The 56,082-nt window shown below is 65.5% G+C and carries 50 protein-coding genes (2 of these 50 running past the window's edge); 27 read left to right on the top strand and 23 right to left on the bottom strand.

The features are described from left to right. Positions 1–239, bottom strand: the 5' portion of a protein-coding gene (locus C9F12_RS06900) for an alpha/beta fold hydrolase (protein ID WP_108448417.1). It extends 796 nt beyond the left edge of the window; the window shows 239 of its 1,035 coding nt (coding positions 1–239); it begins with the start codon at positions 237–239; its stop codon lies beyond the left edge, outside the window. Then, the gene (locus C9F12_RS06905; protein ID WP_108448418.1) at positions 236–769 is read right to left on the bottom strand and encodes a GNAT family N-acetyltransferase; all 534 of its coding nucleotides are present in this window, start codon (positions 767–769) and stop codon (positions 236–238) included. Before C9F12_RS06905 ends, C9F12_RS06900 begins: the two co-directional genes overlap by 4 nt. A 245-nt stretch (positions 770–1,014) precedes the next feature. Between C9F12_RS06905 and C9F12_RS06910 the strand changes: the two genes are divergently transcribed. The 5 genes from C9F12_RS06910 to C9F12_RS06930 all read left to right on the top strand — a co-directional run bounded on the left by C9F12_RS06910 (position 1,015) and on the right by C9F12_RS06930 (position 6,255). Beyond that, complete coding sequence (locus C9F12_RS06910) at positions 1,015–1,935, top strand: glycosyltransferase family 2 protein (RefSeq protein ID WP_108448419.1); 921 nt, start codon at positions 1,015–1,017, stop codon at positions 1,933–1,935. Further along, positions 1,932–2,264 (top strand): lipid-A-disaccharide synthase N-terminal domain-containing protein, encoded by a 333-nt coding sequence (locus C9F12_RS06915; protein WP_108448420.1) that lies wholly within the window; start codon positions 1,932–1,934, stop codon positions 2,262–2,264. Before C9F12_RS06910 ends, C9F12_RS06915 begins: the two co-directional genes overlap by 4 nt. Positions 2,265–2,268: 4 nt before the next feature. Then, complete coding sequence (locus C9F12_RS06920; RefSeq protein ID WP_108448421.1) at positions 2,269–4,068, top strand: glycosyltransferase family 39 protein; 1,800 nt, start codon at positions 2,269–2,271, stop codon at positions 4,066–4,068. 359 nt (positions 4,069–4,427) lie between these two features. Then, positions 4,428–5,429, top strand: a complete 1,002-nt coding sequence (thpD, locus tag C9F12_RS06925) for an ectoine hydroxylase (RefSeq protein ID WP_240184193.1) — start codon at positions 4,428–4,430, stop codon at positions 5,427–5,429. A 148-nt stretch (positions 5,430–5,577) separates the two neighbouring features. Then, positions 5,578–6,255 carry a fumarylacetoacetate hydrolase family protein gene (locus C9F12_RS06930; protein WP_045992624.1) on the top strand — a complete coding sequence of 226 codons (678 nt, stop codon included), beginning with the start codon at positions 5,578–5,580 and terminating at the stop codon, positions 6,253–6,255. 35 nt (positions 6,256–6,290) lie between these two features. Here the strand turns inward: C9F12_RS06930 and C9F12_RS06935 are convergent, their stop codons facing one another. The 4 genes from C9F12_RS06935 to C9F12_RS06950 all read right to left on the bottom strand — a co-directional run bounded on the left by C9F12_RS06935 (position 6,291) and on the right by C9F12_RS06950 (position 10,944). After that, positions 6,291–7,397 carry an alcohol dehydrogenase family protein gene (locus C9F12_RS06935; protein WP_108448422.1) on the bottom strand — a complete coding sequence of 369 codons (1,107 nt, stop codon included), beginning with the start codon at positions 7,395–7,397 and terminating at the stop codon, positions 6,291–6,293. Positions 7,398–7,626: 229 nt separating this feature from the next. Further along, positions 7,627–9,546 carry a biosynthetic arginine decarboxylase gene (gene speA / locus C9F12_RS06940; RefSeq protein WP_108448423.1) on the bottom strand — a complete coding sequence of 640 codons (1,920 nt, stop codon included), beginning with the start codon at positions 9,544–9,546 and terminating at the stop codon, positions 7,627–7,629. After that, the gene (locus C9F12_RS06945) at positions 9,543–10,508 is read right to left on the bottom strand and encodes a homoserine kinase (protein ID WP_045992627.1); all 966 of its coding nucleotides are present in this window, start codon (positions 10,506–10,508) and stop codon (positions 9,543–9,545) included. Before C9F12_RS06945 ends, speA begins: the two co-directional genes overlap by 4 nt. A 166-nt stretch (positions 10,509–10,674) precedes the next feature. Further along, complete coding sequence (locus C9F12_RS06950; RefSeq protein ID WP_108448424.1) at positions 10,675–10,944, bottom strand: DUF2782 domain-containing protein; 270 nt, start codon at positions 10,942–10,944, stop codon at positions 10,675–10,677. A gap of 296 nt (positions 10,945–11,240) precedes the next feature. Here C9F12_RS06950 and polA point away from each other — a divergent pair, with 296 nt between their 5' ends. Further along, on the top strand, positions 11,241–14,042 hold the full coding sequence (gene polA / locus C9F12_RS06955) for a DNA polymerase I (protein ID WP_108448425.1): 2,802 nt from the start codon (positions 11,241–11,243) through the stop codon (positions 14,040–14,042). A 38-nt stretch (positions 14,043–14,080) separates the two neighbouring features. Here the strand turns inward: polA and C9F12_RS06960 are convergent, their stop codons facing one another. Beyond that, on the bottom strand, positions 14,081–14,827 hold the full coding sequence (locus C9F12_RS06960; RefSeq protein WP_108448426.1) for an NAD(P)H-dependent oxidoreductase: 747 nt from the start codon (positions 14,825–14,827) through the stop codon (positions 14,081–14,083). A gap of 89 nt (positions 14,828–14,916) precedes the next feature. On the opposite strand from C9F12_RS06960, the gene C9F12_RS06965 reads away from it, so the two are divergent. Both C9F12_RS06965 and C9F12_RS06970 read left to right on the top strand, forming a co-directional pair. Further along, positions 14,917–15,798, top strand: a complete 882-nt coding sequence (locus tag C9F12_RS06965) for a LysR family transcriptional regulator (RefSeq protein ID WP_108448427.1) — start codon at positions 14,917–14,919, stop codon at positions 15,796–15,798. Positions 15,799–15,877: 79 nt separating this feature from the next. Beyond that, positions 15,878–16,606, top strand: a complete 729-nt coding sequence (locus tag C9F12_RS06970; RefSeq protein WP_108448428.1) for a haloacid dehalogenase type II — start codon at positions 15,878–15,880, stop codon at positions 16,604–16,606. Between the two features lie 8 nt (positions 16,607–16,614). Here C9F12_RS06970 and C9F12_RS06975 read toward each other — a convergent pair whose 3' ends face one another. From C9F12_RS06975 to C9F12_RS06990, 4 genes are all read right to left on the bottom strand, one after another. Further along, positions 16,615–17,682, bottom strand: coding sequence for a sodium:calcium antiporter (locus C9F12_RS06975; protein ID WP_045992633.1), 1,068 nt, complete (start codon positions 17,680–17,682; stop codon positions 16,615–16,617). 73 nt (positions 17,683–17,755) lie between these two features. Next, positions 17,756–18,469: a sulfite exporter TauE/SafE family protein gene (locus C9F12_RS06980; protein ID WP_197037042.1), complete on the bottom strand. Its 714-nt coding sequence runs from the start codon at positions 18,467–18,469 to the stop codon at positions 17,756–17,758. Next, positions 18,463–19,917, bottom strand: a complete 1,455-nt coding sequence (locus C9F12_RS06985; RefSeq protein ID WP_108448429.1) for an amidohydrolase family protein — start codon at positions 19,915–19,917, stop codon at positions 18,463–18,465. Before C9F12_RS06985 ends, C9F12_RS06980 begins: the two co-directional genes overlap by 7 nt. After that, a complete protein-coding gene (locus C9F12_RS06990; protein ID WP_108448430.1) occupies positions 19,914–21,281 on the bottom strand; it encodes a solute carrier family 23 protein in 1,368 nt (455 codons plus the stop codon). Before C9F12_RS06990 ends, C9F12_RS06985 begins: the two co-directional genes overlap by 4 nt. A gap of 202 nt (positions 21,282–21,483) precedes the next feature. On the opposite strand from C9F12_RS06990, the gene C9F12_RS06995 reads away from it, so the two are divergent. Beyond that, positions 21,484–22,392, top strand: a complete 909-nt coding sequence (locus tag C9F12_RS06995; RefSeq protein WP_240184203.1) for a LysR family transcriptional regulator — start codon at positions 21,484–21,486, stop codon at positions 22,390–22,392. Positions 22,393–22,657: 265 nt separating this feature from the next. Beyond that, positions 22,658–23,167, top strand: a complete 510-nt coding sequence (locus C9F12_RS07000) for a hypothetical protein (protein WP_146164618.1) — start codon at positions 22,658–22,660, stop codon at positions 23,165–23,167. Between the two features lie 146 nt (positions 23,168–23,313). Here the strand turns inward: C9F12_RS07000 and C9F12_RS07005 are convergent, their stop codons facing one another. Further along, on the bottom strand, positions 23,314–24,333 hold the full coding sequence (locus tag C9F12_RS07005) for a Fe(3+) ABC transporter substrate-binding protein (protein WP_108131134.1): 1,020 nt from the start codon (positions 24,331–24,333) through the stop codon (positions 23,314–23,316). 382 nt (positions 24,334–24,715) lie between these two features. On the opposite strand from C9F12_RS07005, the gene C9F12_RS07010 reads away from it, so the two are divergent. Beyond that, positions 24,716–25,861 (top strand): ABC transporter ATP-binding protein, encoded by a 1,146-nt coding sequence (locus tag C9F12_RS07010; protein ID WP_108448432.1) that lies wholly within the window; start codon positions 24,716–24,718, stop codon positions 25,859–25,861. Between the two features lie 66 nt (positions 25,862–25,927). Here the strand turns inward: C9F12_RS07010 and C9F12_RS07015 are convergent, their stop codons facing one another. Continuing rightward, positions 25,928–27,583, bottom strand: coding sequence for an iron ABC transporter permease (locus C9F12_RS07015; RefSeq protein WP_231498506.1), 1,656 nt, complete (start codon positions 27,581–27,583; stop codon positions 25,928–25,930). Positions 27,584–27,800: 217 nt separating this feature from the next. On the opposite strand from C9F12_RS07015, the gene C9F12_RS07020 reads away from it, so the two are divergent. From C9F12_RS07020 to C9F12_RS07030, 3 genes are read left to right on the top strand one after another with little or no spacing between them, the layout of a single operon-like run. After that, positions 27,801–28,394, top strand: coding sequence for a TetR/AcrR family transcriptional regulator (locus tag C9F12_RS07020; protein WP_108448433.1), 594 nt, complete (start codon positions 27,801–27,803; stop codon positions 28,392–28,394). A 16-nt stretch (positions 28,395–28,410) separates the two neighbouring features. After that, entirely contained in the window at positions 28,411–29,568 is a 1,158-nt protein-coding gene (locus C9F12_RS07025; RefSeq protein WP_108131137.1) for an efflux RND transporter periplasmic adaptor subunit, read from the top strand. A gap of 3 nt (positions 29,569–29,571) precedes the next feature. Next, positions 29,572–32,616, top strand: a complete 3,045-nt coding sequence (locus tag C9F12_RS07030; protein WP_108448434.1) for an efflux RND transporter permease subunit — start codon at positions 29,572–29,574, stop codon at positions 32,614–32,616. A gap of 15 nt (positions 32,617–32,631) precedes the next feature. Here the strand turns inward: C9F12_RS07030 and C9F12_RS07035 are convergent, their stop codons facing one another. From C9F12_RS07035 to dctP, 4 genes are all read right to left on the bottom strand, one after another. After that, on the bottom strand, positions 32,632–33,591 hold the full coding sequence (locus C9F12_RS07035) for an alpha/beta fold hydrolase (protein WP_108448435.1): 960 nt from the start codon (positions 33,589–33,591) through the stop codon (positions 32,632–32,634). Between the two features lie 196 nt (positions 33,592–33,787). After that, entirely contained in the window at positions 33,788–35,116 is a 1,329-nt protein-coding gene (locus tag C9F12_RS07040; RefSeq protein WP_045991386.1) for a TRAP transporter large permease subunit, read from the bottom strand. Continuing rightward, entirely contained in the window at positions 35,113–35,625 is a 513-nt protein-coding gene (locus C9F12_RS07045) for a TRAP transporter small permease subunit (protein ID WP_045991387.1), read from the bottom strand. The genes C9F12_RS07040 and C9F12_RS07045 overlap by 4 nt, the downstream gene beginning before the upstream one ends. An 86-nt stretch (positions 35,626–35,711) precedes the next feature. Continuing rightward, a complete protein-coding gene (dctP, locus tag C9F12_RS07050; protein WP_045991388.1) occupies positions 35,712–36,818 on the bottom strand; it encodes a TRAP transporter substrate-binding protein DctP in 1,107 nt (368 codons plus the stop codon). Between the two features lie 374 nt (positions 36,819–37,192). Between dctP and C9F12_RS07055 the strand changes: the two genes are divergently transcribed. The 3 genes from C9F12_RS07055 to rmuC are packed head-to-tail and all read left to right on the top strand — an operon-like array spanning position 37,193 to position 42,614. After that, positions 37,193–39,658 (top strand): GNAT family N-acetyltransferase, encoded by a 2,466-nt coding sequence (locus C9F12_RS07055; protein WP_108448436.1) that lies wholly within the window; start codon positions 37,193–37,195, stop codon positions 39,656–39,658. A 34-nt stretch (positions 39,659–39,692) separates the two neighbouring features. Next, positions 39,693–41,159, top strand: a complete 1,467-nt coding sequence (locus C9F12_RS07060; protein WP_108131142.1) for an aminoacyl-histidine dipeptidase — start codon at positions 39,693–39,695, stop codon at positions 41,157–41,159. Positions 41,160–41,171: 12 nt separating this feature from the next. Next, positions 41,172–42,614: a DNA recombination protein RmuC gene (gene rmuC / locus C9F12_RS07065; protein WP_108448437.1), complete on the top strand. Its 1,443-nt coding sequence runs from the start codon at positions 41,172–41,174 to the stop codon at positions 42,612–42,614. A gap of 78 nt (positions 42,615–42,692) precedes the next feature. Here the strand turns inward: rmuC and C9F12_RS07070 are convergent, their stop codons facing one another. Then, a complete protein-coding gene (locus C9F12_RS07070) occupies positions 42,693–43,166 on the bottom strand; it encodes a Dps family protein (protein WP_108131144.1) in 474 nt (157 codons plus the stop codon). A 182-nt stretch (positions 43,167–43,348) separates the two neighbouring features. Next, the gene (locus C9F12_RS07075) at positions 43,349–44,485 is read right to left on the bottom strand and encodes a glycerate kinase (RefSeq protein WP_108448438.1); all 1,137 of its coding nucleotides are present in this window, start codon (positions 44,483–44,485) and stop codon (positions 43,349–43,351) included. Between the two features lie 212 nt (positions 44,486–44,697). Between C9F12_RS07075 and C9F12_RS07080 the strand changes: the two genes are divergently transcribed. Genes C9F12_RS07080 through C9F12_RS07095 form a run of 4 tightly spaced genes read left to right on the top strand, consistent with a single transcriptional unit; the run spans position 44,698 to position 47,254 of the window. Further along, complete coding sequence (locus tag C9F12_RS07080; RefSeq protein WP_108195008.1) at positions 44,698–45,231, top strand: hypothetical protein; 534 nt, start codon at positions 44,698–44,700, stop codon at positions 45,229–45,231. 17 nt (positions 45,232–45,248) lie between these two features. Continuing rightward, a complete protein-coding gene (locus tag C9F12_RS07085) occupies positions 45,249–45,626 on the top strand; it encodes a hypothetical protein (RefSeq protein ID WP_240184194.1) in 378 nt (125 codons plus the stop codon). 12 nt (positions 45,627–45,638) lie between these two features. Then, positions 45,639–46,226 (top strand): DUF1007 family protein, encoded by a 588-nt coding sequence (locus C9F12_RS07090; RefSeq protein WP_162816405.1) that lies wholly within the window; start codon positions 45,639–45,641, stop codon positions 46,224–46,226. Beyond that, positions 46,220–47,254 (top strand): sodium:proton antiporter, encoded by a 1,035-nt coding sequence (locus C9F12_RS07095; RefSeq protein WP_108448440.1) that lies wholly within the window; start codon positions 46,220–46,222, stop codon positions 47,252–47,254. Before C9F12_RS07090 ends, C9F12_RS07095 begins: the two co-directional genes overlap by 7 nt. Before the next feature lie 108 nt (positions 47,255–47,362). On the opposite strand, the gene C9F12_RS07100 is transcribed toward C9F12_RS07095, so the two are convergent. Beyond that, positions 47,363–47,788, bottom strand: coding sequence for an HIT domain-containing protein (locus tag C9F12_RS07100; protein ID WP_045991397.1), 426 nt, complete (start codon positions 47,786–47,788; stop codon positions 47,363–47,365). A 91-nt stretch (positions 47,789–47,879) separates the two neighbouring features. Here C9F12_RS07100 and C9F12_RS07105 point away from each other — a divergent pair, with 91 nt between their 5' ends. The 3 genes from C9F12_RS07105 to C9F12_RS07115 all read left to right on the top strand — a co-directional run bounded on the left by C9F12_RS07105 (position 47,880) and on the right by C9F12_RS07115 (position 49,732). Further along, positions 47,880–48,626: a sulfite exporter TauE/SafE family protein gene (locus tag C9F12_RS07105; protein ID WP_108448441.1), complete on the top strand. Its 747-nt coding sequence runs from the start codon at positions 47,880–47,882 to the stop codon at positions 48,624–48,626. Positions 48,627–48,929: 303 nt separating this feature from the next. After that, positions 48,930–49,061 carry an entericidin A/B family lipoprotein gene (locus tag C9F12_RS07110; RefSeq protein ID WP_045991399.1) on the top strand — a complete coding sequence of 44 codons (132 nt, stop codon included), beginning with the start codon at positions 48,930–48,932 and terminating at the stop codon, positions 49,059–49,061. A 356-nt stretch (positions 49,062–49,417) separates the two neighbouring features. After that, on the top strand, positions 49,418–49,732 hold the full coding sequence (locus C9F12_RS07115; RefSeq protein WP_045991400.1) for an I78 family peptidase inhibitor: 315 nt from the start codon (positions 49,418–49,420) through the stop codon (positions 49,730–49,732). Between the two features lie 120 nt (positions 49,733–49,852). On the opposite strand, the gene C9F12_RS07120 is transcribed toward C9F12_RS07115, so the two are convergent. The 3 genes from C9F12_RS07120 to C9F12_RS07130 form a co-directional block, all read right to left on the bottom strand. Further along, positions 49,853–50,356, bottom strand: a complete 504-nt coding sequence (locus C9F12_RS07120) for an acyl-CoA thioesterase (protein ID WP_045991401.1) — start codon at positions 50,354–50,356, stop codon at positions 49,853–49,855. A gap of 168 nt (positions 50,357–50,524) precedes the next feature. After that, entirely contained in the window at positions 50,525–51,832 is a 1,308-nt protein-coding gene (locus C9F12_RS07125; protein WP_045991402.1) for a TIGR00366 family protein, read from the bottom strand. A gap of 151 nt (positions 51,833–51,983) precedes the next feature. Further along, entirely contained in the window at positions 51,984–53,327 is a 1,344-nt protein-coding gene (locus tag C9F12_RS07130; protein WP_231498423.1) for an MATE family efflux transporter, read from the bottom strand. A gap of 439 nt (positions 53,328–53,766) precedes the next feature. Here C9F12_RS07130 and C9F12_RS07135 point away from each other — a divergent pair, with 439 nt between their 5' ends. The 3 genes from C9F12_RS07135 to C9F12_RS07145 all read left to right on the top strand — a co-directional run. Then, positions 53,767–54,012, top strand: a complete 246-nt coding sequence (locus C9F12_RS07135) for a Flp family type IVb pilin (RefSeq protein WP_108448442.1) — start codon at positions 53,767–53,769, stop codon at positions 54,010–54,012. Between the two features lie 114 nt (positions 54,013–54,126). Next, positions 54,127–55,020, top strand: coding sequence for a Flp pilus assembly protein CpaB (cpaB, locus tag C9F12_RS07140; RefSeq protein WP_162816406.1), 894 nt, complete (start codon positions 54,127–54,129; stop codon positions 55,018–55,020). 97 nt (positions 55,021–55,117) lie between these two features. Then, positions 55,118–56,082, top strand: partial view of a type II and III secretion system protein family protein gene (locus C9F12_RS07145; protein ID WP_108448444.1) — the 5' portion only. It continues 463 nt past the right edge of the window; only the first 965 of its 1,428 coding nucleotides appear in the window; it begins with the start codon at positions 55,118–55,120; its stop codon lies beyond the right edge, outside the window.

Below are 56,082 nucleotides of genomic sequence, written 5' to 3' on the forward strand. Positions count from 1 at the left end.
CCGGCGTGATGCAGGGCCTGGGCGTAGCCGACAAGGCCGCCTGCCACCGTTCCGCCAAGACCGTGGGCCATGACCACCACCGCACCATCGTCGGCACCTTCGAACCACCAGCCGCGACAGCGAGTATCGCCGCTGTCGAAGGTTACCGCTTCGGCGCAGGACAGCTCGCGGGTGTCGGCACTGTCGAGGGGCAACTGTGTGGCGCTGTTGTCGGGGCTGGCGTCATCACTTTCGCTCATCGGCTGGCCTCCTTCAGGTCGCCATCCAGGCCGTCATCCCGGTCGTCATCCCGGTCGTCATCGAAGACGGCCAAGGTCATGTAGACGCTGTTGGGATCCTCGACATAGCCGGCGAAGGGCGCACAGGGGGTAAAGCCATGACGCGTGTAGAACTGGCGAGCCGGAGCGAAGCCCGGCTGTGAGCCGGTCTCCAGGCTCAGCCGGCGATAGCTCCGCATTCTGGCCTCCTCGATGACCTTGTCGAGCATCAAGGAGGCCAGACCCCGGCGAAGGTGGCTTGGTGCCGTGCGCATGGACTTGATCTCGCCGTGGTCGTGGCTGACTTCCTTCAGGGCGACGCAGCCGACCAGATCGTCATCATCCCACAGCCCCCACAGGGTCACCTCCGGCGCCTTCAGTTCATCCAGGGTCAGGGCATGCCGGCTTTCTGGCGGCGAGGTGGGCGCCAGTTTCTTCAGTCCGCGGCGGTGGGCGCGGATCATCGCCGCCATGGCGGGGGCGGCAGGGTCCTCTTGCTGGAAACGCAACATGGCTACCTCGATGCAGTGGTGCCTTCAGGGTACCTCAGGTGGCACGGTTTTCGGACATCGGGTATGCGGTGGCACGTCGTCTCGCACAGGAGGTCGATGAAGGTGTCTCGCCTGGAGGCTCCTGCGACGCTGTGAGCGTGGTGACGTCTCGGTGACGTCGTGACCAAGGGCGGCATTTATGAATTAAGGGTGGCTTAAGTATCGCCGGGCAAGGTGACGGTATTCCCCAGTCCGAGGCGAATCCCATGCACGCTGTAACCCTGTCGGTAGTGATCCCTGCCCATAACGAAGCCGCCAACCTGCCCACGCTGCTCGATGAGATCGAGCAAGCGTTGTCGCAACAGGCCTACGAGGTCATCGTGGTAGACGATGGCTCTGACGATGATACCTGGCCCCTGCTGGTGACGCGGGCCCACCGTCAGGACACGCTGAGGCCACTTCGCCATCGCGATAGCGCGGGTCAGAGCACCGCCCTGTGGCAGGCAGCGAGGCATGCCCGAGGCGAGTGGCTGGCGACCCTGGACGGCGATGGCCAGAACGACCCCGCCGATATTCCTGCGTTGCTGGAAGCCGCGAAGGCGGCGCGGGTGGACCTAGTGGGCGGTCATCGCGTCACACGCCAGGACTCCGCGCTCAAGCGGCTGTCTTCTAGGGTCGCCAACGCGGTTCGAGCACGACTGCTCGGCGATGGCTCGCCGGATAGCGGCTGTGGTCTCAAGGTGATCCGCCGGCAGGCGTTTCTTTCGCTACCGTACTTCGATCATATGCATCGTTTTTTACCTGCCCTTGTCGCCGCTCAGGGCGGGCGTTGTCTGTCCCACCCCGTCAAACACCGGCCTCGCAGGGCCGGGCGCTCTCACTACGGCCTGAGCAACCGCCTGTGGGTCGGCATCACCGACCTGATCGGAGTGCGCTGGCTGCAACGTCGCTCGCGACTGCCGGTGGACTGTCGTGGTATCGATGATGCGCTCGACCCGCCTCGGGTCGGGACGACGCTGGGGCATGGGGAGCTGGCCTTTGCGACGGACACCACCGTCAACAAAACTGGTAGGCAGCAGCCGATGCCTGACGGTCTCGATGTTGTCCTGCCCCGTGTCGTCTTTGGCAGTACGGCCTCAAGCAGCAGCGTTACCCTGAACCAGGCCGCCGCAGGGTCGTCGCAATGACGCTGTCCTGGTGGCTGGTGGTAGGTTTTCTCGGTCAGGCGCTGTTTTCGGCGCGCTTTGTCGTGCAGTGGATCGCCAGTGAGAGGGCGAAACGCAGCGTGGTGCCGGTGGCCTTCTGGTTTCTCAGCCTGGCCGGGGGTGTGACCCTGCTGGTCTATGCCATCCATCGCCGAGACCCGGTGTTTATTCTTGGGCAGGGGGCCGGGCTCTTTATCTATCTGCGCAATGTGATGTTGCTGCGCAACAATACCATCGGCAGATCCTCGCAGCGGCCGGGCGAACCGGCGCCGTCTTCCATCGAATCGACGTCGTCACGTACCGGAGGATAGCGCTATGAATCCCTTTAGAATGCCGCGCCGCCCCTCCTGGGCCGGTTGGCTGGCCTTTGGCGCTTTCGCCGCCCTGCTGCTGGCGCTCGGTCTCGGCTGGCGGGACCCCTGGCCCGCCGATGAGCCTCGTTTCGCCTTGAATGCCATAGAGATGCTGGTGACCGGAGATTTCTGGATCCCCCATCGCGGGGGTGAGCTCTACGCCGACAAACCGCCGATCTTCATGTGGGCAAGCGCCCTGGGCATCTGGCTGACCGGCTCGATGCGAATCGGCTTTCTGCTGCCGTCGCTGCTGGCCGGGCTCGGCACTCTGGCGCTGATCGTGGATCTGAGCCGGCGCCTGTATGGCCAGCGCATTGGTCTGCTGGCGGGCATTGCCACCCTGGCGACCCTGCAGTTTGTGTTGCAGGCCAAGACCGCCCAGATCGACATGCTGTTGACCTTCTTTACCACCCTGGGCGCCTACGGACTGTTACGCCATGCCCTGCTGGGGCCCTCTCGCTGGTGGTGGCGGGCGGGCTTTGCGGCCATGGGGGCCGGCATCCTGACCAAGGGGGTGGGCTTTCTGCCGCTGGCGCTGCTGCCCGCCTGGTGGTGGTTGGGGCGCGGCGGTGTCAGCGGTAACAGGGGGGCTGGCCGGCTGACGTCGCTCCGCCTTCGCGACCTTCTCGAGGGACTGGGGTGCCTGCTCGCGGTGGTGCTGGCCTGGGGGTTGCCGATGATCCTGATCACCAGCCTGAGCGACGACCCGAGCCTGGCGGCCTATCGTGACAATATTCTGTTCAAGCAGACCGGTGAGCGCTACGCCGACGCCTGGGCTCACCTGCGCCCCTGGTACTACTACATCGCCCAGGTGCTGCCCTGGGCCTGGATGCCGCTGGTGCTGACCTTCCCCTGGGCCTTTCCCAACTGGTGGCGACGCATTCGCCGCGGTGATGCGCGTACGCTGCTGCCTGTAAGCGCCGTGGTGTTGATCGTGGTCTTCTTCTCGCTGTCACCGGGTAAACGCGGCGTCTATATGCTGCCGACCCTGCCGCTGATGGTGCTGGCGCTGGCGCCACTGCTGCCGGCGCTTGCCAGGCGGATCGGCCTCAATCGCGCGGGCTTTGGAGCCGTCATCCTGCTTGGCGGGCTGCTGGGATTGGCGGGCCTTCTAGGGCTCTGCGATGTCGCGCCGTTGGAGCGTCTGGCCCATCGCTACGGGATCACTCCCTGGTGGGAGTGGCTGGCGCTGGGGGGCCTGGCTCTGTGCCTGGCGCTTGTGTTGAGGCCGCGCCGAGGCCTGGTCGCCGTGACCCTGTTCCTGTGGTGCCTGTGGGGGTGGTGGAGTACCCAAGGCTACGTCTGGATGGACCCGGAGCGCTCGCCCCGGGACATGATGGCCAGGGTGGCGGAGCTGGTGGGGCCGGCCGGTGAGATCGCGCTGTTGAACTTCGATGAGGAGATCCTGCTGCATTCGCGCACGCCAAGTGTTCACTTCGGCGACATGACGCCCATCGAGCAAGAGCTTTCTGCCGCCATGGCCTGGCTCGCCGAGGCACCATCGCGGCGCTGGATGCTGGTGGTGGACAAGGATCTGGAAGACATCGACTGCGGCGAGCTTGGCCAAGGGTCCGACCTCGGCCATCAGAATCGCCACGACTGGCTGCTGCTGCCGGGTAGCGCCTTCGCCGGTTGCCCCCAGGATCGCGACGCTGCACCGCTCTACCTGGCACCAACATCGCTGCCAGGCTCCGGCGCCTGGCGCTACTTCACCGAGACACAGCCTGTCCCCGGCGAGGTAGCAGGAGTGACGCATCGCTGAAAGTTGGACGCAAGTTGTGCAAGGGTTGAATTCAAGAGGCGGCTTTTGTAGCTTGGGCTCGGGGAGATAGCCTTCTCCTTCAGGGCGGCGCTATACCTTGAATTCAGCCTTGAATGCAGCCTTGAGGTCAGCCTTAGATGCACCTTGGGATGCAGCCTTAGATGCACCCTGTGATGTGGCCTTGAATGCTGCCCTTGATGCAGTCGGTGATATGGCCTTTGACGGTCAGTGACGCCTGTGTGGCGCAGCATTTCTGGGCCGTCGCTGGTGTAAAGGTAAGTCGCTGGTGTACAGGTATGTAGCGCCGCGGGTACGTGTTCGAATCTGAAAGCTGATCAATACCAAGGGAGGGTGATCGGATGGAAGTGCAGACATCGTCCAATCCGCAAACCAAGCATCGCAGCAACCTGGACCCACAAGACCAGCAGCGTTTCGACTGGCAACGTTTCGCCGGGCTCGACAGCGGCCAGGCTCGCGCCACCCGCTACCCGACGCGATTGCCTGAACCGATGGACAGCCTGTGGGTCGACCGCCAGGGCCCGGTGGTCAAGGGCAGCGCCGACCAGGGGCCGCTGAGCCAGCAGCAGCTCGACGAGTTCGAGCAGAAGGGCTTTCTGTTTGAGCCCGACTTCCTCGGTGGCGAAGAGCTCGCACGCCTGCGCGAAGAGCTCAAGGCATTGCTCGACAACGACGCCTATCGGGGCAAGGACTACAGCATCGTCGAGCCGAGCGGCAAGGAGATCCGCTCGCTGTTCGCCGTGCACTATCTGTCCCGGGTGTTCGCCCACCTGGCCAATGATGAACGTCTGGTCGGCCGCGCTCGCCAGATTCTCGGCGGCGAGAGCTACGTCCACCAGTCGCGCATCAACTACAAGCCGGGCTTCGAGGGCAAGGGCTTCAACTGGCACTCGGACTTCGAGACCTGGCACGCCGAGGACGGCATGCCCGACATGCACGCGGTGAGTGCCTCCATCGTGCTGACCGACAACCACGAGTTCAACGGTCCGCTGATGCTGATTCCCGGCTCCCATCGGGTGTTCGTGCCTTGCATTGGCGAGACGCCGGACAACAACCACGAGAAGTCGCTGCAGAAGCAGGAGATCGGGGTGCCGAGTCAGGAAGCCCTGCGCCAGCTGATCGATCGCAACGGTATCGAGGCGCCCAAGGGCAGCGCTGGTGGGCTGTTGCTGTTCGACTGCAACACGTTGCATGGCTCCAACGCCAACATGTCGCCGGATCCGCGCAGCAATGCCTTCTTTGTCTACAACCGCGCCGACAACCGCTGCGTCGAGCCGTTTGCGGCCAACCGCCGTCGCCCGGATTTCCTGGCCCACGAGCCTGGCAGCGATTTCAATCCCTGAAGCGACGGTCGCCACCGCTCGCGATGAGCGCGATGGCTGGGATAGACTCGAAAGGCGCGCCTTGGGCGCGCCTTTTTTGCATGCCACGCGACCCCGTTCGCTGGGCCGTGTCGTTTCCTATCCTTCTTCATGCCTTCAGGAGCCTGCCATGTCTCTCGTCCCGAGCTTTGTCGACGGTGACGCCTTCTCCCAACCACTTGGCAAGGTGGTCTGTGTTGGACGCAACTACGCCGAGCACGCCAAGGAGCTCGACAACCCGGTACCCGACGCACCCTTGCTGTTCATCAAGCCGGCGACCAGTGTGGTGCCCCTGGAAGAGCCGATCGGCGGTCCCTTCGAGCGCTCCGACGTACACTTCGAGACCGAGCTTGCGCTGTTGATCGGCGAGACCCTGCGTGAGGCCACGCCCGAGCAGGCCGAGGCGGCAGTGGTCGGGGTCGGGCTTGCGCTGGACCTGACGTTGCGTGATGTCCAGTCGGCGCTGAAGAAGAAGGGGCATCCGTGGGAGATCGCCAAGGCCTTCGATGGCGCCTGCCCGCTGTCGCGTTTCGTGCCCATCGAGGCGCCGCTCGACTGGTCGGCCATCGAGTTCAGCCTCGACATGAACGGTGAACGTCGCCAGCACGGCGTGGCCCGAGACATGCTGTTCGCGATCCCGGCGCTGCTGTCCGAGATGAGCCAGCACTTCACCCTGGCCCCGGGTGACGTGGTGCTGACCGGCACCCCGGCCGGTGTCGGCAAGCTGGAGAAGGGCGCGAGCCTGGCTTTCGAACTGACACTGCCCAGCGGCCAGCGCCACGCCCTCGAGACCCGCGTGCTCGGTTAACGCTTGGCTAACCCGCAGTCCCGACGCCTTCGGCGTCAGCCCAGCGGCGGCGGCAGCAGCACGAAGTTGCCCACGTGCTGCTTCTCGAGAAAGGCCTGCTGGGCCTCGACGATCTGCGCAAGCGGGAAGGTCCTGGCCAGCAGGGGACGAATCTCGCCGCGCTCGATGTAGCCGATCAGGTCCGGAAAGATCGGCTCGTCCCAGGCGGTGGAGCCGATCAGGCGCACGTCCTTGAGGTACAGCTTGCGCATGTCGAGCTCCACCACCGGCCCTGCGATGGCACCGGAGGAGACGTAGCGGCCGCCGCGGTCGAGCACCTCCAGCACCCCGCCAAAGCCCTTGCCCGCAACGTTATCTACCGCGACGTCGATGCTCGACTCGCCGAGGCTTGCCAGCAGGTCATCGTCGCGGTCGAGCAGGCGGTCGGCGCCAAGGGCGCGGATCGCCTCGTGCTTGGCGCTGCCCGCCACCGCCGTGACGTGGGCACCCCGGCGCTTGGCCAACTGCACCACAGCCGAGCCGACACCTCCCGAGGCACCGGTGACCAGCACCCGGTCGCCGGCGCCGACACCAGCGCGGTGCAGCATGTTCTCTGCGGTGCCGTAGGCGCAGGGGATGGTGGCGAGTTCCTCGTCGCTCCAGTTGCAGTCCACCGGGAATATCTCGCTTGCGGGCACCTTGACGAACTGGGCGAAGGCTCCGTCGAAGTCCGAGGCCATCCACACCGAGTCCCAGTGATCGAAGCCCTTGGTGCGCATGCAGGCGCGTACCAGTACCCGCTTACCCAGCAGGTCCGCCGTGGCCGAGGCGTTGGCACCTTCCTCTCCCGGCGCACCCAGGGCCACTACCTCGCCACAGCAGTCGGTGCCCTGAATCAATGGAAAGGGAGTGGCACCGTTCCAGCCGCCATCCTCGGAGTCGGCGGCGTTCTCGGCGCTGTCATCGAAGGCGTCCGCCGATGCCCGGGTGTCGCTCTTGACGCTGGCGGAGTACCAGCCGAGCCGGGTATTGATCTCGGTGTTGTTGACGCCGGCGGCGAGCACCCGCAGCAGCACCTCTCCGGGGCCCGGCGTCGGGGTCGGGACTTGTTGATAGCTGAGCTTGTCGTAGCCACCGTTGCCGGTGGTGACCACCGCCATCATGGTGGGGGGAATTCTGGGCTGTGAGTCTCGGGGCTGTGAGTCTTGGGGGTAGGGGGCTGGGGATGCGATGGCGCTGTCCTCCTGTGGTCAAGATGTGTCTTGCTTGATGCATATCTCGCCACGAGCGTGGGCCAGGCGCAAGAGCTGAAGTCCCCAATAGCAGGTGCCCGGCGATACCTGTAGGCATCGCCGGGCGAAGGCTCACACGGAGTGGGGCGTGCGGGTCGGCTCACTCCAGGTAGGTGTAGCCGTCGAGCCCTTCTGACAGATCATCGAGGAAGTGACGCTGTTCGCGTGGGTCGAGGTTGCTGCGGGTGAGCTGGACCCGGAGCCGTTCGCGCAGCACGTCGGCGTTGAAGTTGACGTAGCCGAGTACGTCGGAGACCCGGTCGCCCCACTGCAGGTTGGTCAGGCGCCAGCCACCGTCGCGATCCAGCGAGGCGTCGACAGCGTCGGTGTCGCCGAACAGGTTGTGCAGATCACCGAGGATCTCCTGGTAGGCGCCGACCATGAAGAAGCCGAGCAGGCGCTCGTCGTCTTCGCGCCACTCCGGCAGCGGCAGGGTGGTTTCGACCCCCTGGCCGTCGACGTAGCTGTCGATGCGCCCATCGCTGTCGCAGGTGATGTCCTGAATCACTCCACGGCGGCTTGGGCGACGGTCGAGCCCGGACAGCGGCAGCACCGGGAAGATCTGCTTGATGCCCCAGACGTCGGGCATCGACTGAAACAGCGAGAAGTTGACGAACAGCTTGTCGGCGAGTTTCTCGGCCAGCTCGTCGAGGATCTCGCGGTGGGCGCGATTGCGTGGGTCGAGCTGTGACCTCAGGGCGGCGCAGGCGGCGAAGTAGACGCTCTCGCCCTCGGCGCGGGCGGCCAGATCGGCGGCCCCCAGCACGAAGCGGTCGTGCAGGTCGCCCATGTCCTGGATCAGGTCGTGCCAGGCCTCCACCAGCCCACGCGGTTCCGGCTCGCGCTTGAGAAAGTCCAGGGTGCGCCACAGCGCCTCGACCTCGGGGTCATCGCTCTTGCGTTCGCTCGGCGGCGCGGTGTCCACGCTTTCCTCGCCGATCACGTTGGTGATCAGCACCGCGTGGTGGGCGGTCAGGGCACGGCCGGATTCACTGATCAGATGCGGCTGCGGTAGCCCTTCGGCGGCACACACCTGATTGAAGGCGTAGACCACGTTACGGGCGTACTCGAGCATCGAGTAGTTGATCGAGCAGAAGTTGCGCGAGTGGGTGCCCTCGTAGTCGACCCCAAGTCCACCGCCCACGTCCACGGTGTCCACAGGCGCGCCCAGTTGGCGCAGGTACTGGTAGAAGCGCGCGCACTCGCGCAGGCCACGCTGGATATCACCGATGTTGGCGATCTGGGAGCCCAGGTGGAAGTGCACCAGCTGCAGGCTGTCGAGTCGCCCGGCTTCGGTCAGGCGCTCGACCACGGTCAGGATCTGGCCGGCGGTCAGGCCGAACTTGGACTTCTCTCCGCCGGTGTCCTGCCACTTGCCGCGGCCCACCGAGGACAGTCGGGCACGCAGACCGATGCGCGGGGTCACCCCCAGGCGTTCGGCCTCCTCGAGGATCATCGGCAGCTCGGAGAGCTTCTCCACCACCAGATAGACCCGATGACCGAGCTTCTCGCCCATCAGCGCCAGGCGAATGTACTCGCGATCCTTGTAGCCGTTGCACACGATCAGCGAGGGGCCGTCGCCGGACAGGGCCAGCACCGCCAGCAGTTCCGGCTTGCTGCCGGCCTCCAGGCCGACCCGGTCGCGCCCTCGCTCGTTGGTGGCGAGGATCTCTTCCACCACTCGGCGCTGCTGGTTGACCTTGATCGGGTACACCGCGGTGTACCCGCTCTCGAAGTTTTCCTCGCCCATGGCCTGGTCGAAGGCCGCGCACAGCTGCTCGACCCGGTCGTGCAGGATATCGGTGAAGCGGATCAGCACCGGCAGGCGCAGGCCGGCCTGGCGGATCTGGTCGACCAGGCCACGCAGCGACAGGCTGGGGCCGGGTTCGACCTCGCCTAGCGGGCGGACCAGTGCCTGTCCGTCCTCGTCCACGTCAAAGTAGCCGCTACCCCACTGGTCGATGTTCCAGGTGCGGCGGGCGCGTTGCACGGCGGAGTCGGCGTCGGGCTTGTGGCTCACGGGCGGGCCTCGATGTCTGGCAAGGGCAGGGCTCCATGTTCCAGGCGCGCAAGCAGGATGCGTCGGAACTGTTCGGGATCGTGGGGGGTCAGGTCGTGGGCCGGTGGGTCCACGTAGACTACCAGCAGGCGAGACAGCCAGTAGCGCAGGGCGGTCAGGCGCAGCATCAGCGGCCACAGTTCGCGCTCGGTGGCGGTCAGCGGGCGTTCGGCCAGGTAGGCCTCGAGCAGAGCGTCGTGGCGCTCGGCTACCAGGCGACCGTCGGCGTCGGTGGCCCAGTCATTGATGACGATGGCCAGGTCGAACAGCAGGTCGCCGGTGCAGCCGTTGTAGAAGTCGATGATGCCACCCAGGCGCTCGCCGTCGAACAGCGTGTTGTCGCGAAACAGGTCGCCGTGCAGGGCGCCCTGGGGCAGCGGCTCGGCGCTTTCCAGCGCGGCCTGATAGGCGTCGACCTCGTCCTGCATCAGCGCCTGGTCCTCGGGCGAGAGGTAGACCAGCACCTTGTGGTGCATGGCCGACAGCCAGTGAATATCGCGAGGATTGGGACGGTGTCCACCGAAGTGGCGGGAGACACGATGCATCTCGCCGAGCGCCTGCCCCAGCGCTCGGCACTGGGTCACGTCGGGCGCGCTGGGATGGGCGCCCGGCAGGCGCGGAAACAGCAGCGCCGGCCGACCCGCCAGCTCGTGCAGGGCGATACCGTCACGGTCGTGAATCGGCCCGGCCACCGGGATTCGGTGCTCGTCGAGGAAGTCGAGCAGCTCGACGAAGAACGGCAGCTCTTCGTGCTCTCCCTGCTCGAACAGCGTCAGCACCAGTTCGCGACGGTCGGTGGTGACAAAGAAGGTGCTGTTCTCGGTGCCCGCGGGCACGCCCTGCAGCTTCGTCAGTTCGCCGACGTCAAAACGGCTTAGAAAGCCTGCGACCTGTGCGTCGTCAAGCGGAGTGAATACGGCCATGAATCGTCTCGCCCGGGGTTGCCAAGGCGCCTATTGTAGCGACTTGGCACCGAGTTGCACGTGATCTACGGGAGTGGTCTCAGCGGGCTTTCGCGCCGCTTGCCAGACGGGCATCAACAGCTAGGGGACGCAGCGGCGGGCGCGCCGCCCAGGCAACGGCCTTGGGTCAGCGAACCCAGCCGGGGATCTCGACGTTGTCGCCGCCCTGGCGCTCGAAGTTGCCGTCGCCGTTGCGGTCGACCAGGAAGTAGGCGCTGCCATCCTTGGGCTCGACCTTGATGGCGTACAGCTTGCCGTTGACGCGGTACTCGCGCAGCGTCTGGTTGGCTTCCTGGCGGACGCTGATGTCGGGTTGCGCCTGGGCGAGCACCGGCGAAGCGGCGGCCAGCAGGGCCAGCGACAGCAGGAGGGCGCTCGCAATGCGGGTGATCGTCATGGTGGGTCTCCAGGATGGGAGAATGAACGGTTGGCAAAACAAAGGGAACACTGTTCGATCAGACCATGATACGTCGGCACAGGTTCCCCTCGCAAAGTAAAGGAACAGGGCCGATGCCCCAGGTCGACGCCTGATGGCCGGCACAGGGGGCGGGCGTGGGGCGGGCCAGGGGCTGACGCAGGGACAGGGCGATGGCCGTGACCGCGTCGAGGTCGCAAAAGCGTCCGGCAAAAGACGAAAGGGATGCGTATCATGGGTGGCATCGTAGTCATTTATCCTTACAGGGACGCCGATCCATGGCCTCAAGCCCCATCGTTCTCGTCGACGGTTCCTCCTATCTGTACCGTGCCTTCCACGCTCTGCCGCCGCTGACCACCTCCGAGGGTCAGCCCACCGGCGCCATCAAGGGCGTGATCAACATGCTCAAGCGGCTGATCAAGGACTACCCGGACAGTCCCATGGCGGTGATCTTCGACGCCCCGGGCAAGACCTTCCGCGACGAGCTCTACGACCAGTACAAGGCCCAGCGGCCACCGATGCCCGACGACCTGCGCGCCCAGGTGAAGCCACTGCACGAGTGCGTGCGTGCGCTCGGCCTGCCACTGTTGTGCATCGAGGGGGTCGAGGCCGACGACGTCATCGGCACCCTGGCGAAGATGGCCACCGACGCCGGTCGCGACGCGGTGATTTCCACCGGTGACAAGGACATGGCCCAGCTGGTCAATGGCCATATCACCCTGGTCAACACCATGAAGGGCGAGACCCTCGACGTGGACGGGGTCAAGGACAAGTTCGGCCTGCCGCCGGAGCTGATCATCGACTACCTGGCGCTGATGGGTGACAAGGTCGACAACATCCCCGGAGTCCCCGGAGTGGGCGAGAAGACCGCCATCGGCCTGCTGCAGGGCATGGAAGGCGGGCTCGACGTCATCTACGGCGATCTCGACAAGGTCAAGACGCTGTCGTTTCGTGGCGCCAAGACGCTGCCGAAGAAGCTCGAGGAGCACCGCGACAAGGCCTACCTGTCCTACGAACTGGCGACCATCAAGACCGACTGCGAGCTGGAGCTCGGCCTCGATGATCTGGCCATCGCCGCGCCGGATCGCGAGGCGCTGAAGACGCTGTATCAACGCCTGGAGTTCAAGAACTGGCTGTCGGAGCTGCTGGCAGGCCAGGATGAAGGCGTCGATGATGTCGCCGGTGGTTCCGACACCCCCGAGGGGGACAACGGAGGCGAAGGCGATAACAAGAACAAGGCCCAGGCGACGCCTTCCAGCGAGCGCCAGGATACGGTGATCCTCGAACAGGCCGAGCTGGACGCCTGGCTTGAGCGACTGGCCGCTGCCGAGGCCTTCTGCTTCGATCTGGAGACCACCAGCCTCAACTACATGGAGGCCGACATCGTCGGTGTCGGGCTGTGCCTGACGCCCGGCGAGGCGGCCTACATTCCGCTGGGCCACGACTATCTCGATGCCCCGGCCCAGCTCGATCGCAAGGCGGTGCTCGAGGCGCTGGCGCCGATCCTGGCCGACGAGGCGATCGCCAAGATCGGCCAGAATCTCAAGTACGATATCTCGGTGCTGGCGCGCTACGACATCCCGGTCAAGGGGCCCTTGGTGGATACCATGCTCGAGTCCTATGTGCTCGACTCCACCGCCACCCGCCACGACATGGACTCGCTGGCGCTCAAGTACCTGGGCGAGGGCACCGTCAAGTTCGAGGACATCGCCGGCAAGGGCGCCAAGCAGCTGACCTTCAACCAGATCGCACTGGAACAGGCCGCGCCCTACGCCTGCGAGGACGTCGACATCACCCTGCGGCTGCACCAGACGCTGCGCCCGCGAGTGGACGAGACTGGCCGCCTGGCCGAGGTCCTCGACGAGCTCGAACGCCCGCTGGTGCGGGTGCTGTCGCGCATGGAGCGCAACGGCGTGGCGCTGGACGCGGAGCTACTGCACACCCAGAGCCGGGAGCTGGGGGAGCGCATTCGCGAGCTCGAGGCCCGCGCCTATGAGCTTGCCGGGCGCGAGTTCAACCTGGGCTCGCCCAAGCAGCTCGGCCAGATCCTGTTCGAGGAGCAGGGCATCCCGGTGATCAAGAAGACCCCCAAGGGCGCGCCCTCCACCGCCGAGGCGGTGCTCGAGGAGCTGGCGCTGGACTACCCGCTGCCCAAGGTGATCATCGAGCATCGCGGCCTGTCCAAGCTGCGCTCGACCTACACCGACAAGCTGCCGAAGCTGGTCAACAAGGCCACCGGCCGGGTCCACACCAGCTACCACCAGGCGGTGACCGCCACCGGGCGGCTGTCGTCTTCCGACCCCAACCTGCAGAATATTCCGATTCGCACCGACGAGGGACGGCGCATCCGCCAGGCCTTCGTGGCACGCCCGGGCTATCGCATCGTGGCGGCGGACTACTCCCAGATCGAGCTGCGCATCATGGCCCACCTGTCCGGCGACAAGGGCCTGTTGTCAGCCTTCGCCGAGGACAAGGACATCCACGCCGCCACCGCCGCCGAGGTGTTCGGGGTGGCCCTGGACAAGGTCAACGGCGAGCAGCGGCGCAGCGCCAAGGCGATCAACTTCGGCCTGATCTACGGCATGAGTGCCTGGGGCCTGGGCCGCCAGCTGCATATCGAGCAGAGCCAGGCCAAGACCTACATCGACCGCTACTTCGATCGTTATCCCGGGGTCGCACGCTACATGGAGCGCATCCGCGCCCAGGCCGCCGAAGACGGCTACGTCGAGACGGTGTTCGGACGCCGGCTCTACCTGCCGGAGATCCACTCCCAGAACCGTGCCCGGCGCCAGGGCGCCGAGCGTACCGCCATCAACGCACCGATGCAGGGCACCGCGGCGGACATCATCAAGCGCGCGATGATCGATATGGACGCCTGGCTCGCAGACCAGGCCGGCAGCGACGGCTTCGACGCCTGGATGGTGATGCAGGTCCATGACGAACTGGTGTTCGAGGTCAGAGATGACCAGGCCGAGACCTTCATGGAAGAGGTCAAGACGCGCATGCAGAACGCCGCCAGCCTCGACGTACCGCTGATCGTCGAGGCCGAGTGCGGTGACAACTGGGACGAGGCGCACTGAGGCGTTGCCGCGGATACTGGAGTGCCGAGTCGGAGCTTCTATCGCCATCGCAGAGGATGACGCAGCCCCAGCCGACCTTGCTCGTCCCAGTCATCCCACCCTGAGAAGGGGATCGTCGACTCCCCTTCCAGGCCCTTGAGCCTGGCCCGCCAGTCGGCCTTGGTGCTTTCGAGGTGCCGGCGGAATGCGGTCTCCTCCTGATAGGCGAGGCCGCCGCCCTGGATGCCGAAGGCGAGCTGTGGTGGCAGCACTTCGAGGCCCAGGTAATACAGGGAACAGTGGAAGGGGTACATCAGCCGAACAATGTCTCCCGCTCTGCCGGTGGGCTCGAAGGCCTCCGCCGGCGATCCTGTCGACACCGCGCAGATGGCGCGTTTGCCCTTGAGTCGCCCGCGATCATAGCGGCGACTTCCGGAGTACATCCCTCCGTACACCATCACGCGATCGAACCAGCCCTTGAGCATGGCCGGTGGTCCATGCCACCACAGTGGAAACTGAAAAATCACCAGCTCTGCCTGTTCCAGCCGTTGGATTTCTCTTGCGACATCCTCGGGAAGCTGTCCTTCTTCGAAGGCATGGCGTTGTTCCGTCAGTGCACTAAACACCTGCGAGTCCTGGCGATTGCGGTAGTGGCGAGGGTGTTCAATGGCATCGAAGCCTTCAGCGTACAGGTCGCTGATGACCACCCGATGGCCCTGGGAGGTAAGAGTGTCGGCGGTCATGGCGGTCAAGGCGCCGTTCAAGGAGTGGGGTTCAGGGTGACAGTGAACGATCAGGACATTCATGGTCGACTCCGTTGCGGTGGGTGTGGTTCAGGCTATGCCTTACACTTGTGCAACGAAATTCCCTATTCTTGTCAGCAGGCTTTGCAAAAATGAACAGTTGGGACGACTTGAGGACGGTGCTCGAGATTTCGCGCTCGGGCTCTCTCTCAGGGGCAGCACGCCAGCTTGGCGTCAGCCACGCCACCGTGTTTCGGCGCCTGCGAAACATCGAGCGGCGCCTGGGCGTGCTGTTGTTCGAGCGCTCACCCGGTGGTTACCAGCCCACCTTGGCGGGGGAAGAGATGGCGCAGGCGGCAGCGCGCGTGCACCAGGAGGTAGAAGGGGTGACGCGCCGCATCCAGGGGCGGGATCAACGGCTGGAGGGCGTCATTCGCGTCACCCTGACAGACTCCTTGCTGCAGGGGCTGCTGATGCCGGTATTCGAGGCGTTCCAGCAACGCCATCCCGCCATCGTGCTTGATGTCTCGGTCTCCAATGCCCTCTATGATCTGGCTGCTCGCGACGCCGAGGTGGCGATTCGGCCCTCCAACCAGCCGCCCGAGACGTTGGTCGGTCGGCGAGTCGGTTCGATCCGCCAGGCGATCTACGTGGCTCGCGATGGCGACATCTCCGAGCCGGGCGATATTACCGCCTGGATTGATCAGGGACAGCGCCCCGACGATGCGGCGCTGGCGGCTTGGATGGAAGACAAGGTCGAGCAAGCGATGGTCCGCTTCCGTTGCGATAGCCTGCTGGGGCGGCAGCAGGCCGCCAGGCGTGGCTTGGGGGCGGTGGTGCTTCCTCGTTATCTGGGCGATGCTGATGTCGGCTTGAAACAGGTAGGAGATGAGTTGGAGGCGTTGGCGGTCGACCTGTGGCTGTTGGCCCACCAGGACATGCGTCAGGTCGTGCGTATACGCCTGTTTATCGACTTTCTTGCCGAGTCGCTCAGGGCGAGGTTGGCGCCCGGGGCGGCAGACCCAAAGCGCTAGGCCAAGCCTTGGTACCCGCCGTAGGGTACCGCTACGACTTCGGACAAGATCCACCGGCCGCGAAACAAGGAGAGCGACGATGACGACAACACCTGTACGCCCGCAGATACTCGCCTTCGATATCTTCGGCACAGTGGTCGACTGGCACGGCAGTATCGCCCGGGAGGTCGAGGCGCTGGGTTTGCTCACGTCGCCAGGCGCAGCGGCATCGATGACGCCCGCGGACTTCGCCCGAGCCTGGCGCGCGGGTTATCGGCCGGCCATGGACAGGGTGATGTCCGGCGAGCTTGGCTGGACGCGTATCGACGACTTGCATCGGATGATTCTCGATGAGCTGCTCGATCGCCACGGGCTGGCACTGGACGAGGTGGGCAGGGCCCATCTCAACCGCGCCTGGCATCGTCTGGCGCCCTGGCCCGACAGCGTCGAGGGGCTGTCACGGCTCAAGCGCGGCTATACCCTGTGCACCCTGTCCAATGGCAACCTGGGGCTGCTCGCCAATATGGCCAAGCACGCCGGCCTGCCCTGGGACCTGATCCTGTCCGCCGAGGTCTTCCGCGCCTACAAACCCCATCCCGACACCTACCTGGGAGTGGCCGAGGTCTTCGAGGTGGCCCCCGAGGAGGTGATGCTGGTGGCCGCCCACCAGGACGACCTCGACGCCGCCCGCCGCTGCGGCCTCAAGACCGCCTACATCGAGCGTCCCCATGAGTTCGGCGAAGACGCCCCCAAGGCGGTGGAAGGTTCGCCCGACAACGATCTCCACTGCACCTCGTTGATCGATCTGGCCGATCGTCTGGGCGCCTAGTGTCATCGCTATCCAGTCGTGGCGTGGGCGCTGACAGCGCCCGATGGCGGCAGGTGCGGCACCAGGTCGATGGTGCCGAAGGACTCGAGCGAGACCCACACCACGAAGGCCGCGTAGACCACCAGCAGACAGATCGACTCGCGCCGCGACAGGATCATGTGGGTGCGCATCATCAGAAACAGCAGCACCGTGGCGAAGGTCAGCGCGGCCATCATCGGCGCCGCCAGCGAGAAGTCGATCACCGCGGTACCGGCGATCAGCACCCCCGCCGGGATGCACACCAGCAGGTCGAAGGTGTTGCTGCCGAGCACATTGGCGATGCTGGTGACGCCGCGTCCCTGGCGTGCCGCGCGGATGGAGACGAAGGCATCGGGAATCGAGGTGCCGGCCGCAACCACGGTGATGCCCCACAGGAAGCTCGGGGTGCCGAAGATCTCGCCGAAGTTGATCGCCGCGCGCACCAGCCCCTCGACGCCGACCACGATGACCACCAGCGACAGCGCCAGTCGTCCCCACTCTCGTCCCGGGCGGATGTCGCTGACGTCCTCGTCGGATTCATGATCCAGAGTGTCCTGGTACTGCACAAACAGGTAGAGCCCGTACAGGGCCACCGGCATCAAGGCCAGCCAGCGGGTCATCTCGCCCTGGATGCTGCCGCCCTGGGGCGAGGTCTCCACCGGATGGTAGATGGCGGCGAAGGCGAAGGTCAGGGTCAGCACCGCCACCGCGATCATGTAGAACTGGGCTTCCTTGTAGACCAGGTCGCGATTGGCCTGAAGCGGTGACTTCGAGGCCAGCCCGCTGAGCCCGGGAATCACCAGGATATTGAACAGCGCCGAGCCGACGATGGCCGCCACACCGAGCTCGAACTCGCCGTGGACCAGGGTCGAGATGACGGTGGTGGACAGCTCCGGGAAGCTCGAGCCTACCGCCACCACGATGGCACCCTGAACGATTTCCGGCAGCCGGTAGTAGGCCGACAGGCGCTGGCTCGAGCGTTCGAGCAGACCGCTGCCCTTCCAGATGATGGCGGTGGCGATGACGGCGACCAGCGTCCAGAGCAAGATGGCGGACATTCCCTATCCTTGAGCGAGAAGTGGCCCTGTCAGCTTAGCCTTCCTGATCGCTCGCGCAAAAGACAGACGCTGGCTATCGCGGCACCATCAGGAACAGCCCGGAGAGTAGCGCAAACAACAGGACCCCCTGACGCAGGCGTTTCGCATCCAGACGCTGGTGCATGATTCGGCTCAAGACGGTACCGATCAGCAGAGGGGGAAGAAGAGCGAGCGCCCACCACAGCTGTGTCTGTTGCACGGCACCTGCCATGGCGAGAATCAACAGTGACAGCACTTCGCCGACCACGAAGCAGCAGGCAATGGTGGAACGCAGCTCGGGACCCGGTCGATGCTGGTAGAGCAGGGCCAGGGGAGGGCCACCGACCCCGGTGGCGGTTTCGGTGACACCGGTGATGGCACCCACCGTGAGGCAGGCGCCGGTGCCCGGTCGAAACACCGGAGCAAAGAGGGCGACCAGCACCGCGAGCACGGTGGACGCTCCGATCAACTGGTTGAGCCCTTGGGTGCTCAGCACCATCAACACCGCGAGCCCGGCCAGGGTGCCTGGCAATCGTCCAGCGCTGATCCAGGCGCTGCCGCGCCAATCGATGGCCTCGCGCTCGCGCAGCGCCACCAGCAGATTCAGCGGAAGCATCAGGACCAGCAATGCCACCGGCAGCAGAGTCGGTGCCAGTATTCCCAGCACCGGGGCCACAATCAGCGCGAAACCGATACCGATGGCACCCTGGACGAAGGACGCCAGCAGGGTGGCTACGGCGGCGATCGCATAGGTAGTGGTCGTCAGCATCGGGGCTCCCCATTGCCTCGCTGCCTGAAGGGCGTCGCTTCACCAGCTTTTGCATGGCGCTCGCGATGCACCTCGGAGGTCGGATGGACCCGCTGGATCGGTGCCTTGTTGATGGCGGCGGGAGCCACCTCGCGGACTTCAGCAAGCAGTGCCCGTGCGTCCCAGTCCACTGGCCAGCCTTGCCAGAGTCTCAGTCGGCCAGCGGTGAACACGGCTTCGATCTGATCCCGATTGCCGTAGCGCACAAGTTCCCAGGGCCGGTCCCAGGAAGGCGTCATTTCAGGCACCTCGAGATCCACCAGCAGGAAGTCGGCGGCTTTATCCACAGTGATGTCGCCGGTGATGCTGCCAAGCCCGCAGCACTCGGCGCTGCCCAGGGTAGCGTGTTCCAGCCAGCGCCAGCCACCGCCGCAGGAGCTGTCGCCGGTAGCCAGACCGAAGGCCATTCGCTGGCTGGTCTCGGCCGCATCCATCAGGCGAAAGCCATCACTGCGGGTACCGTCTGTACCGAGCCCGAAACGGATGCCAAGCGCCGCCATCTGCAGGGCGGGTGCGACCGCGTTGCCTTTCCAGCTGCTGGCGACCGGATTGAAGGCCACCGCGGTATCGGTATCTCGCAGCAGATTGAGTTCGTCTGGCGTGACCAGGGTGGCGTGGGCGATCAGGGTCTGTGGGCCGAGTGCGCCCACCGCGTGCAGATGCTCCAGCGGCCGCTGTGAGCGCGTTACCAGAGAACGTTCGACCGCCTGGAGGTGCTCGTTGACGTGGCTCTGGAAGATCGCTCCCTTGTCGCGGCATAGCGTGGCGACGTCATTGAGCATATCGTCGCTGGCCGCTTCGGGAATGGAAATTGCCAGGGATGGATGGATCAACGCGTGGTCGCGGTAGTCCGCCAGGTGGGCCACGGCACGGTCGAGAATGGCGTTGCGTTGCTGGGGCGAACCGCTACCGCCCCGATCATTGCAGATCATGCCGAGCACGCAGCGAAGCCCGCTCTCTTCGGCCGCCTTGGCGAGTGCGCCGATTTCCCCCGCACTGCGGGTGCCCGCGTCCACCGCAGTGGTAAAGCCTCCGCGCAAGGCCTCGAGCGCCGCCAGTTTGGACGACAAGTGAAGCAGTCGCTCGTCCAGGCTGGATTCCAGCGGCACCCAGATGCGTCGAAAGATTTCGGAGGGTTCTCCGAACACCAGCGACTTGCCCAGTGACTGGGTCAGATGATGGTGGCTGTCGACGAACCCCGGCATCATCAGGTGTCCCGGCAGGTCGATCGGGGACAACGTCGGATGACGGGCGACCAGGGCTTCCTTGGGTCCGATATCGATGAAGCGCCCGGCGCTCGTCACGACTCCCATGTCACGCTGAATGCTTCCATTCGCGAGCAGTTCGCCAGGGCACAGCAGCAGCTCGCTGGCCGAGAGTCGCTGGCGCAGTTGCTGATCGAGTGTCATGAATCTGTCTCCGGAGCTTCGGTGTGGGAGGGCTGGGTCTCGCGGGCGCTGTTGCCGCTGCCCAGGTGGTAGAAGGCCAGGTTGACGATCACCGCGGTGAGGGTGCCCATGGCCAGTCCATTACCCAGGATGATCTGCAGGTGGGTCGGGAAGGCTGAGTAGAAGCCCGGGACAACGATCGGCAGCAGACCCATGGCCAGCGCCGAGGCCAGCGTGAAGAGGTTGCCGTGCTCATTGAAGTCGACGCGGCGCAGGATATTGATGCCCATGACCCCGATGATGGCGAAGACGATGACGGCGGTGCCGGCCACCACCGGTGTCGGCAGGGTGGCGGCCAGTCGGCCCAGAGGTGCCAGCATGGCCAGCAGGATCAGCAGACAGCCGGCGGCGATGGTGACATAGCGCGAGCGCACGCCAGTGGCCCGGATGATGCCGATATTCTCGCCGCTGGTGATGATCAGCGAGGTGCCGAGGCAGCCGCCGAACAGCGAGCCCAGGGCGTCGGCGCGAATGTTCCTGGGAACCAGGGCCTTGGCATCGCCTCGCTTGCCGACGATTTCGGCGGTGGCCATGGTCTGGCCGGTGGCCTCGGTCATCGACACCACGCTGAAGATGATCAGCGGCAGCGACGCCAGCAGGTCGAACTTGGGCATGCCGAAAGGAAAGAGTTGGGGCAGGGCGATCAAGGGGCCATCAAAGATGCCCGCCACGCTGAGGTGACCGAAGGCTGCCGCGATCAGCGCACCCATGACAAGCCCGATCATCACCGAGATGCGACGCAGGGCGCCGGTAAACACTCTGGCACTCACGACGATGCAGGCGATGGTGGCCAGCGCCAGCAGAATGGTCGAAGGGGCAGCGAAGTCGGGGCTGTCAGGGCGCCCGGCGATGAGGCCACCGAAGATCTTGACCAGGTTGATGGCCACCAGCAGCAGCATGGTGCCGATCACGATGGGCGGAAAGAAGCGGAGAACTCGGGTGAAGAAGGGCAGTGCCAGGAAGTAGAACAAGGCGGTCAGAATCACCGCACCGGTGGCGGTCTGGATATCGGTGGCCTGGGCGATCGCCAGAAAGATGACGATGGGGGCACCGCCAGGGACCTGCACGAACGGGAGTCTCGCGCCGAAGCCCAGAACCCCGATGGATTGCAGCAGGGTGCCGAGGCCACAGGCGAGGAAGGTGGCGCTCATCAGCGGTACCGTGACGTCAGGCCCGAAGCCCAGCGCCTGGCCGACCAGGAAGACCGCCGTGATCGGTGCGGCTGCCATCACCAGTACGTGCTGCAAGCCGTAGAGGATGGCAGCCTTCAGTGGCAGCCGTTCGTCCACCGGATCGACGGAATCGGTGCGAAGAGGAGAAGACATGGGTGGCCTCATTGTTGTTGTCGTTCAAGAATGTGCGTCCAGGTGTTTGCCGAACCGCGTTTCTTCAGCGGGTTTCAGGTGAAAGCTAGCGCTGAGTCAGTGTGCGCGTCTATCATCGTTTTTCGTGAGATGTGTTGCCGAAATGGCAACGATTAGTGAGCCAGCCATGGTCTGACGAATCAGGAGACACCGCGTGCCCTTGATGACCACCGCGCTACGCTATTTCGATGAGGTTGCCCGACAAGGGTCGATCCGCAGGGCCGCAGACCAGCTCCATGTGGCAGCATCGGCGGTCAATCGCCAGATCCTCAAACTGGAGGACGAGCTTGGCGTACCGCTGTTTGAGCGGCTTCCCCGCGGCCTGCGCCTGTCCTCGGCGGGCGAGCTGCTGGTCTATCAGGTGCGACAGTGGCAGCGGGACGAACGTCAGCTGCTGGGGGTGCTGGACGATATCCGAGGCACCGGTACCAGTGAGGTGCGGGTCGCGTCGGTGGAGTCAGTGACCGACCGCCTGCTGCCGGTGACCATTCGGCGCTTCATGGAGCGCTATCCACGTGTGCGTTTCGACCTGTCCACCGATCTTACCGACCCCATCATCGACGCTATCCTGTCGGGAGAGGCTGACATCGGACTTTGCATCAATCCGCCGTCCAATCCCCGCCTGCGTACCCTGCGCCGGCTCGAATTGCGTTTCGGCGCGGTCATGGCGCCGTGGCACGCTCTGGCCAAGGCGAGCGAGCTTCGCCTCAAGGATTTCGAGAACGTCCCAGTGATCTTGCCGGACCAGGCAATGTTTCGTGGCTCTACTCTGGAACGCGCGCTGTCCACTCAGGACGTGCGACTCTCCGCCGTTGCCGCGTGTGGCCGCATCCTGAGCATGAAGTCGCTCGCCAGAGAGGGCGTGGGCGTGGCGTTTCTCAATCCGCTGGATGTGACTCGTGAACTGGCCGAGGGGGAGCTTGTCTTTGTGCCTTTGCGGGATCGTGGTATCGCTGCGGCACAGTTGGAAATGTGTGTGGCCAAGGATCGGCCGCTGCCTCTGGCCATCGCCGTATTCGCCGAAATGCTGGATGAGGCGCTGAAGGAACTGGATGTCGCCACCACCGTCTAGGGCTTGTCTGAAAAGTGCCTGCGCTCGGTAATACGGCGTTAAAAATCGGATCAAAATGCTCATTTACACCCCGTAAACTGCGCTTTCTCACCGATTTTTGCCTTGTCTAACCTTCGCTCGTCGACTTTTCGGACAGCGCCTAGTCACTCGCGTCACGCGAAGTAGGTCTTCAGACTGCCGAGATGGCACTGCGGGTGCTATGGTGTCGGTCATGGATTGCTTATCTGGTCGTGGTTGCCACGGCCTCACTGCCGGAGACAAGGATATGACACGGGGAAAGATGGGATGGGCCGCTGTGGCCATGCTGACACTGGCTGGCTGTGCGTCGACCTCACAACCGCAGACGGCGGCCGAGATGTTCGACTGCGACGCCCTCAATCAGGCCGTGGCCAGTGCCGACAATGATTTCACCGACATCAAGGGACGCTTCGACGACACTCGGCTGACCCGCAGCTGGGAAACCGATGTCCAGGCCTTCCACGACTCCTGTCTGATCACCTCGGCGCAGCGCCCGGATCACTACTCCTGTTTCGGACGGATGGACAGTGACGACCCACGTGGTGCCCTGGTGGCCGGTGGTGAGGCCCTTGGCCAGTGCCTGGGCAGTGACTGGACCTCCACCCGCGAGACGTCCGATCGTCTGGTCTTCTCCAGGGCCGGCAGCGACACCACCGTGACGCTGGAAACCTTCCTCAACGACCGCGGCCGCCGTATGGGCAGCCTGGATGTGTGGCAGCATCCGGATGATCTGCGTCTGGAGTCCACCGACGGCTGACTGCCGCTGTTGGACCCATGACGGGTCCATTGACTGCACCAATGACAGGGCCCGTGCCGATCGGCACGGGCCCTGTCGTTGTGGCCTTGGCGTTTGTGCTGCTTGCGCAGGCCCTCATCAGCGGCGAGGGCCTGGCGTGGACGGGCTTAACGCCAGCCGACGCGATCGAAGATCTTGACCGCTTCCGGGTTGTTCTCGCCCAGCACGCTGACGTTGACTTCGTCCTTCTTGAACTCGCCCCAGGAGCCGAGTACCTCGTCCACGGCGACGCCCTCGACCACCGGGAATTCGTGGTTGCCCACGGCGAACAGTTCCTGAGCTTCGTCGGAGGCCAGGAACTCGAGGAAGGCGACGGCGTTGTCGTGGTTAGGTGCACCCTTGACCAGGCCGGCACCGCCGACGTTGACGTGGGCACCACGGTCATCCTGGTTGGGGAACAGGATCTGCACGCTTTCGGCGGCCTCGCGCTCGTCGGCGTCGTCGGAGGTCAGCAGACGCACGTAGTAGTAGTGGTTGGCCACCGCCACGTCGCACTCGCCGCTGGCTACGCCCTTGATCTGGTCGCGGTCGCCACCCTCGGGGTCGCGAGCCATGTTGTCGACCACGCCCTGGGCCCACTCTTCGGCACCTTCCTCACCGTGGTGCTCGACCATCGAGGCCAGCAGTGACTGGTTGTAGATGTTGTTGGAGGAACGGATGCAGATCTTGCCCTTGAGGCTGGGATCGGCCAGCTTCTCGTAGCTGTCGACCTGCTCGGGCTCGATGGTCTCGGGGTTGTAGAAGATCGCCCGCACGCGCTGGCTGAAGCCGAACCAGTCGCCTTCGGGGTGGCGCATGCTCTCGGGCAGGCGCTCGTTGAGCACCTCGGAGTCCACCGGCGCGAAGATGCCTTCCTCCTCGGCGCGCCACAGGCGGCCGGCGTCCACGGTCATCATGATGTCGGCGGGGCTGGCCTCGCCCTCGCGCTTGATGCGCTGGATGAGCTGGTCGGAATCGCCCTGCAGCACGTTGACCTCAATGCCGGTCTGTTCGGTGAAGGCGTCGTACATGGCCTGGTCGGAGTCGTAGTGACGTGCCGAGTACACATTGACGCTGCCGTCGGCGTAGGCGAGACCGGAAGCGCCGGCCAGGGCGATGGCGATGGCAAGACGAGAGACGTTGGACATCGGAGACCTCGAGTGGCGGATGGAATGATAATACGTGTCATTCGGTGTCCGTATTGAACGACCTCCCGGGCACGGCGTCAATCACTGTGCCTCCTTGGGCTGATGTAGGGTGCTTCTCTCGGCATAGTGGAGGGGGCACGATCGATGTACTGATGGGGGCTACGTCGGGGGCGGATACCTCCGACCATCGGGCGCTCCAGCCTGGCGCTGCGCCCCCTGGCACCCGCTGCTTCGGGAGCCGGCAGGGCGGCGAGGCTGACCCACTAGCGCGGGAGATATCGCACAGGCAAAGGAGAAGGCGTGTCGAAAGGATTCGCGTTACCATGGCCAATCCATCGGCTTTCGCCGTCGTCCATCCGACCTTCGACACGCGATCCCTTCCATGACCTCACACCTTGCCAGCTCCGCCACCGTTTCCGAGCAGACCTTCGAGGAAGGCGTTGTCGCCGATCCTCTGCTGGCTGTGCGCAATATCCAGCATCGATACGACAGCAAGCTTGCCGTCAGCGACGCCTCCTTCGACATCGCGCCGGGCGAGGTGGTGTGCCTGCTCGGGCCGTCGGGCTGTGGCAAGACGACGCTGCTGCGCATCGTCGCCGGACTCGAGGCGTTGCAGCAGGGGGAGCTCAAGTTCGACGGCCAGACCCTGGCCGCACCGGGGCGTCCCCACGTGCCGCCGGAGAAGCGCAGCGTGGGGCTGGCCTTCCAGGAATCGGCACTGTTTCCCCACTTGAGCGTGCTCGACAACGTGACCTTCGGGCTCAAGGGGATGCCGGCGCGGGCGCGCCGTGAACGAGCCCTGGAACTGCTCGCTCAGCTGGGTATGGACGGCTACTCCGAGGCCTTCCCGCACACCCTGTCCGGTGGCCAGCAGCAGCGGGTGGCCCTGGCCAGGGCCCTGGCGCCCTCGCCGCAATTGATGCTGCTGGACGAGCCTTTCTCGAGCCTCGACGCGCGTCTCAGGGACCGTATCCGCGATGACACCCTGCACGTGCTCAAGCAGGTGGGCGCCGGCACCCTACTGGTGACCCATGACCCCGAAGAGGCGATGTTCATGGCCGATCGCATCGTGCTGATGCGCGATGGTCGGGTGGTGCAGGTAGGCACGCCGGAAGAGCTCTACTGCGCGCCGGCCGACCCCTTCGTGGTGACCTTCTTCGGGGACGTCAATCGCCTGGAAGGCGTCGCCCAGCGTGGCTATGTGCATACCGCGGTGGGGCCCGTCGCCACCGACCTGCCTGACGGCGCCCGCGCCCAGGTGCTGATGCGCCCGGAGGCGCTCAGGGTGGTGGAAATCGAGAGCGACGGCCAGCACGCCCACCACAGCCACGTGCTGATGGCACGACTGCTGGGGCGTTGCAGTCTGCTGCACCTCTGCGTGCACGGTATCGATGGCCAGGAGGCCCACATGCACGCCCGGGTACCCGGGGTCTTTCTGCCGAGGGAAGGCCAGGCCGTGCAGGTCAGTCTCGACCCGGCCCAGGTATTCGTGTTCCCCGCCGAGGCGTCCGGCCTCGAGGCCGTCTAGGGCCCCTGGCCCCGGCGCACCAGGGGAGGACTATTCGTATCCAGTCGTATACAGCAGGGGCCAGCGTCAGTCGCTGGCCTGGCCCGGGCGCGAGCGGCGCATCGCCAGGCTCAGCAGCACCACCGGAATGATCCCCACGGCAACGATGGCCAGGGACGCTGTCGAGGCCTCGGCCAGGCGTTCGTCAGCGGCCAGGTTGTGGGCTCGCACCGCCAGGGTGTCGAAGTTGAACGGGCGCAGGATGATGGTGGCCGGCAGCTCCTTCATCACGTCGACGAAGACCAGGATCCCGGCGGCCAGCAGGCTGCCGCGCATGATCGGCGTGTGCACCTTGCGGAGGGTGCCGGTGGCGGTTTCGCCGAGGGTTCGGGCCGCCGCGTCCATCGACGGGGTGACCTTGCCCAGGCTCGCTTCCACGGCGTTGAACGACACCGCGAGAAAACGCACCACATAGGCATAGATCAGGATAAAGGCGGTACCGCTGAGGATCAGGCCGATCACCTCCCCGGTGGCGGCCTTGTACAGCTGGTTGAGCTGGACGTCGACCCAGGCGAAGGGGATCAGGATGCCTACCGCCACCACCGACCCCGGAATCGCGTAGCCCAGCGAGGCCACCCGCGTGGCCGTGCGGGTCAGCGGGCCCTGTTCGAGTCGGGCGCCATAGCTCAGCACCACCGCCAGCCCCACCGCGATCAGGGCGGCGACGGCTGCCAGCAGCAGGCTGTTGCCTGCGTACTCGAAAAAGGCGCTGCCCAGCACGCTGTCTCCGGCCTTCAGCGCCATGTACCCCAGCAGCAGGCAGGGCAACAGGAAGCCCACCGTCACCGGCAGCGCGCAGGCCAGGGTGGCCGCCCAGGCGCGTGCACCGCTTAGACGGTACTCCGGTAGTTGCTGGTAGCGGTGAGAGGTGTGGTGGAAGCGGCGCTTGCCCCGGGACCAGCGCTCCAGCAGCACGAACAGGATCACGAAGGCCAGCAGGCACGCCGCCAACTGGGCGGCGGCGACCTGTTCGCCAAGTCCGAACCAGGTGCGATAGATGCCGGTGGTGAAGGTATCCACGCCGAAGTACTGCACCGCGCCGAACTCGTTGAGGGTTTCCATCAAGGCCAGCGACACGCCCCCCACCAGCGCCGGTCGCGCCAGCGGTACCGCCACCTGGGTAAACATCTGCCAGGGGCCGCGGCCCAGGGTGCGTCCCACGTCGAGCATGCACACCGACTGCTCGAGGAAGGCCGCCCTGGCCAGCATGTACACGTAGGGGTAGAGCACCAGGGTGATCAGGGTGGCGGCACCCGGTAACGAGCGGATGTCGGGGAACCAGTAGTCCCCGCGGGACCAGCCGAAGGCTTCGCGCAGGGCCTCCTGCACCGGCCCTGCGTACTGCAGGAAGTCGGTGTAGGCGTAGGCGATGACGTAGGTGGGTACCGCCAACGGCAGCAGCATGGCCCATTCGAACAGGCGCTTGCCGGGAAAACGGCACATTACTACCAGCCAGGCGCAGCCGGTACCTATGGCCAGGGTGCCAAGGCCGACGCTGAGTACCAGGAACAGGGTGTTGAGCAGATAACGCGTCAGCACAGTGTCGGCCAGGTGACGCCAGATATCGCCGGCGGGCACCAGAATATGGGCCAGGATCACCAGCACCGGCAGTGCCACCACCGCGGCGACAGCCAGCGTCAACCAGCCCCAGCGCGAAAGCCGCCGGGAACGAACCTTGGCCACGGAATGAGTACTGCTGGACACGGACGGACTCCTGCTGCGGGCACCGCTGACGGACGGGAGGCCAGATCATACCAGTCCGTGCCGGCGGCTGCAGTTGGCCATCAAGGGGAGGCATGGAGGCGCGCACCAAACGGAAGTGAGACCTTGGCTCGGCGGGCTTTGAAAGTGAATAACTATTCATTTATTTTAAGAGGCATCTCAAAAGAGGGTAAATGTCATGCGCCCACGCGACGACACCAAGCGGGTGGCACTGCTCGAGGCGACCCTGGTCGAGGTCACCGAGCACGGCTTCGGCGTGGCCTCGGTGGCCCGTATCGCGCGTCGCGCCAGGGTGTCGCCCGCCACCCTCTATATCCACTTTGCCGACAAGGACGCCCTGCTGGAGGCGACCTTTGTGCACGTCTGTGACCAGCTGATCGATACCGCCCTGGAGGCCTTCGATGCGGCACTTGAGCTGCGCCAGGCGCTGCGCGAGATGTGGCATGCGCTGTTTCATCTGGCCCTCGACCAGCCGCGCCTGTTTCGCTTCCACGACGCCTTCAGCCATTCGGTATGGATGAATGATCGGGTCCGCGAGCGCAACGATCTGCGCCTGGCGCCCTTGCTCGATGCCATCGCCCAGGGGCATCGGGATGGCGTGCTCAAGCCGGTTGGGCTTGCGCTGCTGGAAAGCTTCATGTTCCGCCCGATCTACCACCTGGTGCAGAGCCAGGGGAGCCACCCGTTCGAGCCCACCCACACCAATATCGACCAGGCCTTTGCGATGGCCTGGGACGCCATTGCCGTTCGCCACGACAACTCGCGTCCCTGACGCCTCAGGAGCCCCCATGACCTTCTCTACGTTTCCTCCGACGTCGCGCCTTGAGCGCCTGCTGGCCAGGTTCAGTCTGCTTGCCGTCGTGGCGCTTGTCGCCGGCTGTGAATCCGACCAGCCGCCCTTGTCCCAGCAGCAGGTACACCCGGTGAAGCTGGTGTCGCTGGACGCCGGGCGCCAGGGCATGTTGATGCGTTATCCCGGCCAGGTGCAGGCCTCGGAGCGTTCGGAGCTGTCGTTCCGGGTCGGTGGGGAACTGCGCGAGCTGGCCGTGCAGCCGGGGGATGAGGTGGAAGCGGGGGACCTTATCGCCCGCCTCGATGATCGTGATGCCAAGAGCCAGCTGGCCAACGCCCGTTCGAGCTACAACCTGGCCGAGGCGACCTACGAGCGTATGCGTATCTCGCTGGAGCGTGGTGCCATCAGTCGGTCCCGCTTCGACGAGGCGCGTGCCGAGTTTCTGTCGGCCCAGGCCCAGCTCAAGCAGGCCCAGGACCAGCTCAGCTACACCGAGCTCAGCGCGCCCTTCAGCGGCGTGATTGCGTCGGTCCCGGTGGACAACTATCAGGTGGTCGGTGCCCAGCAGACCATCGCCGAGCTGCAGCAGCCGGGATCCATCGACGTGACCTTCCAGCTGCCGGAGCAGCAGGTCCGCCGGATCAATGACGAGCGCGCCCAGGCGGTGCAGGACGGCGAGGATGCGGTGGTCTGGGTGACCTTCGCCGAGAACCAGCAGCAGCGCTACCCGGCCCGCTACAAGGAGCACGACAGCAGCGTCAGCCAGGGGTCGCTGAGCTATGAGGTCACCCTGACCCTGCCTGAACCCGACGACATCACGGTGCTGTCGGGCATGAGCGCCACGGTGCTGCTGGACATGAGCGCCCTGACCGGTGATAGCCAGGATCCCTGGCGGGTGCCGGTGGCGGCGGTGGCCACGCGGGAATCGCAGCCTGACCAGGCGGTGGTGTGGCGCTTCGTGCCCGACGACGAGTCCCGCGCCGACGGCCCTGGACGTGTCGAGGCGGTGCCGGTCGTGCCGGGGCGCATCACCACCCAGGGGATGCTGATCGAGGGCGAGCTCGAGGCCGGCGACCGGCTGGTCGCCGCCGGTGCCGAACGCATGCAGGAAGGACGCAGGGTACGACCCTGGATCAAGGAAGAGGGGCTCTGATCGATGGTCGACTACTTTCTGCGCCAGAAGGTCATCAGCTGGATGATCACCCTGCTGCTGGCCGTCGGCGGGGTGGTGTCTTTCTTCGGGCTCGGGCAGCTGGAGTTTCCCGAGTTCACCATCCGCAACGCCATCATTTCGACCCAGTACCCCGGCGCCACGCCGGAACAGGTAGAAGAGGAGGTCACCCTGCGCCTGGAGAAGGCGATCCAGCAGATGCCCGACCTGAAGCGGGTCAGCTCGGTCAACGCCGACGGCCTGTCGCAGATCACCGTGGAGCTCGAGAACACGGTGCGCGAGCACGAACTTGCCCAGTACTGGGACCTGCTGCGGCGCAAGATCAGCGACGTCCAGGCCGAGCTGCCCCCCGGCGCCGGGACCTCCATCGTCAACGATGACTTCGGTGACGTCTTCGGCCTGCTGTTGACCCTGACCGGCGAGGACTACAGCCAGCAGGACCTGGAAGACCACGCCGACCTGCTGCAGCGGGAGCTGCGCCTGGTCGACGGGGTCAAGAAGGTCGCCATCGCCGGCACCGTGCAGGACCAGGTGGTGGTGTCGCTGGACCGTGACCGGATGCGCGCGCTGGGGATCTCGCCACAGCAGTTGAGTGACCTGCTCAACGCCCAGAACGTGGTGGGCGACGCGGGCCATATCAAGCTCGATGGCCTGTCGCTGTCGGTGCAGCCCACCGGCGAGTTCGACAGCGTCGAGTCGCTCGAGCGGCTGGTGGTGGGCCGCCCCGGTGACGGCCTGATCCGCCTTGGCGATATCGCCGAGGTCACTCGCCAGACCACCGATACGCCCCAGTTGCTCTACCACGCAGGGGGGCAGTCCGCGCTGTCCATCGGCATCTCGTTTGGTTCCGGCGTCAACGTGGTGGAGGTCGGCGAACGGGTCGAGAAGCGGCTTTCCGAGCTCGAACAGCGCATGCCGCTGGGCATGGAACTGGCCACCGTCTACCACCAGCCCGAGGTGGTGGAGGACGCGGTCAACGGCTTTCTGATCAACCTGGCCGAGGCGGTCGGCATCGTCATACTGGTGCTGTTGCTGTTCATGGGGGTGCGTAGCGGGCTGCTGATGGGCCTGATCCTGCTGCTGACCATCCTCGGCACCTTCATCATGATGTCGATTCACGGCATCCAGCTGCAGAAGATCTCGCTGGGCGCCTTGATCATTGCCCTCGGCATGCTGGTGGACAACGCCATCGTGGTCACCGAGGGCATGATGATCGGCCTTGCCCGGGGCAAGACCAAGCGCCAGGCGGCGCTGGAGGTGGTCGGTCAGAATCGCCTGCCGCTGCTGGGTGCCACGGTCATCGCGATCACCGCCTTTGCTCCCATCGGGCTGTCGCCGGACGCTACCGGCGAGTTCGTCGGGTCACTGTTCTGGGTATTGTGCTATTCGCTGTTCCTGAGCTGGATCACCGCCCTGACCCTGACCCCCTTCTTCTTCGATCTGTTCTTCAAGGAACGCATCGAAGCGGGCGAGGAGGGGGATAGCGATCCCTATCGTGGCCTGCTGTTCCGGGTGTTTCGCCGCCTGCTGGTGCTGGGGGTTCGATTCCGCTACCTGACATTGGTGCTGGCGGTGGCGCTGCTGGCCGGTGCCTTGTCGCTGTCGGGGCAGGTCAAGAACGCCTTCTTTCCCGACGCCACCACACCGCTGTTCTTTGCCGATGTGTGGTTGCCGGAGGGCACCGACGTGCTGGAGACCGAGCGCACCATCGCGCGCCTCGAGACGCAGGTGCTGGAGATGCAGGACGTGACCCGGGTGACCAGCGTGATCGGTGGCGGCGCACAGCGCTTCACCCTGACCTATGCCCCCGAGGACCGCTATGCGAGTTTTGGTCAGCTGATCGTCGAGACCGAGGACCGCGCGTCCCGGGAAGCCCGCATGAAAGAGGTGATCGAGACCCTGCGCGAGGACTTCCCCCGGGTCCAGTACAAGGTCCAGGCGTTGCAGGTCGGCCCCTCGGCCAAGGCCAGCATCGAGGCGCGCATCTACGGTGACGACCCCGAGACCCTGCACCGCCTGGGCGCCAAGGTGCGTGGCATCTTCCAGGACGAGCCGATGACCGACAGCATCCGACTGTCCTGGAGCAATCGCGAGAGCGTCATCGTGCCCGAGTTCCTCGAGCAACAGGCACGTCGCGTCGGGGTCACCCGGGACGCCCTGCACCAGGCGCTCAGGCTCAATAATGACGGCGAGCAGGTCGGCGTCTACCGCGAAGGCAGCGAGCTGATTCCGATCGTGATGCGCTCCCGAGAGGACCAGCGCCACGACATCGACAACCTCAGCGCGGTCAACGTCTGGAGTGAAGAGCAGGGACGTTATCTCAGCGCCGGCAACGTGCTCGGCGAGCTGCACACCGAGCTGCGTGATCCGCTGATCAAGCGTCGTGACCGGCGTCGCATGCTGGCGGTGTACGCCGAGCCGATGCCGCTGTCCGGTGAGACCGCCGCCAGTGTGCTGGCGCGGCTGCGTCCCCAGGTCGAGGCCATCGAGCTGCCGCCGGGCTACGCCATCGAATGGGGCGGTGAGTACGAAACCGCCAGCGACGCCCAGAAGGCGCTGCTGTCATCGCTGCCCATGGGCCTGCTCGGCATGTTCATCATCACCGTGCTGCTGTTTGGTCGGCTGCGCCAGGCGCTGGCGATCTGGTCGATCGTGCCGCTGATGCTGATCGGTATCATCGGTGGCCTGGCGTTGCTCGGGGCGCCCTTCACCTTCATGGCGCTGCTCGGCACCTTGAGCCTGATCGGCATGGTGCTGAAGAACGCCATCGTGCTGATGGAAGAGATCAACGTGCAGCGTGGCCAGCAGGACAATGCCCACGACGCCGTGATCCAGGCCGCGGTCAGTCGTGTGCGGCCGGTGACCATGGCCGCCGTGACCACCATGCTGGGGATGCTGCCGCTGTTCACCGATGCCTTCTTCGCCTCTATGGCGGTGGTCATCGTGTTCGGTCTGGGAGTCGCCACCCTGTTGACCCTGGTGATCCTGCCGGTGGCGTATTGCACCCTGATGCGAATTCGCGCCGACTGATCCTGCCGCCGCTGCCTAGCCGCCGGCCCCCTGAACGCTGGCCCCATGGGGGCCAGCCTCGTCGGCGATGGGGGACCAGGGGGCGGCTGACACGCCATCTGGCTGCGTCGACGGGGCCCGCTCCACCAGCCAGGAAGAAACCAGCGGCCACAGGGTGTCACGGTGGCGGCGGCGAAATCCTTCCAGGTGCCCCAGCACACCACTGCCCATTACCCTGGGAGACAGCTGCAGGCGCTTGATCGAAGCGCCGGTGAAGTAGCCTGCCAGCAGGTCGATGCTGTCGCTGCTGGCGTAGGGGTCGTCGTCGAGCCCCACCACCAGCAGAGGTAACGTCACGCGGGCGAATCGCACTTCGGCGTTGAGTTCCGGGTCGTCGAAGAAGTAGCGCGGCAGGCTGGTCCAGCGGCTGCACTGGCGGGCCACCCCCTCCGGCACGTCCTCACTGATACCAAGCCGTCGGCAGGGCACATAGCCATTGATCCGGGACAGCATGGGAAACACCAGCTTGAACAGCATCCAGGCGCGCAGCCGCAGCCAGGGTGATGAGATGAAGCGCAGACAGCTGGCATTGCAGGCGATCAGCACCGCGCCGCTCAAGTGTCGACTGGCGTCGCCCAGGCCGATGGCATGGCCACCGAAGCTGTGACCGATGGCAAGCAGCGGCAAGTCCGGCCAGTGCTGGCGAGCCCACTGGGTCACGCTGTCGGCGTCTAGCTCGGCCCAGTCCTGCATGCGCACCCCCAGTTTCTCGAGATGCTCCGGTCGCGACCGCCCGATGCCGCGGTAGTCGTAGCTCAGCACGTGGAAGCCTTGCTCGGCCAGGAATAGTGCGAAGGCCTGATAAAGGCGTTGTGACACCGCCGAAGCGGAGTGAATGATCACCACCCCACGTAGCGGCTGTGTGGCCTCGAAGTGGCTGGCGCCGAGCGGATAGGCATCGGAGGCGGAGAGGGTGAAGCGGGTCACGTTGGCCATGATGCTGCCCTTGCACAGAGTGTCTAAGAACTCTTAATACGATGCAGGAACGGCGTCGAGGCTTTACCCAATCAGGAGCGCGAGGGGGTGAAAAGTCGAAGAATATGCCGGAAACGCACTGTCAAAATCGTCGTTCTAAACGAGTAGCCCCCGCGAAGCGGGGGCTGTGTGGTTGTGCTGGAGGCTACCCTGAGGGTCAGTAGCCCAGCAGCATCGAGGGCAGGCCTGTGACCAGGGCGGGGAAGTAGGACATCAGCACGCAGGCAATCAATATCAGCGCGCAGAACGGGATCACCGCCTTGTACAGGTCGAGGGTCTCGACCTCCGGTGGCGCCACGCCCTTCAGGTAGAACAGCGCATAGCCGAAGGGCGGGGTCAGGAAGGAGGTCTGCAATACCACCGCCACCATCACCACGAACCACAGCATGTCGACGCCCATGGTCTCGATGATCGGCAGCATGATCGGGAAGCTCAGCAGCACGATGCCGGTCCAGTCGAGGAACATGCCCAGCACGAATACCAGCAGGAACATCAGGATCAGTGCGCCGGTGGTGCCACCGGGCATCGCCAGCACCAGTTCGCTGATCACGTCCATGCCGCCGCCGATGGAGAACACCCCGGTGAAGGCGGTCGCCCCCACCAGCACGAACATCACCATGGTGGTGGTCTTGCCGGCCTCGATGAAGGTGTTGTAGCAGGTCGACAGCTTGCGATCACCGAAGATCAGGAACAGCAGGAAGGCCAGGGTCACGCCGATGGCCGAGGCCTCGGTGGCGGTGGCGATACCGGTGAACAGGGCGCCCAGCACCCCGAGGATCAGGCTCATCGGCGGCAGTACGTACTTGCACAAACGGATCACCAGCTCCCCGGTGCTGGTCTCGGCACGCTCCTCGGCGCCTACAGGAGGGCCGAAGTCGGGCTTGATCAGGCAGATCACCAGCACGTAGAGCGCGTACATCGAGCCCAGCAGCAGACCCGGCACCAGGGCTCCGGCGAACAGCGCGCCCACCGACACCGGCGAGTAGCTGGCCATCAGGATCAGCATGATGCTTGGCGGAATCAGGATGCCGAGACAGCCGCTGGCCATGATGACGCCGGCGGACAGGCCCTTGTTGTAGCCGTACTTGAGCATCGGTGCCAGGGCGATCAGGCCCATCACCGCGATGGAGGCGCCGACGATGCCGGTGGTGGCCGCCAGCAGCACCGAGACGATGACCACGGTCAGCGCCAGGCCGCCGCGCACGCGTCCGAGCAACAGGCGCATGCTCTCGAACATCTTCTCGGTGACGCCCGAGTCGTTGAGAAAGCGCGCCATCAGAATAAACAGCGGGATCGCCACCAGGACATAATTGTCCATGGCGCGCCCATAGATGTTGTTGATGATGATGCCGAGCACCTGGGGACCGGGGCCGAACCAGGCGCCGAGTACCGCGACACCGCCCAGCACGAAGGCCAGCGGATGGCCCATGAACAGCCCCAGCATCAGGCCTGCAAACATGAAGATGGTCAGAAGTTCAGCGCTCATTTGGCTTCCTCCACGCCCTGGCCTGTCAGCTCATTGATGGCGCGAATGACGATGGCGATGGCCTGCAGAAGGATCAGCACGCTGGCGATGACCAGCACGGCCTTTACTGGGTAGACCGGGATCGAGACGATGCCGTAGGTGGACTCGGCGCGGCTCCAGGAGCGCTCGAAGAAGCGCCAGCTATAGGTGATGAACATGATGATGAAGGGGGTGAAGAACAGCAGGTAGCCGAGCAGGTCGATCAGTGCGCGACCGCGCCGGGACAGCAGCTGCTTGACGATGTCCACCTCCACATGGGCGTGATGGCGCAGCCCGTAGGCGGCCATCAGCATGAAATGGGTACCGAACAGCATGGTGGTGACGTCGAAGGCCCAATCGCTTGGGCGTCCGATAAAGAAGCGCATCGCGATGTCGTAGACCACCACGAGGGTGATGATCGCGATCAGCGGAGCGATCAAACGGCCGAACCACTCGTTCAAGCAGTCGATGGCCTTGGCAATGGCGTTCATGGTGGGGTTCTCGTCGAAGTCCAACGATGACCGGCGGCCTCGCGCAGAGAGCCGCCGGCCGGTAGTGACAGAAACGTGCCTGGTTGTTACTCGAGGCAGGCTTCGATCTCGTCAAGCGACGGCAGGTTGTCGGTGACGCGGCTCATGTTGTAGGGCACCGAGACGTCACGCCACTGGGCGTAGTCCTGCATGTAGCTGATCATCGACTGGTAGACCTTGCCGAGCATCGGGTCCTCGCAGGAACCCTGCACGATCACCTGGTTGGTGACCTCCTGGATCTGGGCCAGGTCTTCCTCGGACAGCTGGTTGATGGTGGTGCCGTCCTCGAGGAACTTGGCGGTACCCTCGGTGGACTGCTTCTCGGACCAGGCCAGCGACCAGGCCATGGTGGCCTCGGAGGCGATCTTCAGCTTCTCCTGGGTCTCCTCGGACAGAGCGTCCCAGGCGTCCTTGTTGATCATCACACCGAACACGCTGGCAGACTGGTGCCAGCCCGGCGTCATCCAGTAGTCGGCGACCTCGGAGAAGCCGGCCTTGTAGTCGACACCGGGGGTCGAGAACTCGGCGCCGTCGACCACACCACGCTCGATGGCCTGGTAGATCTCGCCGCCGGCCAGGGTGACCTGGGAACCACCAAGCTGCTCGAGCACCCGGCCCTGGTCACGCCCGGACAGACGCAGACGCTTGCCTTCGATGTCGGCGAGAGACGCGATCGGAGTGCCGCCGCGGAAGCCGGACTCGTTGTTGGTGATACCGTAGGGCAGGTAGACCAGGTTGTACTGGCCGTAGATCTCCTGGTAGAGCTCGAAGCCGCCCCACTGGGTGATCCAGTTCAGGTAGTCCATGCCGTTGAACAGGCTGGGGGTGGCTGCCAGCGGCGAGAACGCCGGGCTGCGGCCGGCCCAGTAGCCCGGCCAGTCGCCGGCGGCCTGGATGCTGCCGGTCTCGGTGGCGTCGAAGACCTCGGTGCCGGGCATCAGGGTGCCGCCGGCGTAGAACTCGATCTGGATCTCGTCCCCGGCCAGCTGGTTGACCAGCTCGGCCCAGTGCTTGTCGATCTGGATCAGGTCGAGGTTTTCCGGCCAGGTGGTGGTCATGGTCCACTTTTCCTGGGCCATGGCGCCACTCGACAGGGCGGCCAGGGCGATGCCGGCAGCCATGCTGGTCAGGGTAAACTTGGTCATTTGCTTCATGCAGGTGCTCCCCGTGGGTTGTTGTGTTCTGTGCAAAGGAGGCGATCGCTGCCTCACCGAAATTGCGTCCGGCACCCTGGGCCATTGTCTTGGGTTCGGTGCCTGGGGGTAGTGGCGTTCCAGCGTGGGGTTGGCCCACGATGGCGCCTCGGCTTCATCAAGCTAGCACGGTCTTCAAGAGATGATCGATGCGACCCATGTCGATGAAACGGCACACTTTTTTGGCGGCTGCACAGTCGATGGCGTGAGAAAAAGTTTCGACAATTCAGCAAAATGAATAAGTTAGAGCGACATCTATGCTGCGCTGCCGTAGTCGGCTCGATCGTTTAATCGGCGCAGCCTTTAGACCAAAGTTGATTTATCAGGGAGCCTTAATGTCCCACTTTTTGACCCGACAGGACCTCGCGCGGCTCGCTGCCTTTCGACAGCAACTGCGAGGGCGGCGCTTTCGCGGCTTGCTGTGGGTGAGCGAGGCTCCTGACCGGGCGCGGGGCGTTGCCCACGAGTGCCTGGCCCAAGGCGGATGGTCGGCGCCGCTGTGGGTCGGGGAAACGTCGATCGACGAGGCTGCTGACAGGGCCGGCAACGGGGCCCCTGACAGGGCCGGCACCGGGGCCCATGCCAGGGCCGGCAACGGGGCCCATGACAGGGCCGGCAACCCCCCGCCGTCGCTTGAGCGCCTTCCCGCCGCCAAGGCGCGTACCCGGCTCGGCGGCGAGCACGACCTGGTGGTGTTCGACGCCGCCTCGCCAGGCACTGGCCTCGATCCTGACGCCCTGGGGGCGGTGGCCGGCACCCTGGTGGCGGGAGGCCTGCTGGTGCTGTTGACCGCCGACGACGGTGGCCGCCGACCCGACGACGACTACCGCCGCCTGGCGGCTCACCCTTGGCGGCCGGAACAGCTCACGAGCCGTTATCTAGAGCGCTGCCATCGGCTGCTGGCGGGTTTTCCCGGGATGCTGCGCTGGCGGCAGGGGGAGGGCCTGACGGCAACGCCCGATGATGGCCAGGAAAGCCCTTTTGCCGATGGCTCATGTTCAGACAACCCTTGTCCAGACAGCCCGTGTCTAGACAGCCCCGACCCGGATTGCCTGAGCCCCGACCAGGCCGAGGTGGTACGTCGGCTGACGCGGCTCAGGCGTCGCCGCCCGTTGGTGATCACCGCCGACCGTGGTCGCGGCAAGTCGGCGGCGCTGGGCATCGCCTGCGCCCGCTTGCTGGTCAAGGCCGAGCAGCAGCGCCAGGCGCCGCTGGATATCCTGGTGACCGCGCCACGGGCGTCCTCGGTGGCGCCGGTATTCGAGCGCCTGGCGGCGCTGCTGCCCGAGGGACAGGGCGACGAAAGGGGCTTCGAGGCGCCCGGGGGGCGGGTGCGTTTTATCGCCCCTGACGCTCTGACGGACGCCGTCGCCCGGGGGGAAGCCGGCGGCCCCGGCTCGCTGCTGCTGGTGGACGAGGCGGCGGCGATTCCGGCGGCGCTGCTGGGCGAGTGGCTGGCGGCATTTCCGCGGCTTGCCTTCGCCACCACGGTGCACGGCTACGAGGGCTCGGGGCGAGGCTTTGCGTTGCGCTTTCGTCGTCATCTGGAGGCGCAGACGCCCCAGTGGCAGGACATCGCGCTCAGGACGCCGATACGCTGGGCCGATGGAGACCCCCTTGAGCGGGCCATCGACGCGCTGCTGTGCCTGGATGCAGAACTTCCCACAGTGCCGAAGGGGGCGAGGGTGAGTGCGCCTTGTCCTGGTCAAAAGTTGGCCGAGCTGCCCTGTACCACGCTCGATCGCGAGGTCCTGGCCCGGGACGAAGCCTCCCTGAGAGCCATCTTCGGCCTGCTGGTCCAGGCTCACTACCGCACCACCCCGGCGGACCTGCGGGTGCTGCTTGACGCACCGGCGACCCGCATCTCGATCCTTGGTACACCACGTGCGCCGCTGGCGGTGTGCGTGTACGTCGATGAGGGCGGCTTCGATGCCGATCTGGCCGAGCGAGTGCTGCTGGGACGGCGACGCCCGCGTGGTCACCTGATGGCCCAGTCGCTGGCGGCCCACGCTGGTGAAGCAGCGGCGCTGAAGGCACCCAGCGCCCGCATCACCCGGATTGCCGTACACCCCGACTGGCGCCGCCTGGGGTGCGGGGCGAGGCTAATCCAGGAGGCGGCATGCCAGGCCGAACAGGCCGGCAAGGCGCTGCTGGGGGCGAGCTTCGGCGCCGATCCGGAGCTGCTGGCGTTCTGGCAGGCGCAGGGCTTTCGCCCGGTGCGCCTGGGGCTGACCCGAGAGGCCGCCACCGGCGAGCATGCGGCGATGGTGGCGCTGGCCCTGGGGGAGCACAACCGGGACCTGATCGAGCGGCTGTCGCGGCGCTTTGAGCGGCAGTTGCCGGGGCTGCTGGCGTTCGAACTGACACGCCTGTCGCCACCTTTGGTGCTGGCGTTGCTGGCGAGCGTCGAGGACTGCTTCTCGCTCGACGCCGAAGACCGCTTTTCGCTCGACGCCGAAGATCGCTTTTCTCTCGACGCCGAGGATCGTCGTGAGCTCCAGGACCTGGCCAGGGGCCAGCGCGAGCCGGCGCTGGCGCGTCCGGCCATCCAGGCCCTGGTGCGTCGGCTGGCGTCGCTGTCACTGTCGCCGCCCATGTCGTCGTCCATGTCCAAGGCCGACGATGACCACGACAGTCTGGCCTGGCTCGCAGCGTGGGCGTTTCAGGGACGTTCGGAAAGTTCCCTGGCGCAGGGGCTATCGCTGCGCGGCAAGGCACAGGTCAAGCAATGGTTGCGGGACGCCGTGGGCCGAGCCCTGGCACTGCTGGAGACCCTTTCCAAGGCCCCGGTGCGAGGGTAGAGTGCCAACATTCGCAAAGGCAGACATAGACATCATGAACGAACATCTCGATAGCCTCGCTCCGACCGCCGTCTGGCGTCACTTCCGTACCCTGTGCAACACGCCGCGCCCCTCGGGCCACGAGGCGGCTCTGGTCGAGATCCTTGAAGCCTGGGCAGACGAGCGCGGCATCGCCCACGACCGTGACGCCTACGGCAACCTGCGCCTGTCCAAGCCGGCGAGCCCCGGGCGCGAAGGGGCACCGGGTGTGATCCTCCAGGGCCATCTGGACATGGTGGCCCAGGCCAACGCCGACAAGCCCCACGACTTCACCCGGGATCCCATCGTCACGCGGGTCGAGGACGGCTGGCTCAAGGCCGACCAGACCACCCTGGGCGCCGACAATGGCCTGGGGGTGGCGGCGGCGCTGGCGATCCTCGGCGATGATGAACTCGTCCATGGTCCGCTGGAGGCGATCTTCACCCTGGAGGAAGAGACCTCCATGGGCGGTGCGCTGAATCTGGCCGAAGGCTGGCTGGAGGGCAGTCTGTTGCTCAACCTGGACTCCGAGGACCGTGGCCAGGTCTACATCGGTTGTGCCGGTGGCGCCGACGTGGTGGTCGAGGCCCAGTTGCCGGTGGAGTCGGTGGGCGAGGACGAAGAAGCCCTGACGCTGAGCCTCAAGGGACTGCGTGGTGGCCACTCCGGGATCGATATCGACAAGGGGCTGGGCAACGCCAATCGCCTGCTGGTGCGGGTGCTGCGCGCCCTCGACAGCTGCGAGGTGCGCCTGGTCGACTACCGTGGCGGCACCCTGAGAAACGCCATCCCCCGCGAGGCCGAGGCGGTGGTGATGGTGCCTCGGGACGAGATCGACGCGCTGCGCTCGCGCATCGAGCGCCTCGAGGCCGATATGCGCCGAGAGCTGTCCGGCGTCGACGAGGGCCTGCGGCTGACCCTGGAGCCCTGCGCCACGCCGCGCGAGGAAGCGCTGACCCGCCACGCCAGCCGCCTGCTGGTGGCGGCGTTGCACGCCGCGCCCTGCGGTGTCGAGCGCATGAGCGTCGAGGTGCCAGGCGTAGTCGAGACCTCCAACAACCTGGGCGTGGTCAGCCTCGAGAACGGCCGCTTTCACCTGTGCGCCCTGGTGCGTTCACTGCGCGACAGCGCCACCATGGATCTGGCCGAGCGCTTCACCGCGCTGTTCGAGCTGATCGGTGCCCGTACCCGGGTCGAGAACGGCTACCCCGGCTGGACGCCTCAGCCCGACAGCGACCTGCTCAAGCGCTTCTGTGAGCTGCATCGTCAGCGCCTGGCGGTGGACCCGGAGATCAAGGTCATCCACGCCGGGCTCGAGTGCGGGATTCTCGGCGGCAAGTACCCCGAGCTTCAGATGATTTCCTTCGGCCCCCTGATTCGCGGCGCCCACTCGCCGGACGAGCGCGTCGAGATCGCTTCGGTGGAGGAATTCTACGGCCTGCTCAAGGCGCTGATCGGCGACCTGGCCGAGGGCACCCGCTGATATGAGGCTGAGATGAGTCCGGCTCTCGAGTCACTGTTCGCCCAGCCCCTGGCGCCGGCTCTTGCCGGCGTCTCGCTGCTGGCGATTGCGTTGCTGGCGCTGGCCTGGCGAGGGCATCGACAGGGGCAGCGGCGTGAACAGGCCCTGGCAGCAGAGCTCGAGACGACCAAGGCTCAGCTCGAGCAGCGGCGCGAGGCCGCACGCCAGCTCGAGCAGGAGCTGGCCATCAGCGATGCCCAGCTCGACGCCAGCCGAGAGCAGCTCGAGACCCAGCGGGGCGAGCTCGGCGCCGCCCGTCAGCAGCTCGCCGATGTGCGTGAGCACAATGCCCGCCTGGAGACCGAGCGCGAGCAGATGGCGGCGCGTCATCGCGAGCAGATGGCGCTGGTGGAATCCTCCCGGGAGCAGCTCAAGCAGGAATTTCATCGGCTCGCAGGCCAGGTCTTCGACGAGCGCCAGCAGGCCTACCAGACCCAGAGCCGCGAGGGACTCGAGTCGCTGCTCAAGCCGTTTCGCGAGCAGGTGGACCAGTTCCGCCAACGGGTCGAGGACCTGACCGGACAGCACAGCCGCGAGGCGGTATCGCTCAAGGCCCAGATCGAGCAGCTGGCGGGTCTCAACGCCCGCCTCGGCGAGGAGGCGGCGGGGCTTGCCCGGGCGCTCAAGGGCGACCAGAAGGCCCAGGGCGGCTGGGGCGAGTTGATGCTGGAGACCGTGCTGGAACGCAGCGGCCTGCGGCGCGACATCGAGTACCGTCGCGAGGTGTCGATGAACGGCGAGCAGGGACGCCAGCGTCCCGACGCCATCATCTACCTGCCCGAGGATCGCCACCTGATCGTCGACGCCAAGGTCTCCCTGACCGCCTGGACCCGGGTGGTCAACGCCGACGACGAGACCGAGCGCGAAAGCGCCATGAGCGCCCACCTGACCTCGCTGCGCAGCCATATCCGCGGACTCGCCGCCAAGGACTACCCGGCCCTGCCGGGGCTGCATTCGCCGGACTTCGTGTTCCTGTTTGTACCGGTGGAACCGGCCTTCGCCGCGGCCTTCGAGCGTGATCCCTCGCTGTTCCAGGAAGCCTTCGACCGCCAGGTGGTGGTGGTCACCCCGACCACCCTGCTGGCCAGTCTGCGTACCGTGGCGGGGCTCTGGAGCATGGAGCGCCAGAACGAGAACGCCCGGGTCATCGTGTCACGGGCAGAGCGCCTGCTGGCCAAGTTCTCGGGGTTCGTCGACAGCCTCGACGACGTCGGCAAGCACCTGGAGCGCGCCAGCGCCAGTCATCACCAGGCGATGAACCGGCTGTCCCAGGGCCAGGGCAGCCTGGTCGCTCAGGCGCTCGAGCTCGAACGCCTCGGCGCGCGTATGAAAAAGCCGCTGCCGGAGGAGCTCAAAAGGGCGGCTCAGTCGCCGGCGACGCTGGGCAACGATGGTCAGGCCGTCGACGACGCCTGAAGGGACCGCCGTAAACGACGACGCCCCGCTCAAGCCGAGCGGGGCGTCTTCCTTTGCACTGCGTGGGTCGCCAGGGGGTCAGCCCAGGTAGGCGCCCAGCATCCACACGGTCTTTTCCTGCTCGCGGATGTAGTCTCCGACCTGGGAGGCGGTGCCTTCATCGTCGGCGTCGGAGGCCACGGACAGGATCTCGCGCTGCAGTTCGATCAGCCGCTGGTAGCCTTCCAGCACGCCGCGCACGCAGGCTTCGCCGTCATGCACGTCCTTGGCCTCGGTGATGCGCGACAGCGAGATATAGTCGCTGTAGGCGTGAACCGGCTTGTGTCCGAGGGTCAGGATGCGCTCGGCGACCTCGTCCACCTTGGCCAGCAGGTCGGTGTAGAATTCCTCGAATTTTTCGTGGAGTTCGAAGAAGTTCGAGCCCTTCACGTTCCAGTGATAGCCACGAACGTTCATGTAGAAGATCTGGTAGTTGGCCAGGAGCTCGTTGAGCTTTTCGGCCAGATCGCTGGCGCTGCCTGAATGCAGGCCGATGGCGTTAGTGTCGCTCATGCAATACCTCCTTGATCGCTGTGTTCCAGTCTATCCCTAAGGGAGGGCGTTGGAGAGTGAATCTCTTCCATCGCCACGATAGCGTCCATTGATGACGCCTGCCTATGACGTAGGGATGACATAGGGACGACGAAGGCCGCTTTCAAGGGCAGCCCTGTCACCTTGGTAGGCCGAGCCTCCCTTCAACGGCCGATGGCCTGGAGCGTGCGAATCAGGTTCTCGCTGCGATCGGCGAGCAGCTCGGCGCAGCGTTCCAGCGCCTCGTCCAGTGCCATCGGGCCGTCGGCCAGGGCGAAGGCGGCGCTGACGCCCTCGTCCAGCGCCGCCTGCCAGCCTGGCGCCATACGACCGGCCAGCACGATCACTGGCACCCCCTTTGCGCGGGCCGCCCGCGAAATGCCGATCGGGGTCTTGCCCGACAGGCTCTGGCCATCGAGCTGACCCTCGCCGGTGATCACCAGATCCGCTCGTGCCAGGCGTTCGTCCATGCCGGCCTGTTCCATGATCATCTCGATACCTGGGCGAAGCTCGCCGCCAAGGAAGGCAGCGACGGCAAAGCCCATGCCCCCGGCCGCGCCAGTGCCGGGGGCGTCGCGCAGGTCCTCGCCGAGGCACTCGGCAGCCTTGTCGGCCCAGTGCGCCAGGGCGGCGTCCAGGCGCGCTACATCGGCTTCGCTGGCACCCTTCTGGGGACCGAAGACCGCGCTGGCGCCGCGCTCGCCCAGCAGCGGATTGTCCACGTCCACCGCCGCCTCCACCCTGACATCGGCCAGGCGCGAATCGAGCCCCGACAGATCCACCCGTGCCAGTCCCTCGAGTCCCGCCCCGGTGGGGGGAATCGGCTGGTCGTCGGCGTCGAGCAGGCGTGCACCCAGGGCCACCAGCATGCCGGCGCCCCCGTCGTTGGTGGCGCTGCCGCCCAGGGTAATCAACAGGCGTTCGGCGCCAGCGTCCAGGGCGGCCAGGATCAGCTCGCCGACACCGTGGGTGGTGCTGTCCAGCGCGGTGCGCTCTGACGGGCCCAGCGCCTGCAGGCCGCTGGCCTCGGCCAGCTCGATATAGCCGGTGCGGGACGCTGGGTGCCAACCCCAGGCGGCCTCGGCGGGGCGCTCCAGGGCGTCCTGTACCCTGGCGCTGCGTTTTTCGGCCCCGGTGGCGCCGAGCAGGGCGTCGAGGCTGCCCTCGCCACCATCGGCCATGGGGCACTCGTCGATGGTGATGTCCGGGTCGGCGCGGCGGGCCCCCTCGGCAATGGCGCGGGCGGCGTCGCTGGCGGCCAGGGCATCCTTGTAGCTGTCGGGGCAGATCAACAGGTTCATGGTCGGTCCTCTGGTGAAAAGGTGGGCGCACGCCTGAGGGGCGACAGGCGGATCGCCGCTGGGCCCGAGGTTCGGCTGGGCGAGCGTTTGCCCGTGGCTCGGGACAGCGTAGACTCTTGACAGTATTTCACGCCCCTGGCTGGGAGGTCCTGATGCAAATGTACAAAAATTTGCCCGATAGAGGCCGCAACATTTGGGCGAAATGCTCATCAGTGGCGGTGCTGGGCCTGTTGCCCTGGCTAAGCGCCTGTCAGAGCACGCCTCAGCAGATGCCGGTGGCGGAACCCGCTCCCTCGTCCGGGTGTCAATGGCCGGTGGTAGCCGGCTCGGTATCCCTGGCCGATGTGGTCACGGTGCTGGAAGGCCGCGACTTCCTGGTGCGTGATACCGATACCGCACTCGGGGTGGTCAGCGCCGAGAAGACCGAGCGCACCACCTACCATAACGCCGACGCCGTGCGCCCACGCCTGGGCGGCTTCGTGCTGGGTGGCAGCGGTGGCCACGTCGGCGCCGGCGTAGGGGTCGGCTTTGGCTCCTGGGGCTGGGGTACCAACGACGATGCGACCCGGGTCGAGCGGGTCTCGGTGGCGCTGGATGGCCAGGACGTCCGTCTGACGCGGGATATTCGCCTGTTTGACTGGACCGGCCAGCTACGTGAGTCGCGCACCGCCAGTGACGCCGACTTCTGTGCATCGGTGCGTCAGCAACTGGCGTCGGTGGCATCCAGCAGCGGGGGTGTGCAATGACGCGAAGGTGGACATCAGTGGAGCGAAAGGCCCCCGGAAAGAGACTGCTGGCGGTGGTGCTGATGGCCGTCTGGCTGTCGGGGTGCGCCGGCTCATCATCGATGGCCGAGCCGCCGCGCCAGATGCTGGTCGCGGTAGCGCCCGGGCCGGCCCTGAACGAAACCCTGGCGATGCTGATGGAGCAGGGCTATGTCATCACCCAGGCCGACGGCGAACTGGGGCGTATCGACGCCTCCCTGGCACGTCCGCCGGGCTATCGCATCGAGGCGAGGGGCGAGCCTGCCGGCGCCTCCGGTGCCAGCGTCTCGCTGCAAGGCTACCGTGGCGGGCGGCGCCTGCCGCCTGCGGTGGTGGAACCCCTGTTTGTCGAACTACAAGGAAGACTCGCCCGTTGATCTATCTCTCGCGTGCTGTGGCCGGATTTCAGGCCGCTTTGGACTTGCATCGCCGCGCCGTGGCGGCATTTCTTCTGTCTCTCGCGCTGGGCGCCGGCCTGTGGCTGGCGCCTGGATCCCTTCTACAGCCTGGTGCTGCTCGAGGAGGCTCGCGCCGCCGAGGATGGCCAGGACGCCGCGCTGGATCGCCTGGGGGGCGACATGCTGGTCAATCTTGCGCCTCGGGACTTCTTTACCGAGGCCGAGGTCGACGGCCAGGCGCTGGCCTTCGCAGCGGTCAGCGAAGCCACGGTGATGGCCCGTGACGAGCGCGTGGTGCTGCACTTTCGGCTGCCGCTGGCCGAGCCTCAGGACCTTGCCGGCAGTACCCTGGAATATCGCGTCTTCGATCCCTCCTACTACGTCGAGGTGGTGCACGAAGCCGACGACGAGGGGCCTCTGGCCCAGGCGTTGAGCGTGCCGGATGCCTGTCAGGCGTCGATCATCGTCGCCGACCCCGATCCCGAGAAGGTCATGGCGGCGGCCCAGCTCGATGTCGACGATAGCGCCCCCCAGGGGCTCGGTCGCTTCTTTGCCGAGACGGGGCGGGTGTCATGCTGAGCAGGCAACGCCCCTGGCTGCAGCTGGTTCTGGCACTGGGCGTGGTGGCGGTGCTCATCCTGGCGCTCGAGGCCAGCGGTGCGCTGGACGCCCTCGGACACTGGGTCATCGCCATGCAGGCCGACCTGCACCGCCGGTTGACCCAGGCGGTAACGCTGCTCGACCGGACGCCTTCCTCCGACGCCTGGCTGACCTTGATCGGCCTGAGCCTGTTCTACGGTGTCTTCCATGCCGCCGGGCCAGGCCACGGCAAGGCCGTGATCAGTGCCTACCTGGTCTCCCAGGGCGGAGCCTGGCGGCGGGCCCTGGCGCTGTCGGTGGCGGCCGCCCTGCTGCAGGGTGCGGTGGCCATCGTGCTGATCCTGGCGCTGGTGCAGGGGCTTGGCTGGCTGACCCGGGAGGCTCTGGGCAGCGTGGTCTGGGTTGAGCGACTGAGCTTTGCGCTGGTCGCGCTGCTGGGCCTGTGGCTGAGTGCACGGGCGCTTGGACGACTGCTCAAGATCGCGCGATCCTCCTCGGCGGACCCGGCGCCTTCTCATGATGGCCACCATGGCCCTCATGAACCGCACCGCCACCACCAATACCACGGTCACCACGAACACCACGATTGCTGCTCCGGCCATCATCATGTCTCGCCCCACGGGCCGCGTCGGGAGGCCTGGCTTGCGGTGCTGGCGATCGGCGCAAGACCCTGCTCCGGGGCGGTGCTGCTGATGGGGGTGACCAGCCTGCTCGGCCAGCCCTGGATGGGGGTGGCTGCGGTACTGGCGATGTCGCTGGGTACTGCCTTGACGGTATCGACGCTGGGGCTTGCCAGCGTGTTGGCGCGGGACTGGGTCGCCGCCCGTGCCGCACGGACCTCCGCCGCTCGTGGTCGAGTGATGGCGCGGCTGGGTGCGCTGGTGGCGCTGACCGGGGGGCTGTTGATCGCCGGGCTCGGGATCCTGCTGATGTCTCAGGTCGGCGCCAGCGACCCCAGCCTGCCACTGATGTCCCCCGGAGGGCGACCAGGGGGACTGGGAGCCTGAGCCAGGCCGCTTCGACCTGGCTTTCGCGATGGGACCTGGGCTGTAGTCCGCTATCTGGCGGCCCGGGGCCATGCCCGGGGCACTGCCCCGAGCATCACACCGTCTCGTTCAACCCTTGAAGGACAGCCCGCCTGCCAGCGCCAGGATACGGTCCTTGGTGGCGGCAAGGCTGTCCTTGTCGTAGGGCGTCGCCTGGCCCTGACCCCACACCGGGCCCGGCCAGGCGGGGTCGCCCTGGTGGCGAACGATGACGTGGATGTGCAGTTGCGCGACCATATTGCCGAGGCTGGCGATATTGAGCTTGTCGCCGCTGGCATAGGCCTTCAACGCCTTGCCGATGCGGGTGGCCTCTCGCCATAGCTGCTGCTGGTCCTGTTCGGACAGATCGTACACCTCGCTCACCTCGGCGCGGCGCGGGATCAGCACCAGCCAGGGATAGCGGGCGTCGTCCATCAGCCGCAGCTGACACAGTGGCAGTTCGGTGATGGGGTAGCTGTCCGCGACGAGGCGCGGATCGACGACGAAGTCGCTCATGCAAGGCCTCCAGGATGGTGTCCAGCGCCTAGGGTACATCAGAGCGGGTGGGCAGGGTGACAAGGTAGATGATTCGAACAGAGGACGACAGATGACGCCAGTCGAGGGAGTGGCCCTGCTGCTTGCGGGTATCGTGGCAGGTTTTATCAATGTGCTGGCGGCCGGGGGCTCGATGCTGACCCTGCCGCTGTTGATGTTTCTGGGCCTGCCGCCGCAGGTGGCCAACGGTACCAACCGGGTGTCGATCACCCTGCAAAGCGTGTCGGCGGTGGCCAACTTTTTCCGCGCCGGCGCCCGTCATATCCGTCTCAGCCTGCGCCTGTCGGTGCCCGCGGTACTGGGCTCGATGCTGGGGGTGTGGCTGGCGCTCAGGGTCAGCGACGCCCTGTTCGAAACCATTTTGATGGTGGTGATGGTGGCCGCGGCGATCATCATGCTGTTGCCCCAGCCGAAGCTCGACACCCGCCCGCTGACCGTCGATCGACTGACCCCTGGGGTCTATCTGGCGATGTTTGTCATCGGGCTCTATGGCGGCTTTCTGCAGGTGGGTGTCGGCATCCTGTTCATGATCGTGCTCTATCGCATGCTCAAGATCGATCTTGGCCAGGTCAACGCCTTCAAGGTACTGATCATCCTGGTCTACACCCTGCCGGCGCTGGCCATCTTCCTGTGGCACGACCAGGTGCGCTGGAGCTACGGCCTGGTGCTGGCTGCCGGCAGCATGACCGGGGCCTGGCTGGCGGTGAAGGTCAACATGAGCTCCCGGGGCGCCATGGTGGTCAAGTGGCTGACGGTGGCGGTGATTGCCGTGATCATCCTCAAGTTGGCGCTGTCATAAGCGGCCACGCGGCGGTCATGCTCAAGGTGGCGCTATCGTGAGGGTCTTCGCCGTGATCATCCTCAAGCTGGCGCTATCATAAGCGGCCACGCGATGGTCATGTCCCAGGTGGCGCTGTCGTGAGTGGCTTGGCACTGACGTGAAGGGGCTTCGCAGTTGCCGGACGGCGTCTGGCGTTGTGCCGTGTGGCGGATTACCTCGTCCGAGCGTTGGCTGGGAGGCTAGCGATGGGCGGTGATCGTGCTAGATTGTCAGAGGATGATGTATTTCGCTTACCTGCCTGGCTGCAAGGAGATAGGAACCATGAAAAGGATGCTGTCGTTGATTCTGGTATCAGTATTCACCCTGGCGCTGTTGAACGGCTGCAACACCGTTCGTGGGGTGGGCGAGGATATCGAGAAGGGTGGAGAGGCGATCCAGAAAAGCTCCAGCTAGCCAGAAAGGCTCGGTCTAGCCGGAAACCTTCCCGCTAGACCGAGCCAGGAAACACAGGGGCTGCGAGAAGAACCACGGCGGTGAGTCGCCTCGTCGTCGCTGTTCTCCCCATGGGTGCTCTTTATCGCCGTGCCTCTGCTGACTCGCGCTATCCGTTTCTCCGTCGGAACTTTCCCGCCATTGCTGTCTCCAACAGGTTCCATGTTCGTCGTCCCGACCGCCAGGTCTGTCAGTTGGCAACGAGTTGACCACGGCCTGTCCGTCAGGCGCAGCGCCGTGATAGGTTTTGAGGCGCGCTGCAGCGATACGAGGCTGGCGGGCGCTTGCACAAGGATTTCTGGCACTGGAGGCCATCGATGAAACCACTTCTTCCCCTGCTGCTGGTCGCGGCTCTGGCCGGCTGCTCGTCGTCGTCCGGCGGATCCGGCGAACCGGCACCGCTGCCGCCGGAGCGCGCTCCCATGGCCGAGGCCTGCGACGCCGAGGCGGTGCAGGGCCTGGTCGGCCAGAGCTACGACGCCAGCTTCGATGAACGGCTCAAGGCCGAGAGCGGGGCCAAGACGGTGCGGGTGCTGCGTCCCGGCGGGGTTGCCACCATGGACCTGCGGCTGGATCGCCTCAACGTGCGCCTGGATGATGCCGATGTCATCCGTGAGCTGGCCTGCGGCTGAGCGTCACGCTGCCCGCCCGGCAATCGACAAGGCCGCCCTTCGGGGCGGCCTTGTTGTGTGGACTGGTTGTGTGGACTAGTTGTGTGAAGACCTATCGAGCTGTCGGGCGATGACACACCTTCAGCGCTCGCCCAGTTCCTGGTTCGTTCGCATCTCTTCCTCTTCGGCCTGCTTGCGCAACTTCTTGCGCAACGCGGCTTTTTCGTAGCGCAGCTTGCGGATCGGCGTGTCCAGGGTCAGCGGAGGCACCGAGGCCGGGCGGCCGTCGGGGTCCACCGCCACCATGGTCAGGTAGCAGCTGTTGGTGTGGCGAATGACCTTCTGGCGGATGTCCTCCGCCACCACCTTGATGCCGATCTCCATGGAAGAGCGGCCCACATGGTTGACGCTGGCCAGAAAGGTCACCAGCTCGCCCACGTGGATCGGTTGCTTGAAGCGCACCTGGTCCACCGACAGGGTCACCACATAATGGCCCGAATAGCGGCTGGCGCAGGCGTAGGCGACCTCGTCGAGCTTCTTGAGGATGGCGCCACCGTGTACCTTGCCACTGAAATTGGCCATGTCGGGGGTCATCAGTACGGTCATGCTCAATTCGTGCTGACCCGGTAGGCTCTGCTCTGCCATCGAAGTTTCCTCGGAATACGGTGCGCGGGGGGCTGTAGGCGTCTGTCTGGCGCTCCACCACAGCATAACGCCTTGCCCCCCGGCAAGGGGACAAGGCGCTCGTTGAAAGTCAGTTGTCGCCTCGGCTGTACAGGTCGCCTGGCGCCCGGCTGACGCTCCGGGAGGCCTCTACAGCCAGGTCAGGCAGACCGAGATGATGATGCCGGTGACGAACAGCTGGATCAGGCAGAAGCCCATGATGTCCTTGGCCTTTAGCCCGGCGATGCCGAGTACCGGCAGCGCCCAGAAGGGCTGCAGCAGGTTGGTCCAGGCGTCACCCCAGGCCACGGCCATGGCCGCGCGGGGAATATCCACGCCAAGCGCCTGGGCGGCAGGAATGACCACCGGGGCCTGAACCGCCCACTGGCCGCCGCCGGAGGGCACGAACATGTTGACGATGCCGGCGCTGAGGAAGGTCCAGAACGGCAGGCTGGTCTCGGTGGCAAAGGAGATCATCGCCTCGGACATGGTCTCGGCCAGTCCCGACTGGATCATGATGGCCATGATGCCGGCGTAGAAGGGGAACTGGATGACGATGCCGGCGCCACCCTTGATGCCCTCGTGCAGGCTGTTGAGCAGGCTCTGGGGGGTGCGGTGGAGGATGATGGCCAGGAACAGGAACATGAAGTTGACCACGTTCAGGTTCAGACCGCCGCCGCCGACGAAGTAGCTGATCAGATAGATCAGCCCCGGTACGCCTACCAGCAGCGCCAGGGTCATGCTGTTCTCGAGGCGCTCGGCCGGGCGGGTGATGCGTACCCGACGGTCCTCGTCATCTCCCAGCAGCGCCGGATCGACGTAGACGCTTTCCTTTTCGCCGGGCAGCATCAGCCGGTTGACCAGCGGCACCGCGATGAACAGGGCCAGCACGATCAACAGGTTGAAGTAGGAGAAGATCGTCTCGCTGGTGCCGATCACGCCGATCTGCTCCACCGAGAAGTGGCCATCGGTGGCGATGGTCAGTGGCACCGAGCCAGCAAGACCACCGTGCCAGACCACGAAGCCGGAGTAGGCGCTGGCCACCAGCAGGCGGTAGTCCACCCGAATGACCCGGGCCAGCTCCTTGGCGAACAGGGCGCCGACCACCAGACCGAAGCCCCAGTTGATCCAGCTGGCCGCCAGCGACACCAGGGTCACCAGCAGGATGGCGGCGCCGGCGTTGTTGGCAAGGCCTGCCAGGCTCTGCAGCAGTCGCTTGACCGGCGGTGAGCTTGCCAGCATGAAGCCGGTGACCAGCACCAGCAGCATCTGCATCGAGAAGCTCAGCAGGTTCCAGAAGCCATCACCCCAGTAGGTGAGCACGGCCATGGGCGACTGGCGTTCGATGGCGATGGCTGCTGCGGCGGCGATGATCGTCAGCAACAGGACGAAGATGTAGGGATCTGGCAGATAGCGTTCCACCAGTTTCACGGCGGGTCGTGACAATGCTCTCAGCATGGCGTGTATCGCTTCTTCTGGTTGTGAAAGAGGGCCTTCCCGGGCCACTGGGAGTCAACGGTGCCGCAGCAGGCGCCCGTGAGTCAAAACCACCTGTAAGGCAGATAACGTCTCGGCACATTCACCATCGGTGATCTTCGGCCGTCGCTCCTCAGGCGGTGTCACGCCAGCGCGTGCTGCGATAGCGAAGATAGTAGGTCACAAGTACCGCCGAGCGCACTGCGGTAAAGGTCGTAAAGGCCAGCCACAGGCCGTGGTTGCCGAGCCCCTGGGTCAGCCACCACAGCGGTAGATAGACCGCCAGACCGATGAAGATGGAGTTGCGCATTTCGGCAATCGCGGTGGCGCCGATGAAGACCCCATCGAGCAGGTAGCTCCACACCGCGATCAGCGGCATGGCGACCATCCAGGGCAGAAACTGGGCCGCCGTGGCGCGTACCTCCGGCAGGCCGGTAAGCAGCGCGATCAGGGCATTGCCGCCCAGCGCGAAGGCGAGGCTTGCCAGGGCCGCTGTGGCCAGCGAGCACAGCGCCGCCGCGCGCACCGAGAGAGCGAAGTCATCGAAACGACGGCGACCGATGGCGTGACCGGTAAGGGCCTCGGCGGCGTTGGCGAAGCCGTCCAGGCCGTAGGAGGTCAGCATGATGAACTGCAGCAGCACCGCGTTGGCGGCCAGCACGGTGTCCCCCTGGGACGCCCCCTGGGCGGTAAAGAAGGCCTGGGCGAACAGCAGGCCAAGGGTGCGCACGAACAGGTTGGCGTTGACCGAGAACAGCTCCCGGTAGGCGCCAATGGTCAACAGCCGCGCCCGCTCGAAATGTCCGCCCAGTCGGCCCAGGCGTCGACGGCACAGCCACAGCCCCAGGGCGGCGGTGGTGTAGTCGGCGATTACCGTTGCCCAGGCCACGCCGTCGCTGGTCATGTCGAGTCCCACCACGAACAGCACATCGAGCACGATATTGACGCCGTTGTTGGTCAGCAGCAGCAACAGCGTCACCCGACTGTTCTGCTGGCCGAGGAACCAGCCGAGGATGGCGTAATTGGCCAGCACCGCCGGCGCCGACAGCAGACGAATGGCGGCGTAGCTCTCGGCGAGCCCGGTAGCCTCGGGGCTTCCATCCAGTAGCCACAGCCCCAGCGCGATCAGCGGGTCACCCAGCAGGATCAGCGCAAGTCCGATCCCTCCTGCCAACAGCAGCGACTGCCCCAGCAGATGGCGCACCTGATCGTCGCGCTCGCGTCCCAGCGCCTGGGAGGTCAGGCCGGTAGTCCCCATGCGCAGAAAGCCAAACCCCCAGTAGAGGAAGCCGAACAGGGTCGCGCCCAGCGTCACTCCGGCCAGGTAGCGTGAGTCGGGCAGGTGGCCGACCACGGCGGTGTCGACGAGGCCCAGCAGCGGCACCGTGATATTGGACAGGATGATCGGCCAGGCCAGGCCGGCGATGCGCGGCAGGCGTTCGAGGGTGGACGAGAAGGTGCTGGTGGAGGTCGACACGATGAAAGGCCTGTTCGGCTGAAGGCAAGGGCGCTACGGGACGGCGGCGAGGTGGGCAAGTGTCCGGTGATGGGAGAAGGGGGTCAAGGCCATGACCCCAAGGCGACGGCCTCAAGGTAATGCCGTCGCCAGGCATGGCGGTCGCGTTGCGGGAAGTGGTTGCTCAGGGCAGGGCCATGTCTGGAGTTGAAATGTCCGATATATCATTCAAGTGTCATCTCGTGTGATGAAACAATCTGTATCTCCTGTTAATCAATAGATACGTTTGGTTTCATTCTGGAGGATGACAAAAATAGTCAGGATGACTACTAATAAAGAGAGGCCAATATTAATAAAAAAGGATTAATAAAAGACAGGAGGTATAAGAAGAAAACAGGAATCACTCGCGAAAAGCTGACGATATACAAAGAAAAAAACGATTTTACGCAGGAGTATCATCATGAAAATCTTTCAGCCCTTTATCCGGGGCGAGCGCGCCCCTGTGCGCAAGTCTTCCTCCCTGAATCACCCCCGCTACCGTGGGCAGCGCGGAGCCACCGCTATCGAGTATGGCGTTATCGTGGCTCTTATCGCTGCAGCTCTCTTCTTTGTATTCGGAGCCAGTGAAGGTGGTGGCGGTGCTTTGGCAGATATGCTTGATACGCTGATGAAAAACGTCAAAACCGCGCTTGGGATCACTGAGTGAAAGTGGGGAAAAGTCTGTTTCTCAAGTATTTAGAAGCTGTAGTGCGAGCGTGGTGATTGCCTAATGGGAAGTTCCAGTGAAAAAGAAGGCCTTAGTCCACGTGTCTTGAGAGCAATGGCAGCAATCCTGGTGATTGTTGCCCTAGGGCTGGCAATTGTTGGCTGGAACCTAGGTTCCAAAGGGGAACCGTCTAAAGGCGCTAACGTCGCGCCAGAGACCATTTCCCCCGAACCTCTGGGCCATCCGGTTCTGGTAGCGGCCAGAGACCTGGCAGCGGGGGAGCGTCCTGCCGATCTCGAAGACGCGTTGCGCCTGGCCTACTTCCCCAAGCCGCCTGCAAGCACCTTCTCTGCTCTCGATCAGTTGCCCGACACGCGCCTGGCACGTCCTCTGGCGGAAGGCGACGTGCTGCGTGAAAGCGGCTTTGTCGGTGGCAGCGCTCTGGCCGAGGTGGTGCCTCCGGGCTTTCGCGCGGTGGGGGTCGGCATCGATGCGGTGATCGGTGGCGGTGGTTTCGTCGCCCCGGGGGATCGCGTCGACGTGCTCTATTTTGCCGAGGCTCAGGGGGAAGGTGGCGAGCGACACCGCCTGGCACGACGACTGTTTGCCGACGTGTCGGTGCTGGGGGTCGGTGAGCGACTGGTGGGTGTCGACGGTGACGATGAAAAAGGTGGAGAGCGCACCGCGGTGCTGGCGATGCCCGAGACCGAGACCGCCCGGTTGCTGCTGGCCGAGACCACCGGGCGGCTGCGCCTGGCGGTGGTGGGCAGCGAGGAGGCCGCCGGCTTTGGCGAGGGGATCGATGATCTGCGCACGATGGCAGGCGGCGCCAGCTTCCTGCCGGTGTCCCTGGGCCAGGGCCTGAGTGAGCCGGGCCAGACCGTCAGCTTCGAGGAGTTGACCGGTGTCGAGCGACCGGCAGCGAAAAGGGCTCCCGCGCCGCCACAGACCGGCTACCGGGTGGTGCAGCACGTCGGCGCCAGTCGCAGCGTGGTCACCCTGCCGTGACGGCGGTGGAAGAAGCAGGCAGACAACCATAACGAGAGGCCGGTAGTCGCCGAGGGAAAGGCGAGATACCGCGCCCGCGCAGGGAACAGGAAGGACCATGACGCGAGACAATGAGATCGTCCCACGCAGGTCGGGGCGCGGGGGTACGTGCGCCGGAACGCCGGTTAGCCGTCTGGCGAACGCGGCCCCCTCGGCACCGTGCCTGATGTTCGGCCTTGGGCGTAGCCTGGTGCTTGGCCTTGTATTCGTTCTGGCACTTACGCTGGCCGGCGTCACGACAAGCAACGGCCAGGCGCTGGCGCAACAGCCGCCGCTGACCCTGGCGGTCGGCGATCAGGAGTGGCTGGGCCAGCCCGGCCGTATCACCCGCACGGCGGTGGGGCGGGGCGACGTGGTCGAGGCCCAGGTTCTGGACCCGCGTTCGCTGCTGGTCACCGCGGTGGGGCCGGGCAGCACCACCCTCAAGGTGTGGACGGCGGGGGCGAGCCAGCCCCGTGAGACGCTCATTCAGGTACGTCCCGCCGGCGGCGAGGGGCTCGAAGGCGAGTATTCGCTGGCCCCCCATTCTTCCAGCGCCGAGATCCGTGGCGTTACGAGGTCGTTGGAACGCCACGATCAGGCGGTGTCACGCTTCGCTACCCCTCCCATCGATGCCAGCCAGCAGCTCGGCCCTGTTCAGGTGCAGACGGATATCCGTGTCGTCGAGGTCAACCGCAGTCGCATGGCCTCGGCCGGCTTCTTCATCGGTCGCAACCAGGCCGGCTCCACCCGCTTCGCGCTGGGGCGCAGCGACGAGACCCTCGACTTCCTTTCTGGCGGTGCGGTGGCACCCAACGCCGGAGACGGTGGCTTCTCGATCATCCAGGTCAACACCAGCGGGGTGCTGTCGGCGATCAGTGCGCTGAGCGCCAACGGCTTCGCCTACACCCTGGCCGAACCCAGCCTGGTCAGCCTGTCGGGCCAGACCGCCAACTTCCTGGCCGGTGGCGAGTTTCCCTTCCCGGTGCAAAGCGGCGATGACGAGATCAGCGTCGACTTCAAGGAGTTCGGTATTCGCCTGCA

The sequence above is a fragment of the Halomonas sp. BN3-1 genome (assembly GCF_003056325.1).
Classification (GTDB): Bacteria; Pseudomonadota; Gammaproteobacteria; order Pseudomonadales; family Halomonadaceae; genus Halomonas; species Halomonas litopenaei.

What these genes read in the sequence shown, in the direction of transcription:
- C9F12_RS06985 (WP_108448429.1), bottom strand. Translation starts at nt 19,917, where the DNA reads ATGACACTCGATCAGCAACTGCGCCAGCGACTCTCGGCCAGCGAGCTG.
- C9F12_RS07075 (WP_108448438.1), bottom strand. Translation starts at nt 44,485, where the DNA reads ATGAACCTGTTGATCTGCCCCGACAGCTACAAGGATGCCCTGGCCGCC.
- C9F12_RS07095 (WP_108448440.1), top strand. Translation starts at nt 46,220, where the DNA reads ATGCTGAGCAGGCAACGCCCCTGGCTGCAGCTGGTTCTGGCACTGGGC.
- C9F12_RS07125 (WP_045991402.1), bottom strand. Translation starts at nt 51,832, where the DNA reads ATGCTGAGAGCATTGTCACGACCCGCCGTGAAACTGGTGGAACGCTAT.
- C9F12_RS07115 (WP_045991400.1), top strand. Translation starts at nt 49,418, where the DNA reads ATGAAACCACTTCTTCCCCTGCTGCTGGTCGCGGCTCTGGCCGGCTGC.
- C9F12_RS07010 (WP_108448432.1), top strand. Translation starts at nt 24,716, where the DNA reads ATGACCTCACACCTTGCCAGCTCCGCCACCGTTTCCGAGCAGACCTTC.
- C9F12_RS07105 (WP_108448441.1), top strand. Translation starts at nt 47,880, where the DNA reads ATGACGCCAGTCGAGGGAGTGGCCCTGCTGCTTGCGGGTATCGTGGCA.
- C9F12_RS07100 (WP_045991397.1), bottom strand. Translation starts at nt 47,788, where the DNA reads ATGAGCGACTTCGTCGTCGATCCGCGCCTCGTCGCGGACAGCTACCCC.
- C9F12_RS06970 (WP_108448428.1), top strand. Translation starts at nt 15,878, where the DNA reads ATGACGACAACACCTGTACGCCCGCAGATACTCGCCTTCGATATCTTC.
- C9F12_RS06995 (WP_240184203.1), top strand. Translation starts at nt 21,484, where the DNA reads ATGACCACCGCGCTACGCTATTTCGATGAGGTTGCCCGACAAGGGTCG.
- cpaB (WP_162816406.1), top strand. Translation starts at nt 54,127, where the DNA reads ATGGCAGCAATCCTGGTGATTGTTGCCCTAGGGCTGGCAATTGTTGGC.
- C9F12_RS07025 (WP_108131137.1), top strand. Translation starts at nt 28,411, where the DNA reads ATGACCTTCTCTACGTTTCCTCCGACGTCGCGCCTTGAGCGCCTGCTG.
- C9F12_RS07030 (WP_108448434.1), top strand. Translation starts at nt 29,572, where the DNA reads ATGGTCGACTACTTTCTGCGCCAGAAGGTCATCAGCTGGATGATCACC.
- C9F12_RS06945 (WP_045992627.1), bottom strand. Translation starts at nt 10,508, where the DNA reads ATGGCCGTATTCACTCCGCTTGACGACGCACAGGTCGCAGGCTTTCTA.
- C9F12_RS07040 (WP_045991386.1), bottom strand. Translation starts at nt 35,116, where the DNA reads ATGAGCGCTGAACTTCTGACCATCTTCATGTTTGCAGGCCTGATGCTG.
- C9F12_RS07055 (WP_108448436.1), top strand. Translation starts at nt 37,193, where the DNA reads ATGTCCCACTTTTTGACCCGACAGGACCTCGCGCGGCTCGCTGCCTTT.
- C9F12_RS06915 (WP_108448420.1), top strand. Translation starts at nt 1,932, where the DNA reads ATGACGCTGTCCTGGTGGCTGGTGGTAGGTTTTCTCGGTCAGGCGCTG.
- C9F12_RS06920 (WP_108448421.1), top strand. Translation starts at nt 2,269, where the DNA reads ATGAATCCCTTTAGAATGCCGCGCCGCCCCTCCTGGGCCGGTTGGCTG.
- C9F12_RS07005 (WP_108131134.1), bottom strand. Translation starts at nt 24,333, where the DNA reads ATGTCCAACGTCTCTCGTCTTGCCATCGCCATCGCCCTGGCCGGCGCT.
- C9F12_RS07020 (WP_108448433.1), top strand. Translation starts at nt 27,801, where the DNA reads ATGCGCCCACGCGACGACACCAAGCGGGTGGCACTGCTCGAGGCGACC.
- C9F12_RS06950 (WP_108448424.1), bottom strand. Translation starts at nt 10,944, where the DNA reads ATGACGATCACCCGCATTGCGAGCGCCCTCCTGCTGTCGCTGGCCCTG.
- C9F12_RS06910 (WP_108448419.1), top strand. Translation starts at nt 1,015, where the DNA reads ATGCACGCTGTAACCCTGTCGGTAGTGATCCCTGCCCATAACGAAGCC.
- C9F12_RS07000 (WP_146164618.1), top strand. Translation starts at nt 22,658, where the DNA reads ATGACACGGGGAAAGATGGGATGGGCCGCTGTGGCCATGCTGACACTG.
- C9F12_RS07060 (WP_108131142.1), top strand. Translation starts at nt 39,693, where the DNA reads ATGAACGAACATCTCGATAGCCTCGCTCCGACCGCCGTCTGGCGTCAC.
- C9F12_RS07120 (WP_045991401.1), bottom strand. Translation starts at nt 50,356, where the DNA reads ATGGCAGAGCAGAGCCTACCGGGTCAGCACGAATTGAGCATGACCGTA.
- C9F12_RS07070 (WP_108131144.1), bottom strand. Translation starts at nt 43,166, where the DNA reads ATGAGCGACACTAACGCCATCGGCCTGCATTCAGGCAGCGCCAGCGAT.
- C9F12_RS07135 (WP_108448442.1), top strand. Translation starts at nt 53,767, where the DNA reads ATGAAAATCTTTCAGCCCTTTATCCGGGGCGAGCGCGCCCCTGTGCGC.
- C9F12_RS06905 (WP_108448418.1), bottom strand. Translation starts at nt 769, where the DNA reads ATGTTGCGTTTCCAGCAAGAGGACCCTGCCGCCCCCGCCATGGCGGCG.
- C9F12_RS06965 (WP_108448427.1), top strand. Translation starts at nt 14,917, where the DNA reads ATGAACAGTTGGGACGACTTGAGGACGGTGCTCGAGATTTCGCGCTCG.
- thpD (WP_240184193.1), top strand. Translation starts at nt 4,428, where the DNA reads ATGGAAGTGCAGACATCGTCCAATCCGCAAACCAAGCATCGCAGCAAC.
- C9F12_RS06960 (WP_108448426.1), bottom strand. Translation starts at nt 14,827, where the DNA reads ATGAATGTCCTGATCGTTCACTGTCACCCTGAACCCCACTCCTTGAAC.
- C9F12_RS07035 (WP_108448435.1), bottom strand. Translation starts at nt 33,591, where the DNA reads ATGGCCAACGTGACCCGCTTCACCCTCTCCGCCTCCGATGCCTATCCG.
- polA (WP_108448425.1), top strand. Translation starts at nt 11,241, where the DNA reads ATGGCCTCAAGCCCCATCGTTCTCGTCGACGGTTCCTCCTATCTGTAC.
- C9F12_RS06975 (WP_045992633.1), bottom strand. Translation starts at nt 17,682, where the DNA reads ATGTCCGCCATCTTGCTCTGGACGCTGGTCGCCGTCATCGCCACCGCC.
- C9F12_RS07110 (WP_045991399.1), top strand. Translation starts at nt 48,930, where the DNA reads ATGAAAAGGATGCTGTCGTTGATTCTGGTATCAGTATTCACCCTGGCG.
- C9F12_RS06990 (WP_108448430.1), bottom strand. Translation starts at nt 21,281, where the DNA reads ATGTCTTCTCCTCTTCGCACCGATTCCGTCGATCCGGTGGACGAACGG.
- C9F12_RS07045 (WP_045991387.1), bottom strand. Translation starts at nt 35,625, where the DNA reads ATGAACGCCATTGCCAAGGCCATCGACTGCTTGAACGAGTGGTTCGGC.
- C9F12_RS06930 (WP_045992624.1), top strand. Translation starts at nt 5,578, where the DNA reads ATGTCTCTCGTCCCGAGCTTTGTCGACGGTGACGCCTTCTCCCAACCA.
- C9F12_RS06980 (WP_197037042.1), bottom strand. Translation starts at nt 18,469, where the DNA reads ATGCTGACGACCACTACCTATGCGATCGCCGCCGTAGCCACCCTGCTG.
- C9F12_RS06935 (WP_108448422.1), bottom strand. Translation starts at nt 7,397, where the DNA reads ATGATGGCGGTGGTCACCACCGGCAACGGTGGCTACGACAAGCTCAGC.
- dctP (WP_045991388.1), bottom strand. Translation starts at nt 36,818, where the DNA reads ATGAAGCAAATGACCAAGTTTACCCTGACCAGCATGGCTGCCGGCATC.
- rmuC (WP_108448437.1), top strand. Translation starts at nt 41,172, where the DNA reads ATGAGTCCGGCTCTCGAGTCACTGTTCGCCCAGCCCCTGGCGCCGGCT.